General features: G+C 51.0%; 47 protein-coding genes and 3 tRNA genes (1 of these 50 running past the window's edge). 26 read left to right on the forward strand and 24 right to left on the reverse strand.

Annotated features, from left to right (window positions below; all coding sequences use genetic code 11):
• Positions 1 to 928, forward strand: partial view of an apolipoprotein N-acyltransferase gene (gene lnt / locus AAY72_RS03460; protein WP_057785596.1) — the 3' portion only. 569 nt of this gene lie to the left of the window's left edge; the window shows 928 of its 1,497 coding nt (coding positions 570–1,497); the start codon falls outside the window, past its left edge; the stop codon is at positions 926 to 928.
• 184 nt (positions 929 to 1,112) lie between these two features.
• Complete coding sequence (locus AAY72_RS03465; RefSeq protein WP_057785597.1) at positions 1,113 to 2,759, forward strand: S8 family serine peptidase; 1,647 nt, start codon at positions 1,113 to 1,115, stop codon at positions 2,757 to 2,759.
• A gap of 59 nt (positions 2,760 to 2,818) precedes the next feature.
• On the opposite strand, the gene AAY72_RS03470 is transcribed toward AAY72_RS03465, so the two are convergent.
• On the reverse strand, positions 2,819 to 5,218 hold the full coding sequence (locus AAY72_RS03470; protein WP_057785598.1) for a Lon protease family protein: 2,400 nt from the start codon (positions 5,216 to 5,218) through the stop codon (positions 2,819 to 2,821).
• A gap of 134 nt (positions 5,219 to 5,352) precedes the next feature.
• Here AAY72_RS03470 and AAY72_RS03475 point away from each other — a divergent pair, with 134 nt between their 5' ends.
• The 5 genes from AAY72_RS03475 to AAY72_RS03495 all read left to right on the forward strand — a co-directional run bounded on the left by AAY72_RS03475 (position 5,353) and on the right by AAY72_RS03495 (position 8,998).
• The gene (locus tag AAY72_RS03475) at positions 5,353 to 5,628 is read left to right on the forward strand and encodes a hypothetical protein (protein WP_008985811.1); all 276 of its coding nucleotides are present in this window, start codon (positions 5,353 to 5,355) and stop codon (positions 5,626 to 5,628) included.
• A 181-nt stretch (positions 5,629 to 5,809) separates the two neighbouring features.
• The gene (locus AAY72_RS03480) at positions 5,810 to 6,271 is read left to right on the forward strand and encodes a hypothetical protein (RefSeq protein WP_057785599.1); all 462 of its coding nucleotides are present in this window, start codon (positions 5,810 to 5,812) and stop codon (positions 6,269 to 6,271) included.
• A 6-nt stretch (positions 6,272 to 6,277) separates the two neighbouring features.
• The gene (locus tag AAY72_RS03485) at positions 6,278 to 7,126 is read left to right on the forward strand and encodes a DUF692 domain-containing protein (protein WP_057785600.1); all 849 of its coding nucleotides are present in this window, start codon (positions 6,278 to 6,280) and stop codon (positions 7,124 to 7,126) included.
• On the forward strand, positions 7,123 to 7,878 hold the full coding sequence (locus AAY72_RS03490) for a DUF2063 domain-containing protein (RefSeq protein WP_057785601.1): 756 nt from the start codon (positions 7,123 to 7,125) through the stop codon (positions 7,876 to 7,878). Before AAY72_RS03485 ends, AAY72_RS03490 begins: the two co-directional genes overlap by 4 nt.
• Before the next feature lie 163 nt (positions 7,879 to 8,041).
• Entirely contained in the window at positions 8,042 to 8,998 is a 957-nt protein-coding gene (locus AAY72_RS03495; protein ID WP_057785602.1) for a hypothetical protein, read from the forward strand.
• Positions 8,999 to 9,034: 36 nt separating this feature from the next.
• On the opposite strand, the gene AAY72_RS03500 is transcribed toward AAY72_RS03495, so the two are convergent.
• From AAY72_RS03500 to AAY72_RS03515, 4 genes are all read right to left on the reverse strand, one after another.
• Positions 9,035 to 9,385, reverse strand: a complete 351-nt coding sequence (locus AAY72_RS03500; RefSeq protein ID WP_057785603.1) for a putative quinol monooxygenase — start codon at positions 9,383 to 9,385, stop codon at positions 9,035 to 9,037.
• 36 nt (positions 9,386 to 9,421) lie between these two features.
• On the reverse strand, positions 9,422 to 10,276 hold the full coding sequence (locus AAY72_RS03505) for a universal stress protein (protein WP_057785604.1): 855 nt from the start codon (positions 10,274 to 10,276) through the stop codon (positions 9,422 to 9,424).
• A gap of 9 nt (positions 10,277 to 10,285) precedes the next feature.
• The gene (locus AAY72_RS03510; RefSeq protein WP_057785605.1) at positions 10,286 to 11,770 is read right to left on the reverse strand and encodes a SulP family inorganic anion transporter; all 1,485 of its coding nucleotides are present in this window, start codon (positions 11,768 to 11,770) and stop codon (positions 10,286 to 10,288) included.
• A 393-nt stretch (positions 11,771 to 12,163) separates the two neighbouring features.
• Positions 12,164 to 12,628 carry a hypothetical protein gene (locus AAY72_RS03515; protein ID WP_008985799.1) on the reverse strand — a complete coding sequence of 155 codons (465 nt, stop codon included), beginning with the start codon at positions 12,626 to 12,628 and terminating at the stop codon, positions 12,164 to 12,166.
• A gap of 159 nt (positions 12,629 to 12,787) precedes the next feature.
• Between AAY72_RS03515 and leuS the strand changes: the two genes are divergently transcribed.
• The 14 genes from leuS to AAY72_RS03585 all read left to right on the forward strand — a co-directional run bounded on the left by leuS (position 12,788) and on the right by AAY72_RS03585 (position 25,888).
• Positions 12,788 to 15,373, forward strand: coding sequence for a leucine--tRNA ligase (gene leuS / locus AAY72_RS03520; protein WP_057785606.1), 2,586 nt, complete (start codon positions 12,788 to 12,790; stop codon positions 15,371 to 15,373).
• A 1-nt stretch (position 15,374) separates the two neighbouring features.
• Complete coding sequence (gene lptE, locus AAY72_RS03525; protein WP_008949873.1) at positions 15,375 to 15,851, forward strand: LPS assembly lipoprotein LptE; 477 nt, start codon at positions 15,375 to 15,377, stop codon at positions 15,849 to 15,851.
• Positions 15,851 to 16,894 (forward strand): DNA polymerase III subunit delta, encoded by a 1,044-nt coding sequence (holA, locus tag AAY72_RS03530; RefSeq protein ID WP_057785607.1) that lies wholly within the window; start codon positions 15,851 to 15,853, stop codon positions 16,892 to 16,894. Before lptE ends, holA begins: the two co-directional genes overlap by 1 nt.
• A complete protein-coding gene (gene nadD / locus AAY72_RS03535; protein WP_057785608.1) occupies positions 16,881 to 17,540 on the forward strand; it encodes a nicotinate-nucleotide adenylyltransferase in 660 nt (219 codons plus the stop codon). Before holA ends, nadD begins: the two co-directional genes overlap by 14 nt.
• Before the next feature lie 37 nt (positions 17,541 to 17,577).
• A complete protein-coding gene (rsfS, locus tag AAY72_RS03540) occupies positions 17,578 to 17,898 on the forward strand; it encodes a ribosome silencing factor (RefSeq protein ID WP_008608715.1) in 321 nt (106 codons plus the stop codon).
• Positions 17,899 to 17,904: 6 nt separating this feature from the next.
• Entirely contained in the window at positions 17,905 to 18,375 is a 471-nt protein-coding gene (gene rlmH, locus AAY72_RS03545) for a 23S rRNA (pseudouridine(1915)-N(3))-methyltransferase RlmH (protein WP_057785609.1), read from the forward strand.
• 2 nt (positions 18,376 to 18,377) lie between these two features.
• Positions 18,378 to 20,246: a penicillin-binding protein 2 gene (mrdA, locus tag AAY72_RS03550; RefSeq protein WP_197408367.1), complete on the forward strand. Its 1,869-nt coding sequence runs from the start codon at positions 18,378 to 18,380 to the stop codon at positions 20,244 to 20,246.
• Positions 20,239 to 21,360: a rod shape-determining protein RodA gene (gene rodA, locus AAY72_RS03555; RefSeq protein ID WP_057785611.1), complete on the forward strand. Its 1,122-nt coding sequence runs from the start codon at positions 20,239 to 20,241 to the stop codon at positions 21,358 to 21,360. Before mrdA ends, rodA begins: the two co-directional genes overlap by 8 nt.
• Before the next feature lies 1 nt (position 21,361).
• Positions 21,362 to 22,249, forward strand: a complete 888-nt coding sequence (locus tag AAY72_RS03560; RefSeq protein WP_057785612.1) for a septal ring lytic transglycosylase RlpA family protein — start codon at positions 21,362 to 21,364, stop codon at positions 22,247 to 22,249.
• A gap of 35 nt (positions 22,250 to 22,284) precedes the next feature.
• The gene (locus AAY72_RS03565; protein ID WP_008985791.1) at positions 22,285 to 23,448 is read left to right on the forward strand and encodes a D-alanyl-D-alanine carboxypeptidase family protein; all 1,164 of its coding nucleotides are present in this window, start codon (positions 22,285 to 22,287) and stop codon (positions 23,446 to 23,448) included.
• A 74-nt stretch (positions 23,449 to 23,522) separates the two neighbouring features.
• Complete coding sequence (gene ybeD / locus AAY72_RS03570) at positions 23,523 to 23,804, forward strand: DUF493 family protein YbeD (RefSeq protein ID WP_008985790.1); 282 nt, start codon at positions 23,523 to 23,525, stop codon at positions 23,802 to 23,804.
• A gap of 65 nt (positions 23,805 to 23,869) precedes the next feature.
• Positions 23,870 to 24,535, forward strand: a complete 666-nt coding sequence (gene lipB, locus AAY72_RS03575; protein WP_057785613.1) for a lipoyl(octanoyl) transferase LipB — start codon at positions 23,870 to 23,872, stop codon at positions 24,533 to 24,535.
• Between the two features lies 1 nt (position 24,536).
• Positions 24,537 to 25,502, forward strand: a complete 966-nt coding sequence (gene lipA / locus AAY72_RS03580) for a lipoyl synthase (RefSeq protein ID WP_057785614.1) — start codon at positions 24,537 to 24,539, stop codon at positions 25,500 to 25,502.
• Between the two features lie 26 nt (positions 25,503 to 25,528).
• Positions 25,529 to 25,888 (forward strand): PilZ domain-containing protein, encoded by a 360-nt coding sequence (locus AAY72_RS03585; RefSeq protein WP_082628930.1) that lies wholly within the window; start codon positions 25,529 to 25,531, stop codon positions 25,886 to 25,888.
• Between the two features lie 13 nt (positions 25,889 to 25,901).
• Here the strand turns inward: AAY72_RS03585 and AAY72_RS03590 are convergent, their stop codons facing one another.
• From AAY72_RS03590 to rlmE, 17 genes are all read right to left on the reverse strand, one after another.
• Positions 25,902 to 27,119, reverse strand: a complete 1,218-nt coding sequence (locus AAY72_RS03590; protein ID WP_057785615.1) for a hypothetical protein — start codon at positions 27,117 to 27,119, stop codon at positions 25,902 to 25,904.
• Positions 27,097 to 27,948 (reverse strand): lipoprotein NlpI, encoded by an 852-nt coding sequence (nlpI, locus tag AAY72_RS03595; RefSeq protein ID WP_231728886.1) that lies wholly within the window; start codon positions 27,946 to 27,948, stop codon positions 27,097 to 27,099. Before nlpI ends, AAY72_RS03590 begins: the two co-directional genes overlap by 23 nt.
• Positions 27,949 to 27,991: 43 nt before the next feature.
• The gene (pnp, locus tag AAY72_RS03600) at positions 27,992 to 30,112 is read right to left on the reverse strand and encodes a polyribonucleotide nucleotidyltransferase (RefSeq protein ID WP_057785616.1); all 2,121 of its coding nucleotides are present in this window, start codon (positions 30,110 to 30,112) and stop codon (positions 27,992 to 27,994) included.
• Between the two features lie 169 nt (positions 30,113 to 30,281).
• Positions 30,282 to 30,551 carry a 30S ribosomal protein S15 gene (gene rpsO, locus AAY72_RS03605; protein ID WP_057785617.1) on the reverse strand — a complete coding sequence of 90 codons (270 nt, stop codon included), beginning with the start codon at positions 30,549 to 30,551 and terminating at the stop codon, positions 30,282 to 30,284.
• A 99-nt stretch (positions 30,552 to 30,650) separates the two neighbouring features.
• Positions 30,651 to 31,601, reverse strand: coding sequence for a tRNA pseudouridine(55) synthase TruB (truB, locus tag AAY72_RS03610; protein WP_057785618.1), 951 nt, complete (start codon positions 31,599 to 31,601; stop codon positions 30,651 to 30,653).
• Positions 31,601 to 32,011, reverse strand: a complete 411-nt coding sequence (rbfA, locus tag AAY72_RS03615; protein WP_197408368.1) for a 30S ribosome-binding factor RbfA — start codon at positions 32,009 to 32,011, stop codon at positions 31,601 to 31,603. The genes truB and rbfA overlap by 1 nt, the downstream gene beginning before the upstream one ends.
• Positions 32,012 to 32,104: 93 nt before the next feature.
• The gene (gene infB, locus AAY72_RS03620) at positions 32,105 to 34,792 is read right to left on the reverse strand and encodes a translation initiation factor IF-2 (protein WP_057785619.1); all 2,688 of its coding nucleotides are present in this window, start codon (positions 34,790 to 34,792) and stop codon (positions 32,105 to 32,107) included.
• A 25-nt stretch (positions 34,793 to 34,817) separates the two neighbouring features.
• Complete coding sequence (nusA, locus tag AAY72_RS03625) at positions 34,818 to 36,314, reverse strand: transcription termination factor NusA (RefSeq protein ID WP_057785620.1); 1,497 nt, start codon at positions 36,312 to 36,314, stop codon at positions 34,818 to 34,820.
• Between the two features lie 34 nt (positions 36,315 to 36,348).
• Positions 36,349 to 36,804 carry a ribosome maturation factor RimP gene (gene rimP / locus AAY72_RS03630; RefSeq protein WP_057785621.1) on the reverse strand — a complete coding sequence of 152 codons (456 nt, stop codon included), beginning with the start codon at positions 36,802 to 36,804 and terminating at the stop codon, positions 36,349 to 36,351.
• A gap of 146 nt (positions 36,805 to 36,950) precedes the next feature.
• Positions 36,951 to 37,027: transfer RNA gene (locus AAY72_RS03635), tRNA-Met, on the reverse strand.
• A 63-nt stretch (positions 37,028 to 37,090) separates the two neighbouring features.
• Positions 37,091 to 37,175, reverse strand: a tRNA-Leu gene (locus AAY72_RS03640).
• 7 nt (positions 37,176 to 37,182) lie between these two features.
• Positions 37,183 to 37,518, reverse strand: coding sequence for a preprotein translocase subunit SecG (secG, locus tag AAY72_RS03645; RefSeq protein ID WP_008608759.1), 336 nt, complete (start codon positions 37,516 to 37,518; stop codon positions 37,183 to 37,185).
• 2 nt (positions 37,519 to 37,520) lie between these two features.
• A complete protein-coding gene (gene tpiA, locus AAY72_RS03650) occupies positions 37,521 to 38,258 on the reverse strand; it encodes a triose-phosphate isomerase (protein ID WP_057785622.1) in 738 nt (245 codons plus the stop codon).
• A 102-nt stretch (positions 38,259 to 38,360) separates the two neighbouring features.
• On the reverse strand, positions 38,361 to 39,695 hold the full coding sequence (gene glmM / locus AAY72_RS03655) for a phosphoglucosamine mutase (protein ID WP_057785623.1): 1,335 nt from the start codon (positions 39,693 to 39,695) through the stop codon (positions 38,361 to 38,363).
• Between the two features lie 3 nt (positions 39,696 to 39,698).
• Positions 39,699 to 40,532 carry a dihydropteroate synthase gene (folP, locus tag AAY72_RS03660; RefSeq protein ID WP_057785624.1) on the reverse strand — a complete coding sequence of 278 codons (834 nt, stop codon included), beginning with the start codon at positions 40,530 to 40,532 and terminating at the stop codon, positions 39,699 to 39,701.
• An 82-nt stretch (positions 40,533 to 40,614) separates the two neighbouring features.
• Entirely contained in the window at positions 40,615 to 42,537 is a 1,923-nt protein-coding gene (gene ftsH / locus AAY72_RS03665; protein WP_057785625.1) for an ATP-dependent zinc metalloprotease FtsH, read from the reverse strand.
• A gap of 57 nt (positions 42,538 to 42,594) precedes the next feature.
• On the reverse strand, positions 42,595 to 43,224 hold the full coding sequence (gene rlmE, locus AAY72_RS03670; protein ID WP_057785626.1) for a 23S rRNA (uridine(2552)-2'-O)-methyltransferase RlmE: 630 nt from the start codon (positions 43,222 to 43,224) through the stop codon (positions 42,595 to 42,597).
• Between the two features lie 81 nt (positions 43,225 to 43,305).
• Here rlmE and yhbY point away from each other — a divergent pair, with 81 nt between their 5' ends.
• Positions 43,306 to 43,602, forward strand: a complete 297-nt coding sequence (yhbY, locus tag AAY72_RS03675; RefSeq protein ID WP_008985774.1) for a ribosome assembly RNA-binding protein YhbY — start codon at positions 43,306 to 43,308, stop codon at positions 43,600 to 43,602.
• A gap of 5 nt (positions 43,603 to 43,607) precedes the next feature.
• On the opposite strand, the gene AAY72_RS03680 is transcribed toward yhbY, so the two are convergent.
• Positions 43,608 to 44,003 carry a hypothetical protein gene (locus tag AAY72_RS03680; protein ID WP_057785627.1) on the reverse strand — a complete coding sequence of 132 codons (396 nt, stop codon included), beginning with the start codon at positions 44,001 to 44,003 and terminating at the stop codon, positions 43,608 to 43,610.
• An 88-nt stretch (positions 44,004 to 44,091) separates the two neighbouring features.
• Between AAY72_RS03680 and AAY72_RS03685 the strand changes: the two genes are divergently transcribed.
• From AAY72_RS03685 to AAY72_RS03700, 4 genes are all read left to right on the forward strand, one after another.
• A complete protein-coding gene (locus AAY72_RS03685) occupies positions 44,092 to 45,825 on the forward strand; it encodes a DEAD/DEAH box helicase (protein WP_057785628.1) in 1,734 nt (577 codons plus the stop codon).
• 66 nt (positions 45,826 to 45,891) lie between these two features.
• On the forward strand, positions 45,892 to 47,103 hold the full coding sequence (locus AAY72_RS03690; RefSeq protein ID WP_057785629.1) for an FIST signal transduction protein: 1,212 nt from the start codon (positions 45,892 to 45,894) through the stop codon (positions 47,101 to 47,103).
• Between the two features lie 52 nt (positions 47,104 to 47,155).
• Positions 47,156 to 47,229: transfer RNA gene (locus AAY72_RS03695), tRNA-Gly, on the forward strand.
• A 96-nt stretch (positions 47,230 to 47,325) separates the two neighbouring features.
• On the forward strand, positions 47,326 to 48,477 hold the full coding sequence (locus AAY72_RS03700) for a site-2 protease family protein (RefSeq protein ID WP_057785632.1): 1,152 nt from the start codon (positions 47,326 to 47,328) through the stop codon (positions 48,475 to 48,477).
• A gap of 97 nt (positions 48,478 to 48,574) precedes the next feature.
• Here AAY72_RS03700 and AAY72_RS16650 read toward each other — a convergent pair whose 3' ends face one another.
• Positions 48,575 to 48,799 (reverse strand): addiction module protein, encoded by a 225-nt coding sequence (locus AAY72_RS16650; RefSeq protein ID WP_169313975.1) that lies wholly within the window; start codon positions 48,797 to 48,799, stop codon positions 48,575 to 48,577.
• Between the last annotated feature and the right edge of the window lie 120 nt (positions 48,800 to 48,919).

Here is a 48,919-nt window from a genome sequence, read left to right on the forward strand (position 1 = left end):
CCCCTGGCTCAGTGCCGTCAAAGGCTGGCAGTACAGTAACCAGCAGCTGAGTGTATTACTGGTACAAGGTAATGTGCAGCAGGAACTTCGCTGGGTACCGGAACAAGAATGGCCGACCATGTTGAAATATTTGGATCTGACCCGGCCACACCTGAGTGCTCATCAGTTGGTGATTTGGCCGGAGGCCGCGGTGCCCCGCATTGAGCCGCTGGCCGATGATTTTCTGGAAAATCTTGATAAGTCTGCATTTTATAGTGATACCGCCATCATTACCGGCATAATCGACTACAACCTGCGTACCCAGGAAGCCTGGAACAATTTAATCGTGCTGGGTAAACAAACGCCGGATGCCGATAGTGGCCATTACTTTCATGGTCATGCAAACCGCTTTAGTAAACATCATTTGCTACCCATTGGCGAGTTTGTACCCTTTGAAAGCTTTTTACGGCAATTAGCGCCGATCTTTGATTTGCCGATGAGTTCTTTTAACCGCGGCAGTTATGTGCAGCCAAACCTGCAAGCCAATGGCATTCAGTTATTGCCAGCGATTTGTTTTGAGATCGCCTTCCCATCACAAATCCGTGCCAATCTGACCGGCGAAACCCAGCTATTGCTAACGGTGAGTAATGATGCCTGGTTCGGCGATAGTATCGGTCCACACCAGCACTTACAAATCGCCCGGATGCGGGCGCTGGAGTTCGGTTTGCCACTGTTGCGCGCTACTAATAACGGCATTACCGCCACCATTGATGCCGATGGCCGCATCAGAGAGCGCGCACCACAGTTTACTGAAGCGGTGCTAAGCGACACCCTGCAATTGACGCAGGCTAAGACGCTCTATAGTCAGTTAGGTAATATGCCGTTATTTAGCTTTAGTACTTTGCTACTCGTTTTCGCCCTGTTCCGCCACTGGCGCATTAACCGTTAAACTAGGCTCAGCCTCACTATACTGCTACTCCAGCTATTTTTATCTTGTACCTGCTTTGCTAATTGCTTTTTCTAGCTGTTCGTGTCAAAACTAGTCCTGCAAGCTATTTTGCGATAAAGCGCACAATAAGCGCGATTAAAATTATAAGGTCTTTGACCAATACCACAGCAGTGAAGGAACTCTCATGAAAAAAAACCACCTTACTCCCCTGGCGTTGGCAACGCTGGTTGCGCTGGGCTTAACCGGTCAGGCGGTCGCTTCAGATCGTTATGTTATTCAGGTTGATAATGATAAGAAAGGCATAGTGAAGGCACTGGCGGTGCAACTGGGCGGCGAAATTAACGTCGACTCTGATGGCTTTATTGCTGCTACCTTCAGCGGTAAAGATCTGGCAGAGGTTAAGGGCCTGCTGCGTAATCCGCATATCAAACTGATTGAAGAAGATGCCAAACGCTACCCGTTGGCCTTATATAATGATACCGCCGGCGATCCGACGACACAGCAGTTAACGCCTTACGCTTATTTTCAATCACAAGCGCACCAAACGCCGTTTAACCTGAGCACGTCGCCAAAAGTGTGCGTAATTGACTCAGGTATCGCCCGCGATAGCGGTGAGACCGGTGGTTACAATGCTGATTTTGATTGGGGTAGCATCAGTGGTACCAGTAACTCAGGTACCGGTGACTGGTTCCGCGATGGCGGCCCGCATGGCACCCACGTGGCCGGTACTATCGGTGCGGCAGATAATGGTTTTGGCGTGATCGGTATGGCACCAGGCACACCGATGCACATTATTAAAGTCTTTAATGATAGTGGCTGGGGCTACTCGTCTGACTTAGCCCATGCCGCAAATCTGTGTGCACAAAATGGTGCCAAGGTAATTAATATGAGTCTGGGTGGCGGTCGCGCCAACAGCACCGAAGAAAACGCCTTCATTAATTTTACCAATAATGGTGGTTTGGTGCTGGCGGCAGCAGGTAACAGCGGCAACACGACCCGCTCCTACCCGGCCGGTTATACCTCTGTGATGATGATTGGCGCTAATGATGCCAACGATCAAATTGCCACCTTCTCACAATACCCATCCTGTACCTCTGGTACCGGCAGAAAACAGACGATTAACGAAGGTCTGTGTGTTGAAGTTACCGCCGGTGGTGTCGATACATTGTCGACTTATCCGGCAGGTGGTGCCGCTTTTGCAGCCTTAACCGCAAACAACACCGGCTATGCTGCTTCGGCTATGGAAAATACCGGCGATGCCGCAGGCAATACCTACTTTATGGGGCTGGCAACCAGCACGAACAGCGCGGCTGCCGGTAAAATCTGTGTGATCGACCGCGGTACCATTTCCTTCTACGATAAAGTACGTAACTGCGAATTGTCCGGCGGTATTGGCGCGATTTTGATCAACAATGAACCGGGTATGTTGTACGGTACTCTGGGTACCAGCAACCAAACCAGCATTCCGGCTGTGGGTGCTGCGTTAGAAGATCGTAGTGCTCTGTTAGCGGCAACCTCGGCGAGTATCAGTATTGGCGCGTCAGACTACGGTTATATGAGTGGGACTTCAATGGCAACGCCGGCAGTAGCAGGTCTGGCCGCGCGCTTATGGTCGAGTTTCCCACAATGTACCGGCACCCAAATCCGTAACGCCTTAAAAGCGACCGCGGTTCGCCCGGCAAATGGCGATGTGGTGAAGTTCGGTAAAGGTATTGTTAAGGTGAAAGCTGCGCATGATTACCTGACTACCTACGGTTGTGCCGGCGCAGGTTCTGGCGGCGGTGATACTGGCGGTGGTGGTAGTACCTGTAAAGGTAAAAAGTGTAGCTGATCTTTGAACTAATGATGAGCTAAGAAAGCCGCGATATCGCGGCTTTCTGTTTTTAACTATTATTCTTCGCTACTACCATTCACCAGCTCGGCAATCTCCGCCAAACGCAACAACGCCCGGCCATTAACTGACTTTTTCGGATACTGACCACGGCTATTCCGCTCACCGGCGACTTCACCGGTTAACAGCTCCAACGCCTGATCCACGGTTTTGACGGTGTAAATATGGAACTGCCCGGCGGCAACCGCAGTCACCACATCCTGATCCAACACCAGATTCAACTGATTGCTAGCCGGAATAATCACCCCTTGCTCACCAGTCAGACCACGCGACTGACAAAGCCGGAAGTAGCCTTCAATTTTTTCATTCACGCCGCCTATTGCCTGTACCTGACCATATTGGTTAATCGAGCCGGTTACCGCCAGGCTTTGCTTAATGGGAATTTCGGTAATCGCCGAGATCAGGGCGCACACTTCGGCCAATGAGGCGCTGTCGCCATCAATATGGCCATAAGATTGTTCCATCGCGATATTCGCGCTTAACGTCAGCGGGAAATCACGGGCATATTTCGCCCCTAAATAACCGGTTAATAACAGCACCCCTTTCGAGTGGATCGCTTTACCCAGCTCCACTTCACGTTCAATATCGACGACCCCGCTGGAGCCGGCGAATACTGTAGCGCTGATCCGTGCCGGCGTACCAAAAGCCGTATCGCCAATTTCCAACACTGTCAGACCGTTAATTTTCCCCACTGCCAATCCATCGGTATCAATAAGAATATGACCTTCCTGAATATCCTCTAAAAAGGCTTCACTGATCCGGCCGGTACGATATTTTTTGCCTGCCAAGGCTTGACGGACATGCGCACTGGTCAGTTCATCGGCTTGCTGCTGTCTGGCATAAAAACAGGCCTCACGCACCAACTCCAACACATCAGCAAAGCGCGCTGATAATTTGCGTTGATGCTCTGCCTGACGAAAGCTGAATAGCAGTAGCTGTTGCAAACCACAGCTGCTCAACTTTTGTAAGCCCATTTCCTGCAATTGCAGCTGAATTTGCGCCGTCATATCGGTCAGGGTTTGCGGTAAAAAGGGTAAATAGTGTTCAAAATCCGCCAATACCCGAAACAGCTCGTTGAACTCGTCATCAAAATCCTGCACCAGATAGTAAAGATCGCGCGATCCCAGCAGTACTACTTTTACATTTAACGGAATAGCCCGAGGTGTGATAATAGTAGAGTTAGTGACGGCATGGTCACTGAGCGTATCAATCACTACTTCACCCGCCTTTAACGCCAGTTTCAGCGCATCCCAAACTGCCGGCTGGCTCAATAACCGATCCGCATCCAGGATCAGATAACCGCCATTGGCTTTATGCAAAGCGCCGGGACGGATCATCCGATAGTTGGTATAGAGTGAACCGCCGGCTGAACTGTATTCAACCCGGCCAAACAAATTGCCATAACTGGGGTTAGGTTCAAAAATGATCGGCGCACCCGACATCGTTTCATGGTGTACCAGCACATTAGGCACAAACTCTTCAATAAAGATTTCACGGCTAACCGGCTCTTCACCTTTATCGTTTTTATCCGCCTCAGATTCGTCCGGTAACAACTCCATCACGGCCTTAACCAGTTCCGGACGCATTTCGCGCAGATACTTTAACACCCCTAATTCCGCATTATAGTGGTGCTCTAATTTTTTCAGCATCGGCTTAATCGCCTGCTCGATGGTATCTTTTCGCAAGGCCCGCAGATTTTCGGATAATTCACGTTTCCACTGCGGTAATTCCAGCAGCTGCTCATTGAGAATGGTTTCTAGCTCTGATACCAAGTCATAGAAATACTGACGCTGCTCTTCGGTTAACTTTGAAAACTCCTGATCATCCAAGGGTTTGCCGTCAATGATCGGTGAAAAGCTTACCGCACCGTTTTCTTCGTAAAGCACCACCTGCTTTTCCAGCGCTTTCTTCTCTACCTGCTCGATCGCCTGCTCATAGCGCTCATCAAAGGCGCGGTGAATCGCTTTCTTCTTACGTTGATAGCCCGGGTTATCAAAGGCTGCCGGAAAGGTATCCAGCAAGTCATCAATCAGGGCCTCCAACTTCTTAACCAGCACACGCCCTTCACCCGGCAATAAGCGTAGCGTGTTCGGCACCCGCTCATCGTCAAAATTATTCAGGTAGCACCATTCTTCCGGGGTCGCTTTTTCACTGGCGGCCAGCTGCAAAATTTCCTGCACCAACGTAAAGCGTCCCAATGCCGGCTCCCCCATTACATAGAGGTTGTAGCCCGGCATATCCATACCAATCGCAAATTCCAGGGCGGTACGGGCGCGGTCCTGACCAATAAAAGCAGCAGGCAAAATCGGCTGCGCTAAAATGCCGGTTACTAATGCAGTATCGAGTTGTGGGCCAAGTTGTGCCGGCACCAGTGCCAGCTGTTGCTCAAGTTGCGTCATCTATTGCCTTAAGGGTCAAATCAATCTGCCGGTATAGTAACAAAAAGCATCAACCTGTGCTGCTGCCGGTTAAAGTTTTCCGTGCTTGCGCCGATAAGATTAAAAGCGAAACAATTTTAAGATCGGAGTAACAGATGAACGAGCGTGATTGCCTGCAAAAAATCCGTAACCTGGGGGTACGCCTGCAGGAGCTGGAGCTGGCCAGACCGCAGCCGGGCAAATCCTATACTTCGGTAGCACTGGATTTCTTATTTAAAGAACATCAGTTGGAACGACCAGCAGGTGCACCACTGGATCATACGCTGCGCACTCTTGGTAAAGCGCTGATGGAGCGGCATCAGCTGAAATTTCAGCGCCTGGATGCCTCGGCCATTGTGGATTACTTCTGTCGTTATTACCGGGTGCATTAACAACCACCTAAATCGGGCGTCAAGCCAGACTGACGTCCGTCCTGTCATGTCATGTCGCCAACGGTTTAGACCACATCGACTTCCCTGAAACGCGTTTCTGTATTAGTATTAATCCATACCTAGTCCGCTTTGTTGTCAGCGCGGGCCTTTTGCAATACACCGTTATGCTGGAGATAATACAATGAACAAACTTAATAAAGCCCAATTGACTCTCGCTTTGGGTGCCATAACCTTGGCATCTGGCAGTGCCCTGGCGGATAGCAACCCGTTTCAGGCGCAGCAACTGAGTATGGCCTATCAAGTGACCACCCAGGACAATACCGGGGTTAAAGTTAAGGTAAAAGAGCAAGCCACCGATAAAGCCAAAGAGATGAAATGCGGTGAAGGCAAATGCGGTGCCGAAATGCAGCAAAAAATGGCGGATGCCAAAAAGCAGGCTGCCGACAAAGCCAAAGAAATGAAATGTGGCGAAGGTAAATGCGGTGAAGGCAAGTGCGGTGCCGAAATGCATAACGCCGATGCCAAAGCTAAGGCCGCTGAAGCTAAAGCTGCCGGTCAGGAAAAAGCCGCTGACGCCAAGAAAAAAGCCAGTGATAAAGCCAAAGAAATGAAGTGTGGCGAAGGTAAATGCGGCTCTCTCTAACGCCAAATGAAACCACTCGCTCACTTTAGTAGCAGCAGCGCAGGCCTTGGCCTGCGCCGCGAATTGCTGCCAGAACTGTTAGCAGATAAGCCGGCTATCATCGATTTCTTTGAGGTTGCACCGGAGAACTGGTTACCTTATGGCGGTAAACTGGCGAAAGACTTTCGGCAACTGACCGAACGCTATGCGTTTTTTTGTCATGGCCTGTCGTTAAATATTGGTGGGCCGGATCCGCTGGATCTGGATTTTTTGCAGCAGTTAAAACACTTTCTCGACCAGCATCAGATCCTGTGCTATAGCGAACATCTGAGCTATTGTGCTGCCGACGGTCATCTGTATGACCTGATGCCGATCCCCTTTACTGAGGAAGCGGTACATTATGTGGCGGCACGGATTAAACAGGTGCAGCAGATCCTGGAGCGGCCGTTGATTATCGAGAATGTCTCCTACTATGCTGCGCCAGCACAGCAATTAACTGAGCTGGAATTTCTGTTGGCGGTGCTTACGGAAGCAGACTGCCCGCTGCTACTGGACGTCAATAATATCTATGTCAATTCCATCAACCATGGCTACGATGCCGGTGCCTTTTTAGCAGCCATGCCAAGCGAGCGCATTGCCTACTACCATATTGCCGGACACTACCAGCAAGCGGCCGACTTACTGATTGATACCCATGGCGCTGCCATTCCTGATCCGGTTTGGCAATTGTTGCGTCTTAGCTATCAGCAGCATGGTGTAAAACCTACCTTGTACGAGCGGGACTTTAATATCCCGCCGCTGGCCGACCTTTGCCAGGAACTGTCGCAGATTAAGCAGTTGCAGCAACTTGCCAGCCCGAGACCAGCCGCAGTATGACTGAGCCTACAACCCCTAACTTACAGCAAACCCAACTGGCGTTTGCCCGGGCCATTCGCCACCCCCAAGAGCCCTATGCGGAGCAGACGGTGCCGACAGCACGGCTACAGATCTATCAGCAGCTGTTTTTTAATAACGTCAGCGGCTTTATCGATAATGCCTTCCCGGTACTCAGCACCCTGTATCACCCCGATGCCTGGCTAAGCCTGAAACAACGCTTTTTTGCCGATCATCGCTGTCACTCGCCCTATTTCTTGCATATTGCCCAGCAATTTGTCGATTTCCTGCAGCAATATCAGCCCGCTGCCGCTGATCCGCCCTTTCTGGCCGAGCTGGCACATTATGAGTGGGCGGAACTTTATGTTGGCACTCTTCCTGCCGAACCGGCGCCAGCAATCAATGCCGGTCAGTTACAACGTGTGGCGCTGAAACTTACCGCAGCCAGCCTGCTGACGGTATATCAGTATCCGGTACAGCAGATAAGCCCGGCATTTCAGCCGACTGAGCCCAGCAATGCGCAGGCATTTTTTATCTATCGCGATTACCAGGATGAAGTGATTTTTCTGCAACTTAATCAGGCCAGTCTGCTGCTACTGCATCAACTGGCAGAGCAACCCGGCCAGACTTTAACGCAACTTTGCCAGCAACTGACGACGCATCTACCGACCTACACTGCCACGCAGCTGGCTGACTTTGCCTTGCCGCTGTTCAGTGAACTGGCAAGCGCCGGTGCGCTGCAAGCCGCGAGCTAACATCCTGCTAAACCATTAACTGAAATCTAAGCAGCAAACATCAACACGCCCTCATGTAATCGGCATTATTTTGTCGTAATCGGCAAATATTTCACCCAATTTAGATAGCCAGACGTCTAAATAGCTGTATACTTAGCGCATCATGTTTTGGAGTCACCCGATTATGGCCTTATCATTAGCAGACAAAATCAGTATCCCCAGTCAGGGCGTCTATCTGATTGGTACCACACCACCGAAAGCCGGTACTGATAGCGATAAAACACGGCGTATTGCCCGTAAGCTGCTGGCACGGCTACAGGAAGTCGAATATGACGGCCTGATTATTTACGATATTCAGGATGAAAGCAGCCGGGTACAGGCCGAGCGCCCTTTTCCGTTTCACAGTACCCTGGATCCTCGTCAATATAGCCAGTTACTCCATGAACTCTCTTCGCTGGATGTCATTACTTATAAAAGCGTGGCGCAGCGGGACGCCAGCGAGCTACAGCACTGGTTAACCGAAACCGCTGATAGTTATCAGCTAAAGAATCTGGTGCTGGTAGGAAGCCCCTCTTCGCATGGCAAGATCAAACTAAGTTTACCGCAAGCCTACCAGCAGCTGGCCGCGCATCCAGTATCTTACTTCCTCGGCGGTGTGGCTATTGCTGAACGTCACGCCAAAAAAGGCGATGAGCATCTGCGCTTGATTGATAAAGCCAAGCAGGGTTGTGAGTTTTTTATCTCACAAGCCGTATACAACGCCCAGGCGACCATTGATTTGATTACCAGCTATGCCCGCAGCTGCAAGCAGCAGGGCTTAACGCCAAAACGGCTGATCCTGACTTTTACCCCGTGCGGCAGTGAACAAACATTAGATTTTATGCAGTGGCTGGGCATCTCAGTGCCGCAGGCTTCACGCTACCGGATTTTGGATGCGGAAAACCCGCTAAATGAATCGATCAAGATATGTCGCGACAATCTGACGCAAATCTTAACCCACTGTGCGGATCTAGAGGTGCCACTGGGCTTAAACGTGGAAAGTCTGACTAACCGTAAGGAAGAAATCGATGCCTCGATCCGTTTGTTCCGGTTGTTAAAGGCGCTGATGGAATTACATCTGGCGGAAAAGCAGGTCGCTTAAGCGACCTGTCGTGTCCGAAAAAACTAAGCTTAACGCTTAACTCAGTTTAGGTGCATCGTAGTTGGCTGGCTCGTCCGTATAAATACAGACATTCCACCGTGCCGCCAGCCCATTTTCCGCCAGACAATATTGTTCAAAAAAGGCTTTAATTTCGGCGCGTTGGCAATGCGCTTCAAAGCTGGCTAAATCGGCCCAGATTTCATTAAAAGCAATCGGGAAACTCTCACCATCAGCAAAAGGACTCTGGATCTGCCGGGTCACCACATACTGCAAACAGCCGTCTTCCCGCAACGTATTAGGTTCTAAGCTTTGCAACACCTTAAATAACTCAGCTTCTTTACCGGCTTTTGGCAGAAACTGTGCCACACAATAGACTTTCTTTGACATCACGCTACTCTTTATCTTTATGGCAATAGCCAGTAATTACCGTAACACTAACATTGAGCAGCGGGCTTTACTCAGCATCGCCGTGGTGGTGCTACCCAGAATAAACTGCCGGATCCGCGAATGGCCGTAGGCGCCCATCACCAGCAGATCAATGACCTGTTCCTGCTGATACTGATGCAAAGCCTCGTCCGGCTCACCGACCACTAACGCGGTACGGGTATCAAAACCGGCCAGCGTTAGCACACTGGCGGCTTCGGCCAGCTGTTTTTCGGCTTGTTCGCTGGGTACTGCGGCCATCACCAGATGCACCGGTAGGCCACGACACAGCGGACTGGCGGCCAACATTTCCAGACTCTTTTGCGCAATAGCACTGCCATCATAGGCCAGCATCACCCGCTTTGGCGCGTGAAAACGCTGCTGCGTCAGTAAAATAGGCTTTTGCATACTGCGGATAATCATCTCAATATGCATCCCCAGTTGCCCATGCGCATCGGTACTGCTTAAGCCACGCTTACCCAATACCAATAACCGGGTTTCCTCCTGCAGTGCCTTTAATGATTCCAGTAACGGACCGTGCCGCATCACTTCGCTGATCTCAGCGACTGCGGCGGCCGCCGCCCGGGCATGTGCCGCATCCAGAATATGATGGCCACGCTGCAATGCCAGCTTGCTGTGTTGTTCATCCAACTCTGCCAGTTGTTGCAGTAACACTTCCTGCGATCCCAAGCCAATACTGCCACTTAAATCCGGCGTCTGGGTATGTATTGCACGATCAATCACATGCACCAGGCTAAGCGGTGCTGTCAGAGCTTTTGCCGCCCAGATTGCGCCATCACAGACCGCCTCGGCATAAGGCGAGGCATCAATACAGGCAAATACGTTTTTGGTCATGACAGCTCCTTAATGTCCCATCAGCTTACCGACTGCATCGGGTTGTTGATGCACTGCAAATTTATCAACTAAAGTGGCACTGGCTTCATTCAGCCCCAGTAGCTCCACCATGGTACCTTCACGGCGAAACTTTAGTACCACCTTATCTAGTGAGCTTACCGCAGTAATATCCCAAAAATGTGCCCGGCTCAGATCGATCTGCACCTTATCCAGTGCCTCTTTAAAGTCAAAGGCAGTAACAAATTGCTCAGCCGAGGTAAAAAATACCTGCCCTACCACCTGATAATGCCGCTCGCGGCCACCGGCTTGCAAATTGGAACCGATATACAGGATCTGCCCCACTTTATTGGCGAAAAACAAGGCACTGAGTAACACTCCCAGCAGTACACCATAGGCCAGATTGTGTGTAAAGACCACGACAACGACTGTCGCGACCATCACGATACTGGAGCTCAGTGGATTCTTGCGTAAATCACGCACCGAACTCCAGCTAAAGGTACCAATTGACACCATCACCATCACTGCCACCAGCGCCGCCATCGGGATCATGCCGACATAGTCACTTAAAAACACAATAAACAGCAGCAAGAAAATACCGGCCAGTAGGGTCGAGAGGCGGGTGCGGCCACCGGATTTCACATTAATCACCGACTGCCCGATCATGGCACAACCTGCCATACCGCCGAGTAGACCAGAGCCAATATTGGCAATCCCCTGCCCAACACATTCCCGATTCTTATCGCTGCTGGTATCGGTCAAATCATCAACAATGGTGGCGGTCATCAGTGACTCGAGTAAGCCCACCACGGCTAGCGCCAACGCATAAGGGAAGATAATTTTTAGCGTGTCCAGATTTAACGGCACGTCCGGCCATAAAAAGACTGGTAAGCTATCAGGCAGCTCACCCATATCGGCGACAGTACGCAGATCGAGCTGGAAATAAACGGCGATAGCGGTTAACACCACTATACACACCAGAGGGGATGGAATGGTTTTGGTGACATAAGGAAACAAATAGATAATGGCCAGGCCCGCCGCGGTCATGCCATACACCAGCAAGGTACCGTGTTGCCCAGTTAATTCAGGTAACTGCGCCATAAAAATCAGGATCGCCAGCGCATTCACAAAGCCGGTAACCACAGAGCGTGACACAAAACGCATCAGCTCGCCCAGCTTTAATACACCAAACAGGATTTGTAGTAACCCGGTTAATAAAGTTGCGGCTAATAAATATTCCAGGCCATGTTCCCGCACCAGCGTAATCATCAGCAGCGCCATGGCGCCAGTCGCCGCCGAAATCATCGCCGGCCGCCCACCGGCAAAGGCGGTAATCACCGCGATACAAAAAGAGGCATACAGGCCGACCTTAGGATCAACGCCAGCAATAATCGAAAAGGCGATCGCTTCAGGAATTAAGGCCAGCGCGACCACCAGTGCGGATAGCACATCGCCGCGTACATTAGAGAACCAGGTTTGGCGTAAGGAATTTAACATAGAGCATCCAACAAGAGTCTGACAGTATCGATAACAACAAAATGGCAGTTGCCTGTCGGCAGTGACTTTACTGTTACCACAGAAATGGCTGCCGGTAGCGACCAGCGAACAACAGCTTTTTCGCTTTAGTGCGTAACAGACATAAAAAATAACTGCACCAGGCAAATTATCCAGATATTGCGTTATTTACACCGGCCAACCCTCGTTGTATTTCAATTAATTAGAACGGATTTTTCTGATGCAGCTCTGATCGGATAGCAAGAAAGTGCAGCAGATTTTAGCAGTTTTAACGACTAAAAACGAATAAAACATGCCGTTAGCTAATTAAAGCGTGGCAAATCTAGGCCGCAGCCAATTATCTTCTTTGTAGCGATTAAGCGTGCTACCAGTCTGCTATACCGGCAAGCCATCGCGGAAAAATTGTACGCCACCACAATGGCTGCAGCATAACAGTTCTGCCGGATGGGTATAATCGATACTTTGCTGACATTGACTGCAGCGATAGCGGCCCATGCCGACATATTCACCCTGATAATAGACACCCTGATGCCGGAAATCCTCTAATAGTTCGGCCCACTCGACCTGGGTTTTATCAGTGATTTGACTGAGTTGCTCCCACAGCTCCTCAGTCCACATTGAAGGTTGCTGTTCCTCGGCAGCCCCTTGCTGCCACTGACTTTTCAGCGTTTCCAGAAACAGTTGCGTCTCATAGGCACTGAGTTCCTTGCCAGCTTTCAGATAAGCTTTCAGGGTGTCGGCAACATCCAGCATACTTTGCAGCTGTTCTTGCCCTGCCTGTTGCAGTGTCTGACTCAGGTCTTTAAGCCAGTTGCGGTATTTCGCGTTAAAGTCTGCCATCTTGTACTCCACTGGTAATTTAGCAACGCTATTCTGAGTATAGACAAAGGGTAGCTTATTGTTGTCAAACCGCGGCTAAGGTATGCTATAGCCACTTTTTTTACCCATTTCAGCCTGAGGCTGAGGCCGGGTCGTCCCCGACTTTTCTGGAAGAGCTCAATGCAACAGCAATATAACCCGCAGCAGATTGAAACCGCCCTGCAGCAGCAGTGGCAGGATCAGAATGTTTTTAAAGTAACTGAAGATCCAAACAAAGAGAAATTTTACTGTTTATCGATGTTCCCGTATCCAAGTGGCCGCCTGCATATGGGCCATGTGCGCAATTACACCATCGGTGATGTGATCAGCCGCTTTCAGCGGATGCAGGGTAAAAATGTGCTGCAGCCTATGGGTTGGGATGCCTTTGGTTTACCGGCTGAAAATGCTGCGATTAATAACAAGACCGCGCCGGCTAAGTGGACCTACGCCAATATCGATTATATGAAAACACAGCTGAAACGGCTGGGTTTTGGTTACGACTGGGATCGGGAAATTGCCACCTGCAAACCGGATTATTATCGCTGGGAACAATGGTTCTTCACCAAGCTGTATGAAAAAGGCCTGGTTTATAAAAAGATGGCAACGGTAAACTGGGACCCGGTGGATCAGTGCGTACTGGCGAACGAACAAGTTATTGATGGCCGTGGCTGGCGCTCCGGCGCCTTAGTTGAGCAGCGCGAGCTGGCACAGTGGTTTATTCGTATTACCCAGTATGCCGAAGAGTTATTAGCGGATCTGGAGCAGCTAACCGAGTGGCCGGAACAAGTCCGCACCATGCAGAAAAACTGGATTGGCCGCTCAGAGGGCGTCAATATCCGGTTTGGTGTGGCTGGCAGCGACAGTGAACTGGAAGTCTATACTACCCGCCCAGATACGCTGTATGGCGTAACCTATGTCGCGGTAGCCGCTCAACACCCGCTAGCACAGCAAGCAGCACTGAGCAACGATGCCCTGGCCGCCTTTATCGAAGATAGTAAAGGCAGTAAGGTCAGCGAAGCCGAAATGGCAACCATGGAGAAAAAAGGCTGTGCTACCGGCTTGTACGCTATTCATCCACTGACTGGCGAGCAGGTCCCGATTTGGGTCGCCAACTTTGTCCTGATGGACTACGGTTCAGGTGCTGTGATGGCGGTGCCGGGGCACGACCAACGTGATTACGAGTTTGCTACCAAGTATCAGTTGCCGATTAAGCAAGTGGTTACCGCAGCGGATGGCAGCAGCGTCACACTGGAGCACGCGGCTTATACCGAAAAAGGTTTGCTGATTAACTCAGCCGAATTTAACGGCCTGGACTTTGCCGCCGCCTTTAGCGCCATTGCAGCCAAGCTGCAACAGCTGGGCAAGGGCGAAGTTAAAGTGAACTACCGCTTACGCGATTGGGGGGTATCACGCCAACGCTACTGGGGTACACCGATCCCAATGTTAAATCTGGCAGATGGCAGCGTGGTGCCGGTTCCGGCCGAGCAGCTGCCGGTGCGTTTACCAGAAGATGTGGTGATGAACGGCGTGACTTCGCCGATTAAAGCCGATCCGGAATGGGCGAAAACCCAATATCAGGGCGCAGCCGCTTTCCATGAAACCGATACCTTCGACACCTTTATGGAATCGAGCTGGTACTATGCCCGCTACTGCAGCCCGGATTATGATCAGGCGATGCTGGATCCGGAGAAAGCCAACTACTGGTTACCGGTTGATCAGTATATCGGTGGCATTGAACACGCCATCCTGCACCTGCTGTATGCCCGCTTTTTCCATAAACTGTTACGCGATGTCGGTCTGGTGCAAAGCGACGAACCGTTTAAACGCTTGTTATGTCAGGGCATGGTATTGGCCGAAACTTTCTACCGCGAAACCGACAATGGCGGCAAAGAATGGTTCTCGCCGCAGGACGTACAGGTTGAGCGCGATGAGAAGGGCCGCATTACCCAGGCCATCCTGAAAACCGACGGCCAGCCGGTGTTATCTGCCGGCATGAGCAAGATGTCGAAATCGAAAAACAACGGTATCGACCCGCAAAAAGTTATCGATCTGTACGGTGCCGATACCGTGCGCTTGTTTATGATGTTTACTGCGCCGCCAGAGCAAACGCTGGAATGGTCGGATTCCGCCGTTGAAGGGGCGCACCGCTTTATCAAGCGGATCTATACGCTGATCCATGATGTGCTGGCAGCGGGTGCGCCAGGCGAACTGCAGCTAGACGCGCTAAATGACGAGCAGAAAACCCTGCGCCGCGAGCTGCATAAAACCATTGCTAAGGTTACCGACGATATCGGTCGGCGCTATACCTTTAATACTGCTATCGCGGCGGTAATGGAGCTGAGTAACAAGCTGCAAAAAGCCAGTCTGGCCACGCCGCTGGACCGTGCGGTGATGCACGAGGCCTGTAATGCGCTGCTGCAGTTATTAAACCCGATCGTGCCCCATGTAGCGCAGTATCTGTGGGCCGAGCTGGGTAACAGCAGCCTGATTGAACAGGTCGCCTGGCCTGGCGTCGACGAGAGCGCACTGGTCGAAGACGAGAAACTGGTGGTGGTGCAAATCAACGGTAAGGTGCGCGCTAAAATTACCGTACCGGCGACTGCAGAGCAGGATGCGGTACTGGCCATTGCCAAACTGGATGAGAATGTGCAGCGTTATCTGGACGGCGTCGCCATGAAAAAGGTGATTTACGTACCGGGTAAACTGCTGAATCTGGTGGTGGGCTAAGATGGCGTGGCGCCTGACACTGCTGGCGCTGCTGCTCAGCCTGCTGAGCAGCTGCGGCTTTCACCTGCGCGGCAATCTGCCGCTCAGTCAGTTTCCGGCCATCTATGTGCAAAGCGAAGCGCACTCTGAGTTGGCCGCGCTGTTAAAACAGCGCTTTAGTCAAAATCAGGTCGAGTTACTGGGCAGTTACCAGCAAGACAGACCGGCGCTGCAACTGGTGCGCGATACGCTGGAGCGGCGTACCCTGTCGCTGTTTGCCAATGGCCAGGTCGCCGAATATGAGCTGATTTACAAAGTCGAGTATCGGATCCAATTACCCGGCGAGCAGGAACAGTTTTATCAGTTCGAGTTGTACCGCGATTATCAGGATGATCCGAATCAGGCCCTGGCGAAAGCCCAGGAACTGGAGCTGCTGTTAAGCGAATTACGTCAGCAGGCTGCCAACCGGATTATCCGCCAACTGGCACGCCTGGGCTAATGCAGAAGCTGTACGCCAATCAATTGCCAGCCCAGCTGCAACAGGGGCTGGCGCCCTGTTATCTGATTTTTGGCGAAGAGCCACTGCAAAAACTGGAAGCCATCGAAGCGATCCGGCACGCGGCCAAACCACAAGGCTTTTTGGAGCGGCTAAGTTTTAGCGCTGATGCCCAGTTCGACTGGCAACAGCTGGATAACGAACTCAGTGCCATGTCGTTGTTTGCCGAGCGGCGGCTAATTGAACTGGAACTGGCGCAAGCCAAACCACCGGCTGCCGTTAACGAACAATTGAAGCAACTGGCTGCCAAACTGCATCCCGATATCGTGCTGGTGCTGCATGGCAGTCGCAGCTTTAGTGAAGTCAGCAAACTGGCCTGGTTTAAACAACTGTCAGAGCAGGCTGTGCAAGTGGCAATTTACCCACTGGATGAACGGCAACAACTGCAATGGCTGCAGCAACGCGCCCGCCAGTTGCAGTTGCAGCTAAGCTCTGATGCGCTGAATTTGCTGCAGCAACACTGTGCCGGTAATCTGCTGGCCGCCCGGCAGGAGCTGGAAAAGCTGGCCCTGACCCATCCGGATAGCCGCGTTGACGCCGATACCTTTAGCCGCTTTTTAGCCGATCATTCCAGCTACAACGTGTTTCAACTGACCGATTCGGTATTAGCCGGACATAGTGCCGAAGCCGCACACCGGTTGCAGCGCTTACTGGAACAGGACACTGAGCCAGTGATTATCGCCTGGCAGTTACATAAAGAGCTGAGCATCCTGCAACAGCTGGCCCAGGCGGAGCAGCAAGGCCAACTGAGCGCACAGTTTAAGCAATTGGCGATCTGGCCGAAACGCCAGCCGTTATATCAACAAGCCTTGCAGCGACTTAGCCGGGGTTGGCAAAACTATCTGTTACAGGAGCTGGCGGCCTTTGATCGCTTATTTAAAGCCGGCCAGCTGACTAACACCACGCTGGCGTTATTGCATCTGGTGACCTTATTCTGTCATCCGGTCGCCAAAACCTTTGCTTTGCAACAGTATGACGCAGACTAAACTAGTAGGAATTTTCGGCGGCACCTTCGATCCGATCCATCTTGGTCATCTGGCGGTAGCGCGTTATGTACTAACGCACTGCGCTTTGGATAGCATTAAGCTGATGCCCTGCCATCTGCCGCCGCACCGTGCCAGCCCTGGCGTCAGCAGTGCCGAGCGGGCCCGGATGGTCGAGCTGGCCATCAGCGCAGAGCCAAAGCTGCAGCTCGAAGCGCTGGAACTGAGCCTGCAACAACCGTCTTACACGGTAAATAGTCTGACGCTGCTAAAGCAGCAAGATCCTGCTGCGCACTTGTGTTTTATTATTGGCATGGACTCACTGCAGTATTTTCGCAGCTGGCATCAGTGGCAGCAGATCCTTGCATTATCCCATCTGATCGTACTTAAGCGCCCCGGCTATAGCGCACAGGATGGCGACGCCCCAGCGCTACTCGCCCAATTCGGCATCAGCCTGCCCGAGCTCAGCACACGGCCAGCCGGTGGCATCCTGCTGTTGGATAATCCGGATTTTCCACAAAGCGCAACCTTTGTCCGTGAGCAGTTAGCTGTGGACCCGGCCGTGCAAGCCATGCTACCGCCAGCGGTGCTTAGTTATATTCAGCAACACGGGCTCTATGGTTGCGCTGTTTCCGCTGCCAAAGTGTGATAAAATAGCGCCCTTTTAGCTTGCATGAGGAATAAGGGTGCAAACAAACGAACTGGTCGCCTTTGTCGTAGACAAAGTTGATGACATGAAAGCCCGCGATATCGTGACCTTAGATGTCCGGGGTAAATCCAGCGTCACCGAATTTATGGTGATCTGCTCCGGAACTTCCAGCCGCCACGCGAAGTCTATTGCCGGGTACCTGGCACAAGAAGTGAAGAAACAAGGCGTCCAACCACTGGGCATCGAAGGTGAAGCCTCGGGTGAATGGGTATTACTGGATCTGGACAGTGTGGTCGTGCATGTGATGCAGGACGAAAGCCGGCATTTTTATCAGTTGGAAAAGCTCTGGGGCGGTTAAGTAGTTATGAAGTTGATCCTGATTGCCGTAGGTACCAAGATGCCTGCCTGGGTACAAACCGGCTTTGAGGAATATGCCCGTCGCTTTCCCCGCGATCTGCCGTTTGAACTGATTGAAATTGCCGCCGGTAAGCGCGGTAAAAATGCGGATATCAAACGCATCTTAGAGCAAGAAGGCGAAAAAATGCTGGCGGCGGTGCCCAAAGGCAGCCGTGTTGTGACATTAGAAGTACTGGGGCAAAACTGGACCAGCCCGCAGCTGGCCGGCAAGTTACAGGAATGGCAGCAGGATGGTCGTGATGTCTGCTTACTGGTAGGTGGCCCGGAAGGCTTAGCGCCAGCCTGTATTGCCGCCAGCGAAGCCAAATGGTCACTTTCAGCACTAACGCTGCCCCATCCTATGGTACGGGTGGTGATGGCAGAAGCCCTGTACCGTGCCTGGAGTATTAGTACCAACCATCCCTACCATCGCGAGTAAGCATGCTAAGAAAACGTGTTGCCATGCAAGATGTCGAGGCAGAGTCCCGCTTATTTAGCCAGCGGGCGCTGGTGGCTATGCTATTGGTGATGCTGGCTTTTGGCGTGATCATTATCAATATGTATCACCTGCAGGTAAAATCCTATCAGGTATACCAAACCCGCTCCGAAGGTAACCGCATTAAAGTTGTACCTTTGGCACCAAATCGCGGCTTAATTACTGATCGTAATGGTATTTTGCTGGCGGAAAACCGACCGGTGTTTTCGCTGGAGCTGGTGCCTGAACAAGTCGAAGATATGACGGCGACACTGGCGGAACTGGCGTCTTTAATTTCGATTAGCGAAGAACAGCAGCAAAGTTTTTTAAAAGAAGTGCGTCAACAACGGCGCTTTAATAGTATCGCGCTAAAAGAGCAGTTGAATGACGAAGAGGTGGCGATTATCGCCGTTAATCAACATCGTTTTCCCGGCGTCACCGTCGAAGCCCGTCTTAGCCGCCACTACCCCTTCGGTAATTTATTTACCCATGCTCTGGGTTATATCGGCCGCATCAACACTAATGATTTAAAGCGCTTGGAAGACAGTGACCAACTGGCCAACTACGCCGCCACCCGGGATATCGGTAAGATTGGTTTAGAGCGTTATTACGAAACTGAGCTCCATGGCACCATGGGCTACCAGGAAGTCGAGGTCAATAACCGCGGCCGACTGATCCGCGTGCTACGTTCGGTTCCGGCACAATCAGGCAAAAATATTCAGCTTAATCTGGATGTTGGTTTACAGCTCACAGCGCAGCAAATCTTACTGGATAAACGTGGTGCGATCGTTGCCATGGATCCGCGGGACGGCGCCGTACTGGCGTTTTACAGTAACCCCAGCTACGACCCTAATCTGTTTGTCCATGGCATTAGTAGCAGCAATTATAACGAATTACTGAATTCACCGGATCGCCCTCTGATCAACCGGGTAACCCAGGGCATTTATCCGCCAGCGTCGACTATTAAACCGCATTTAGCTTTATTGGGGTTGGAAACCAATACCATCACCCCGAGTACCCGGATCTGGGATCCTGGCTTTTTTCAGTTGCCAGGGGTAGAGCATCGTTACCGCGACTGGAAGCGCTGGGGCCATGGCTGGGTCGATGTGTACAGCGCTATTGTCGAGAGTTGTGATACCTTTTTCTATGATATGGGCGTCAAACTGGGTATTGACCGGATTTCCGACTATATGCAAAAACTGGGCTTTGGCGAGAAATCCGGCATTGATATTCTGGAGGAATCCAATACCAATATGCCATCGCGCGGCTGGAAGCGCGCACGGCATAACCAGCCCTGGTATCATGGCGATACCGTCGCGGTCAGTATCGGCCAGGGCTACTGGACATCCTCGCCAATGCAGCTCTTAACCACCACCGCGGTATTACTCAACGATGGCTTAAGACCTACGCCCCATATGGCAAAAACCCTGACCAATGATGCCGGCAGCGAGCAAGTCAGCACCGCGCTACAACCCACGGTTAATGTGGTAAATACCCGTAACTGGCAAGTAATCCGCGATGCGATGCTGCAAACCGTAAACACGCCAAAAGGTACTGCTTTTAATGCCTTTCGCAACGCCAGCTACACCTCCGGCGGTAAAACCGGTACTGCACAACTGGTTAGCATCGCGCAGGATGCCAAGTATGATGCCAATGCCCTGGATGAACGTCTGCGTGATAATGCGATGTATGTTGGCTATGCCCCGGCAGAAAACCCGAGCATAATCATAGCAGTAACGGTTGAAAATATTGGCGGCGGCGGCAGTACAGCCGCACCGATTGCCCGCCAAATGCTGGACTATTACTTTAGCGCCGGAGTCAATAACGATGAATGATAGTCTGGTTAATTCGCGCCATAGTAACAGCCGGTTAGCGTTTTTTCATATCGATACGCCGTTGTTACTGGGCCTGTTAGCGCTGGTCGGTTATGGCTTGCTGGTACTGTATAGCGCGTCAGGCCAAAACGAACGCATGGTCGAAGCACAAATTATCCGCTTAGGTGTCGCCTTTGCGGTAATGATTGGTATGGCACAAATCAGCCCATTAACGATTCGCCGTTGGTCATTACCGCTGTTTATTGTCGGCACCTTATTACTGGTAGCGGTACTGATGTTCGGCCATATCGGTAAGGGCGCACAGCGTTGGCTGGACCTTGGTTTTATGAAATTCCAGCCTTCGGAAATAATGAAACTGGCGGTGCCGATGGCCATAGCCTGGTTTATCTCCTCCCATAATCTACCGCCTAAGTTCCGTCATCTGTTGATTGGTTTTTTGATGTGTGCGGTCCCAACCTTGTTAATAGCTCAACAACCCGACTTGGGTACCTCTATCCTGATCGCAGGCGCCGGCATTTTTGTGCTGTTTCTGGCCGGCATGAGTTGGAAGCTTATCGGGCTGATTGTTGCCTTGATTTCCGCCTTTGCCCCCGTGCTTTGGCTGTTTGGCATGCATGATTATCAGCGGCGCCGGGTACTGACGTTTATTAATCCAGAGAGTGACCCACTCGGATCCGGTTACCACATTATCCAGTCGAAAATTGCTATTGGCTCCGGCGGAGTGGATGGCAAAGGCTGGATGCAGGGTACCCAATCGCAGCTGGAGTTTTTACCCGAGCGCCATACCGACTTTATCTTTTCGGTGTTAAGTGAAGAATTTGGTTTAATTGGTGTATTGATTTTACTGGCGATTTACCTGTTTATTATTGGCCGGGGCTTGCTTATCGCCAGCCGCGCACAGGATAATTATGCCAAATTGGTGGCGGGTAGCTTTACCCTGACCTTTTTTGTCTATGTTTTTGTTAATATTGGTATGGTATCCGGATTACTACCCGTAGTTGGGGTTCCGCTTCCTTTAGTCAGTTACGGCGGAACTTCAATGGTGACGATGATGGCCGCCTTTGGCATTATTATGTCGGTAAGCACTCATAAACGCAGTATGGCCAAAACCTGATATGAAAAAACCTTTAATCAGTCTGTTCGCATTCGCAGTAGTACTGTTATTCAGTGCTTGTAGCAGCAAACCCACCTCTGATGCACCAGGCACAGCCGAGCCAGCCAGACGGGTGTCACCCAATGATGGTCGGTATCAGCAAGAGCACGATAGCAAGCCCAGCCGCTTACCCACCCTGTTGGAAATGACGGATCCCACGCCTAAGGCTGAGGCGCTGAGTCGGGGTGGTAACAATCCTTACAATATTTTCGGCCAGGATTACCTGCCGCTGTCGCATCTGACTGAACACGAGGAGATCGGTATCGCCTCCTGGTATGGTAACAAGTTCCATGGCCACCTGACCTCAAACGGTGAAACCTACAATATGTTTGGCATGTCCGCAGCACACAAAACCCTGCCCCTGCCGTCTTATGTGCGGGTAACCAATCTGGATACCAACCAGAGTGCCATAGTCCGGGTTAACGACCGCGGTCCGTTCCATCAGGATCGGGTGATTGATTTATCTTATTCTGCCGCCTATAAAATCGGCATGTTGCAACGCGGTACAGCCAGGGTTAAGGTTGAGCTGCTAAAATCGCCGGCGATGCTGGCGCAGCAGCAACAAGTGATCCCAATGCAGCGGGCGCCAGAGCTCAGTACCAGTTCACGACTGGCCAGACAATGTTATATTCAATTATTTGCGATCAGCGATAACAACCGGGCCCGGCAACTGCAACAACAAATCGCCAGTCAGTGGTCGGTGCCAACCGAAATTCGCTCCGGCAATGGCTTGCATCGCCTATTGATCGGCCCAACTGCGGACACGCAACTGGCGCAACAATGGCTGAATCAGTTCCGCACCGGTAGTTATCCGCAAGCGTTTTTTGTCGACGGCAATCAGTGTGGCTGAGCTGCCAGAATTTTAATTTAACGAAGTAAGGTGCTATGAACAGTTATTATCACGTACTTGGGGCCGCGACCCTTGCCGTAAGCAGCGCATTTCTGATTAGCACAGCCAGTGCCCAAAGCGTTATGCCGCAGCCACCGCAAGTTGCCGCCAAAGGCCATATCCTGGTGGACTATGATACCGGCGCCGTCTTGTCGGAAGAAAATGCCGATATGTCGCTGGCACCGGCCAGTTTAACCAAGATGATGACCATCTACGTGATTGGTATGGAGCTAAAACAAGGCAACATTACCATGGACGACATGGTCACTGTCAGCGAGCGCGCTTGGTCGAAAAATTTCCCTGGTTCATCGCTGATGTTTATTGAAGTCGGCACTCAGGTCAAGGTTGCTGATTTGGCGCGCGGCATCATGATTCAATCGGGTAATGACGCCTGTGTCGCCATGGCTGAGCACATCGCTGGCACCGAGAGCGCCTTTGTCGATTTGATGAACGCCCATGCTGAACGACTGGGTATGCTGAATACCCGTTTCGCTAACAGCCATGGTTTACACTTGGAAGATCAATACACCACGCCACGTGATATGTCAGTGCTGTCACGCGCCCTGATCCGCGATGTGCCTGACTTATACGCACTCTATTCTGAGCGTCAGTACACCTATAACAATATCACTCAACATAACCGTAACTCGTTACTCTGGGACCGCAGTCTGGAAGTCGATGGTATTAAAACCGGCTATACCAAAGAAGCCGGTTACAGCTTAATTACCTCGGCCAGCCGGGAGGGTATGCGTTTGGTATCGGTAGTCATGGGTACTGCCAATGAGCGCGCGCGGGCAGCTGAAAACAAAAAGCTGCTGACCTATGGCTTCCGTTTTTTTGAAACCCTGACCACGCATAAGGCCGGCGCTAAATTGGCAGAGCAACGTTTATGGAAAGGCGCCAAGGAGACCATTAACCTGGGCCTGGCTAACGACGCGACTCTGACACTGCAGCGTGGCCAGAGCAAAAATATACAGGCTGATGTCAGCTTGGATCAACAGCTAATCGCCCCCATTAATAAGGGCGATGTAGTGGGTAAGGTCGTGCTAAAGTTAAACAATGAGCAGCTGGCCGAATATCCGCTGGTTGCGTTAGAGAGCATCGAGCAGGCAGGCTTTTTCAGCCGCTTAATTGATGCAATTAAGATGAAGTTTGAATAATTCCCGGCTTGTGCTGACGAAGTCCCGGCCCGTCCGGGACTTTTTGTTAGTTACCAGCTAAAGCGAGACAACAGATGGTTACTGAAGTAAAAAACACCCGTTTTGATGAATTCCTGGAATTCCCGTGCCAGTTTAATTTTAAAGTACTGGGTTTAGCCCAGGAGCAGCTGGTAGATGACATTATGGCGGTGATCCGCCAGCATGCTGAAGCGGCTGATTACAGCCCGACAGTCAAGCCGAGCGGTAAAGGCACCTATCACTCGGTCACGGTCCAGGTGACGGTGACCAGTAAAGATCATATCGAATTACTGTACACTGAGCTTGGCAAAATCGAGCTGGTCCGTTACGTGTTATAACAGACTGCTCCGCAAGGGGTACTCGAAATCTGCTGTGCATCCAGTATAATGCCGGCAGTTTCAGGATGGAGTTTATCTTGGCAATAACAGAACAACTGGTGATCCGCTACCTGGGTTTACAAGACTACACCCGGATCTGGCAGGCGATGCAGCAATTCACCGACCAACGTAACAGTGATAGCGTCGATGAAATCTGGTTGCTGGAGCACTCACCGGTATTTACCCAGGGCCAGGCGGGTAAAGCTGAGCATTTGCTATTCCCGGGCGAGATCCCGGTAGTTCAGGTTGACCGCGGCGGTCAGGTAACCTACCACGGTCCGGGTCAGCTGGTGGCGTATGTGCTGCTGGATATCAAAAGACGCAATCTGGGTGTACGGCAACTGGTGACCATGTTGGAACAAATCCTGATTCAACTATTGGCTAGTCACGGCATTGCAGCCAATGCGCGCCCGGACGCACCGGGTGTTTATGTTAATGGCGCTAAGATTGCCTCGCTCGGGCTCAGAGTTCGTAAAGGCTGTACCTTCCATGGTCTGGCGTTAAACGTCAATATGAATATGGAGCCATTTAGCCGTATTAATCCGTGCGGTTATGCCGGCATGCAAATGGTACAAAGCAGCGAGCTGGGCGGGCCACAACAGGTCTCAGTGGCAGCGGCGGAGCTGGCTGAACTTTTCCAACAACATCTGGCGATTAGCCGCCCGGTGTTTAAAACAGGGTTAGAAAACTAAGATGACCAAAACAGCACGTATGGAGCCTGGCGTTAAGCTGCGCGATGCCGAAAAGATGGCGCTCATTCCGGTTAAGGTATTACCTACCGAGCGCGAAGAAATGCTGCGCAAACCGGAATGGCTGAAGATCAAACTGCCGAAAAGTACCGAGCGGATTGATGAAATCAAAGGCGCTTTACGCAAGCACGGCCTGCATTCGGTCTGTGAAGAAGCGTCCTGCCCTAACCTGTCAGAATGTTTTACCCACGGTACGGCGACCTTTATGATTTTGGGTGCAATTTGTACCCGTCGTTGCCCGTTTTGTGATGTCGCCCATGGTCGTCCGCTGCCACCCAGCGCCGAAGAGCCGGAAAAGCTGGCACTGACTATCCGCGACATGAAACTGAAATATGTGGTCATTACCTCGGTTGACCGTGACGATCTACGTGATGGTGGCGCTCAGCATTTTGCCGATTGTATTGCCGCTATCCGTAAATATAGTCCGGAGATTAAAATTGAAGTGCTGGTGCCGGACTTCCGCGGCCGGATGGATGTGGCATTAGAGATCCTGAGTAAGAACCCGCCCGATGTATTTAACCATAACCTGGAAACCGCACCACGCTTATACAAATTGGCACGTCCGGGAGCGGATTATAAGTGGTCATTGACACTGCTCAAGCGCTTTAAAGAACTGCATCCGCAGGTTGCCACCAAATCCGGCCTGATGGTGGGTTTGGGTGAAACCACAGAAGAGTTATTAGAAGTGCTGCGTGATTTACGCGAGCATCAGGTCGATATGCTAACCGTGGGCCAGTACCTGCAACCGAGCAAACACCACCTGCCGGTAAAGCGTTATATGCCACCAGCTGAGTTTGCGGAAATCAAAACCTACGCCGATGAGATTGGCTTTAAACATGCTGCCTGCGGACCCTTTGTCCGTTCCAGCTATCATGCAGACCGTCAGGCAGCAGGTGAAGATATCTGCTAAGCTAATCCAAAACAAAGGGGGATGCGATGGAGCAACGACAGTATCAAAGAGTGCGGTTTTTTAGCAAAGCGCATCTGGATGTTGCAGGCCATAGCTATCCCACCGAAGTGCTGGACTTATCATTAAAAGGGGCATTGGTACGTAAACCGGCTATGCCTCTGCCCGCTACTGACTTACCGTTGCGCTTACGGCTGCAGTTAGACGATGCCGGCGATGAGCTGAATATGCTGGTCGAAATCGCCCATCAACACCAGAACTACCTCGGCTTACATTGCCTGAAAATTGATATCGACAGTATTAGCCACTTACGCCGCTTGCTAGAATTGAATTTAGGCGATGCCGCTTTATTAGAGCGCGAACTGGCTGAATTGTCGGGAGCGGATTAACCAGCAAACGCAACTAATCGCCGCTTGTAGTAGGCCGCTCTGGCGCTAAGCTAGCCAGAGCCTGAATTGCTGGCGGATAACCAAAGTCAGCGGCAAGCTGCATATAGCTGTACCACTGCTGCCACGCCTCGTTTTGCCGGGCCAGATAAGCAAAATAGTATTGCACCGGCATCAGGCGCTCACTTTGCGTTAACTCCTGCTGTAATAATGTTAAATACAGCGGCGGTAAGTCCGCCTCGTAGTGGCGCATACTGTTTAGTGTCGCTATTGGCCGGTAGGCCTGAATACCGACTGCCTGACAGGTATCGACCGGCGTCAGCTCTAAAGTCGCGGCAGCAGTTGGATAACGCTGCAGATAGCGCTGCAGCGTGCTGTTGTCATCACCTACTAACAAATTGGGAGCGATTCGCCCGGCTTTACACACCATCCGCGCCGCCACCGGCGCTAACGCATATTCATCCAGAAAACCGGCAATATGTAAGAACTCGTGCCGTAGCAAAGCTAAATCGGCCTGTTCTGGTAATTGCATAATACCGTTATTAAAGCTGGCAACGCCGCGGCCACCGATAATCAGCAACTGCTGAAATTGCCCTTGCTGTACCCTATGACCTAAACGACGGTAGTCACATTGAATACGCTGCCCCGGCTGTTCACTGCAATTTAGCACCGCGGCGTGGATCCGCAACACAGGTAAAAAACAGACGGGTAACGACGCTAATTGCGGATCCTGTTGCCAGTGTTGGTGCAGTTGCCGGTAGCTGCGTTCAGCAGCGGCTGTGGCAACCACTGGCTGAATCTTGAGTTGGCATTGCTGCGGCTCTGGCTGAACAGCTAAGACACTGTGCTGCCAAAAACCCAACTCCGCTAATAAAACCGCCGACAGCGGCTGTAGCATACTGGCATCCACCTGCACCTGAGCGGCAAGCCATTGCGCAGTTGAGCGTTTACCCTCAAGGCGTTGTTGCAGCATCAGGGCATGCTGTAATGCGCCTTCAGCGTTAAGTACTGCAGCAGTGCGCCACCAGTCTAATGCACTTGGTAGATCGTCAGCCGCCAAACGCCGTCTTGCCAGCTCGCTGGCCGCATTGCCGTCGGTGGCCGCTCGCTGTAACAGCCGCTGCTCTTCGGTTGGCGGCTCCTGGCAGGACAGCAAACATAAAAAAAGAAAAAAGCCAGCAAGCCGGCTTTTTAAACTAAAACGGCACAGCTTACTCAAAGTCGTGCTGTTCATTGCTCAGCTCATCACCGCGCAATTTGGCCATTTCCATCCGCGCATAACGGTGTTCGACAAACTCGTAAACATTGGTCGCCAGGGTTTTGTGATAATAAATCAGCGCCTGGTTAGCATCGCCCCGCGCCTGATGCCACTTCGCCAGATAAAAATAGGCTTCACACAAGCGCTCGGCCAACTGCCGCGGATTATTCAGCCCCACCAGAATCGACTCTAACAGTGCTTTTTCGCTAAGCTCACCGGCATAAAACCGCACCAGATTAGTTGCCCAATCGTCAGCATCCAGGGCGAGCAAATGTTGTTGCAGAACGGCTTGCGCCTGCTTGGCATCGCGCTCAGCAAAACCGATATAGCGCCACAGCACCCGATACGGATCGCTGGGTTTTACCTGATAGAAGGTATCAAAATCGGCTTCGGCCAAGTCAAAACGACCGGCATAATAAAACGCAATGGCACGATTCAAATAGGCAAAGTCATAATCGGGTGCCAATTCCAGCGTGGAATCAAAAGCCTCGTAGGCTTCGCTGAAGTTGCCACTTAAGGTGTAATGGATACCTAAAAGATTATAGACTTCCGGCATATCCGGCTTTAGGCGCAGGGCGCGCATAAAATCGAGCCGGGCCAGCGAGCGTAAGCCAACACTGTCGTACATCACGCCACGGTCGTAAAACAACTGGGCACTTTGCGCTTCGGTCAGCTCAGCGCGTTGCAGAATCTCCGATAAGCGGGCAATCGCCAGCTCGTTGCGGTAAGGCACTTGCAGCGGCTCCGGAGTTAACCAGGCCTCTGCTTTGGTTGCAGGCTGTTGCGCACAGCCTGCCAGTATCATAAGCCCTGCAAGCAGGGCTAGCTTGTACCGCGTTTTGCTCACATTAAGCTTCTGTAGCCGCTTCTGCAGCTGGTTTAGCCGTCGCTTCTTTGATACTCAGACGCACACGGCCTTGCTTATCCACTTCCAGTACTTTCACTGCCACTTTCTGGCCAACCTGCAGGTGATCGGCAACATTCGCTACGCGCTCATCTGAGATTTGTGAGATATGCACCAGACCATCTTTACCTGGCAGTACATTAACGAAAGCACCGAAATCAACGATCCGTACTACTTCACCCTGATAGATAGTACCGACTTCGATCTCTGCCGTAATAGCGTTGATCTTATCGATAGCGATCTGGGCTGCCTTCGCAGTCGTGGCAGCGATCTTGATGCTACCATCATCTTCCAGCTCGATAGTGGTACCAGATTCTTCAGTGATTTGACGGATTACGGCGCCGCCTTTACCGATAACTTCACGGATTTTCTCCGGGTTAATCTTCATCGTGTAGATACGCGGAGCGTATTCTGACATTTCTGAACGGTGTGAGCTAATTGCCTGATCCATCACATTCAGAATATGCAGACGGGCCGCTTTTGCTTGCTTCAGCGCGATTTGCATAATTTCCTGAGTGATACCGTCGATTTTGATATCCATCTGCAGCGCGGTGATACCTTCAGCAGTACCGGCTACTTTAAAGTCCATATCGCCCAGGTGATCTTCATCGCCCAGAATGTCAGACAGCACGACGAAGTCTTCACCTTCTTTAACCAGACCCATGGCAATACCGGCTACTGAAGCTTTGATTGGTACACCGGCATCCATCAGCGCCAGTGACGAACCACAGACTGAGGCCATTGAGCTTGAACCGTTCGATTCAGTGATTTCTGAAACCACACGTACCGTGTACGGGAACTCGTCAAACGATGGCATTACTGCCTGCACACCACGCTTAGCGAGACGACCGTGGCCGATTTCACGGCGCTTCGGAGAGCCCATCATGCCGGTTTCACCCACTGAGTACGGAGGGAAGTTGTAGTGCAGCATAAAGGTATCGTTTTTCGCACTCAGCAAATCGTCAACGCTTTGCGCATCACGGGCCGTACCTAAGGTCGCCGTCACCAGCGCCTGAGTTTCACCACGGGTGAAGAGGGCTGAACCGTGAGTACGTGGCAGAACACCGGTCATCACGCTTAAACCACGGATCATTTCCGGATCACGGCCATCGATACGCGGCTCACCTTTGGTAATACGGCCGCGTACCACTTTTGATTCCAGATTATGGAAAATTTCGCCGACTTCAGTCAGGTTCAGCGCTTCGCCCTCTGCCAGCTCAGCGGATAATTTTTCAATCAGTGCGGCTTTTATTTCACCAATCCGCTCATAGCGTTTGGCTTTTTCGGTAATGCGGTAAGCATCGCCCAAATCGGCAGTCGCCAGCTCGGCGATTTTTGCGATCAGCGCGTCGTTCTTCGCTGGAGCAACCCAGTTCCAGGCTGGCTTAGCAGCTTCGCCGGCAAATTCAACGATGGCATTGATTGCAGTTTGCATTTGCTGGTGACCGTACATAACGGCGCCTAACATCACGTCTTCTGACAGGATACCGGCTTCTGATTCCACCATTAATACCGCGTTCTGCGTACCGGCAACCACTAAGTCCAGCTTAGAGGTTTTCAGTTCTTCTTCTGATGGGTTTAACACGTACTGGTTATTGATATAACCGACACGGGCCGCACCGATAGGGCCACTGAACGGGATCCCAGAGATGGCTAAGGCGGCAGAAGTACCAATCAACGCCACGATATCCGGCTGAATTTCCGGCTGTACTGACACCACAGTGGCAACAACCTGTACTTCGTTAGTGAAGCCTTCCGGGAACAGTGGGCGAATTGGCCGGTCGATTAGACGTGAGGTTAACGTCTCGCCTTCGCTTGGTCGGCCTTCACGTTTGAAAAAGCCACCCGGGATCCGGCCAGCTGCATACATTTTTTCCTGGTAGTTTACGGTTAACGGAAAGAAGTCCTGACCAGGCTTAGCTTCTTTTTTGCCCACTACTGTTACTAAAACAGCAGTATCTCCCAGGCTGGCCAGCACTGCGGCATCTGCCTGACGGGCGATAACGCCGGTTTCTAAAGTAAAGGTGTGTTGGCCGAACTGGAATGATTTTACGATGGGAGTCACGTGGTGTTTTCCTTTGTCTTAATCGCCGAATTGCGATGTGTTGCTCTGTTTTATTTGCTTGCTTAGTATACTCTGTAAGCTGTAACAAAAGATAGTTCCGTTCTTTTGCCAGAAAAAATTTTGGCCATAAAAAAAGAGGCCCGAAAGCCCCTTCTTTTACTGACGTCGATTAACGACGTAAGCCTAAACGCTCGATCAGGCTGCTGTAACGCGCCAGATCTTTGCCTTTCAGGTAGTCTAACAGTTTACGGCGCTGGCTAACCATGCGCAGCAGACCACGACGTGAGTGGAAGTCATGCTTGTGCTGGGCAAAGTGGCCTTGCAGGTGGTTGATAGAAGCAGTTAACAGGGCAACCTGTACTTCTGGTGAACCGGTGTCGCCCGCTTTAACAGCGTATTCAGCAACGATTTGTGCTTTTTGAGCAGCGCTTAATGACATGGTATGTCTCCAAATGTGAGTGAACTAAAATACGCTAACCGCCGATCACTCATCCAGCGGCAGCAAAACTGCCGGCGCATTGTACAGGGCCAGCCTGTTTTAAGCAAGTAAGCTGCTGTCGTCGGCAACTGTCGGTGCTAACGCCGCCAGATTAATCAGCCGCCGGCTACTCAGTTCACCAGACACAATTTCACCAATACCCAATAACTGGCCTGATTCGGCATAGAGTTTCACTACTTCGGCATCCGCCGCGGCCACCTGACAACTTTGGCCATGCATAATGGCTTTTTGCTGCACAGCATCCAGAACCTGGCTGGGTAAGCCCTGTAACCCGGCATCCATCGGTAACAGTAATGCATCCAACGCCGCCCAGTCCTGCTGTTCATTCAGCGCTTCCAGCTGTTGCGGTGTGACCATTTGCGCCGCCTGAAAAGGCCCTACCTGCACCCGGTGTAAACGGCTGACATGAGCCCCACAGCCCAGTAGTTCGCCCAGATCGTCAATCAGGGTACGGATATAGGTGCCTTTGGAGCAATGTACAATAAAATCTGCGGTCTGTGCCGTGCGCGACAGCAGCTCAAAGAGATAGATACTGATCGGCCGCGCTTCGCGTGGCACCTCAATGCCCTGGCGGGCATATTTGTACAGGGGCTGGCCCTGATACTTCAACGCCGAGAACATCGTCGGCACCTGTAAAATATCACCGCTCAGTTGCTGCATCGCTGCGGTCAGCTCAGGCTCGCTAAAACTGACTGCTTTTTCACTAACGACCTCGCCCTCGGCATCACTGGTAGTGGTACGAATACCAAAGGTAGCGGTCACCTGATAGGTTTTATCAGTATCCAGCAAAAATTGGCTAAATTTGGTGGCCTCACCAAAACAAATCGGGAGCAAGCCGGACGCCATCGGATCCAGCGCGCCGGTATGACCGGCTTTTTGCGCCTGATAGAGCCAACGCACCCGTTGCAAAATACCGTTACTACTGACCTCTAACGGCTTGTCCAGCAGCAGGATACCATGTACCGGCCGGGCATTTTTACGGGCACGCATTATTCCAGTTCTTCCGCTTCCGGATTAGGGCCTGCTTGCTGACGCTTACGCTCATCGTCTTTGCGCACTGTATCTACCAGATTGGCCATCCGGATACCCTCATTCAGCGACTGATCAAAGGCAAAGCGGATATGTGGCACAATGCGGGTTTGGATCCTTTTACCGATTAAACTGCGAATAAAACCAGAAGCTTCGTTCAGGATCTTCAGGTTATCTTCCACCTTACTATCATCCATACCGAGGAAGGTGACAAACACCTTGGCATGCGATAAGTCGCGCGATACTTCAACATCGGACACGGTGATCATGGTGTGCAGCCGGGGATCTTTAATTTCGCGCTGCAGGATCACTGCCATTTCTTTTTTCATCTGTTGTGACAGACGATCAACACGGGAAAACTCTTTCATTATCTTATCCTTAGTCTCATGCTGCAGCGTAGCGCTGCCGAGACTTAAACACAACAGGGGCAACCTGTGCCCCTGTTTATCGGTAAGCCGTTGCTATTATAGCGTACGTTCTACCTGGATCGTTTCAAACACTTCGATCTGGTCGCCTTCGCGCACATCGTTGTAGTTCTTCACACCGATACCACATTCAAAGCCCTGACGTACTTCGCTAACGTCATCTTTAAAGCGACGCAGTGACTCCAGTTCACCTTCGTAAATCACCACGTTATCACGCAGTACGCGGATTGGCGCATTGCGCTTGATGATACCTTCGGTAACCATACAGCCGGCGATAGCGCCAAACTTCGGTGAGCGGAACACATCGCGTACCTGAGCCAGACCGATGATCTGTTGCTTAAACTCTGGCGCCAACATACCGGTCATTGCCTGTTTCACTTCGTCTAACAGCTCATAAATGATGCTGTAGTAACGCAGATCCAGACCTTCGTCCTCGACCAGTTTACGAGCCGAACCATCTGCACGGACGTTAAAGCCGATAATAATGGCAGAAGAAGCCGCCGCCAGCGAGACGTCAGTTTCAGTAATACCACCTACGCCTGAGCCGACAATCTTCACTTTTACTTCGTCCGTCGACAGCTTCATCAGAGATTCAATGATCGCTTCCACCGAACCTTGTACGTCTGCTTTCAGCACGATATTCAGCTCAGACACATCGCCTTCAGCCATGTTGGCGAACATATTCTCCAGCTTAGCTTTCTGTTGCCGTGCCAGTTTCACATCGCGGAACTTGCCCTGACGATACAGTGCAACTTCACGGGCTTTGCGCTCGTCTTTCACCACTGTCACTTCGTCACCGGCTTGTGGTACACCCGACAGACCTAAAATCTCGACCGGAATAGATGGGCCGGCAGTTTTCACTTCTTTACCGTTTTCATCACGCATGGCCCGCACACGGCCGTACTCAAAGCCACACAGCACCACATCGCCCTGAGTCAGGGTGCCTTCCTGTACCAGGATAGAGGCGACCGGACCACGGCCTTTGTCCAAGCGGGATTCGATGACCACGCCCTTCGCCAGGCCTTTGTGGACCGCTTGTAATTCCAGCAGTTCTGCCTGGTTCAGAATGGCTTCCAGCAGGTCATCAATACCCTGACCGGTTTTAGCCGACACCGGTACAAACTGCGTATCGCCGCCCCATTCTTCCGAAATGACGCCATACTGCGACAACTCATTCCGCACCCGGTCGATATCAGCAGTCGGTTTATCGACTTTCGTTACCGCAACCACTAACGGCGCATTACCGGCCTTGGCGTGCTGAATCGCTTCTTTGGTTTGTGGCATTACACCGTCGTCAGCAGCAACAACCAGAATTACGATATCCGTGGCTTTAGCACCACGCGCCCGCATTGAAGTAAAGGCCGCGTGACCCGGTGTATCCAGGAAGGTCACCATACCGCGTGGCGTTTCTACATGGTAAGCACCGATATGCTGGGTAATACCACCGGCTTCGCCGGCGGCAACCTTGGCTTTACGGATATAGTCCAGTAATGAAGTCTTACCATGGTCAACGTGACCCATAACGGTCACCACAGGTGCGCGTGGCTCCAGCTCGCCCTGACCTTCACGGTCTGACATCACCGCTTCTTCCAGCTCGTTTTCTTTGGTCAGAATAAACTTGTGGCCCATTTCTTCACAGACAATGGCCGCTGTTTCCTGATCAATCACCTGGTTAATGGTCGCCATCGCGCCCATTTTCATCATCGCCTTGATCACTTCAGAGGCTTTAACTGCCATTTTCGCTGCCAATTCGGCAACAGTAATGGTTTCACCAATTTTGACTTCCCGCTCTACCGGCTGGGCAGGCTTGTTAAAACCATGCTGCATACTGGTTGGGGTTTTCTTTTTCTTGGCATGACGGTTAGCACGATTAAAGGCTTCTTTATCGTTAACATCGTCTTTGGTCTTTTTCCCTTTGGCCACCGGCGCTTTTTTACCTACGCCGCGACGACCTGCACGCTCTTCTTTAGCGTCAACTTCGTCTTCAGCCTGCTTTGCAAACTGGTTGCTAGTCAGGTGATAATCATCATTATCGGTAGGTTTGGTTTTTTCTTCCTGCGCCCAACGCTCACTGTTTTCTTCCGCTAAACGACGGGCTTCTTCTGCCTGACGCCGGGCTTCTTCTTCCAGTTTGCGCAGCGCTTCTGCTTCCTGTTGCTGGCGAATGCGCTCGGCTTCTTTACGGGCTTCTTCTTTCGCTGCGCGACGTGCCGCTTCTTCCGGATCGTCTTTGGCTAGCTGGGCGTTTTTCGCTTCTTCGCGCTTACGGGCTTCAGCTGCTTTACGTTCAGCTTCCTCTTTCGCACGCTGTTGCGCCTGTTCACGGGCAACACGCTCAGCCTCTAACCGGGCAGCCTCAGCCTCAGCACGGGCTTTTTCTTCAGCCTGGCGGGCTTCTTCCTGCGCTTTTAGCGTAGCTTCATCCAGCATTGGCTTTTTGATATAGGTTTTTTGCTTACGCACTTCTACCTGAATTTCACGATTGCGACCTGCGCCACCGGCGACACTCAGGGTGGTTTTCTCTTTGCGCTTTAAGGTCAGCTTTGCCGGCTCTGCCGGTTTACCGCCATGCTGCTTGCTCAAATGCTCAAGCAGTGCTTTTTTCTCGTCTTCGCTTACCGTTTGGCCCTGGGCCTTGGTAATGCCTGCATCAGCAAATTGTTGCACTAACCGATCAACAGTAGTACCGACATCACTGGCCAGTTTTTCTATGGTGACTTCTGCCATTTGTGTTGTTACCTCCGTTGACTACTTAGTTACTTTCATTAAACCAGACGATATTACGGGCAGCCATAATCAGGGCTGCGGCTTTCTCTTCAGGCATTTCTACAATTTCTAACAAATCGTCGGTTCCTAGTTCTGCCAGGTCATCCAGCGTGATCACACCTTTGCTGGCGATGACATAAGCAGTATGGGTATCTAATCCTTCCAGTGCCAACAATGCTTCTGACGGCTTGGCCCCTTCCAGAGATTCTTCATTAGCCAGTGCTCGGGTGGTTAACACGTCTTTGGCACGGCTACGTAACACTTCTACCGTATCTTCGTCTAAGCCATCAATTGACAGCAATTCGCTAATCGGTACATACGCAATTTCTTCCAGGGTGGCGAAACCCTCGTCAACCAGCACGTCAGCAAAGTCTTCATCAATTTCCAGCGCGTCCATAAAGATTTGCCGTACTTTTTCGGTTTCTTCCTGGTGCTTTTTCTTCATATCTGAAACTGACATCACGTTCAGTTCCCAACCGGTTAACTGACTGGCAAGACGCACGTTCTGACCGTTACGGCCAATTGCCATCGCCAGGTTAGAATCCTCAACCGCAATATCCATTGAATGGGCATCTTCATCCACGATGATTGACGCCACTTCGGCCGGTGCCATGGCGTTGATTACAAACTGGGCATCGTTGTCGTCATACAACACGATATCAACCCGCTCGCCACCCAGTTCATTAGAGACAGCCTGCACCCGTGAACCACGCATACCAACACAAGCACCGACAGGGTCGATGCGGCGGTCATTGCTCTTCACGGCAATCTTCGCCCGTGAACCCGGGTCGCGGGCCGCACCACGCAGTTCAATCATTTCTTCGCCAATTTCCGGCACTTCAATGCGGAACAGTTCCATCAGCATTTCTGGCTTGGCACGGCTTAAAAATAACTGTGCGCCCCGGGCTTCTGGTTTTACATCAAACAGTAAGGCACGTAAGCGATCGCCCGGACGGTAAGTTTCGCGTGGTAACATCTCTTCGCGCGGTAACATCGCCTCGGCATTGTTGCCCAGATCAACAATAATGCTGTCGCGGTTAACTTTTTTCACCACGCCAGTGACTAACTCACCCACTTGATCCAGATAGGCTTCAACCACTTGTGACCGCTCAGCTTCGCGTACTTTTTGCACGATAACCTGCTTCGCCATTTGCGTGGTAATGCGGTCAAATTCAATAGATGGAATTTGCTCTTCAACAAAATCGCCAATTTTCAGATTGGGTTCGTCATATTGTGCGGCAGATAGCGTGATTTCACGGTACGGATGCTCCATCACCGCATCATCGGCAACGACTTCCCAGCGACGAAAGGTCTCATAAGAGCCCGTCTTACGATCAATGCTAACGCGAACTTCGATATCGCCTTCGTTCTTCTTTTTAGTGGCAGCGGCTAATGCGAATTCCAGCGCCTGGAAAATCTTTTCCCGCGGCACGGACTTTTCGTTCGACACCGCATCAACAACTAATAATATTTCTTTTGCCATGGTCTATGCCTCGTTCTGATGCTACCCGGGCCGGTTAAAATACCGGCACCACGTTTGCTTTATCAATGTTATCGACAAGCAAACTAAAGGGTTTGCCATCTACTTCCATTACCAACATATCGCCATCAAGCGCCGTTAGTATGCCTTTAAATTTGCGCCGGCCGTCCTGAGGTACAGTCAATTTAACCTCGATTTTCTGGCCAACGTAGCGTGCGAATTGTGCTTCGGTAAATAATGGGCGATCCAGGCCGGGAGACGAGACTTCCAGCGTATATTCCGTTGGGATAGGATCTTCAACATCTAGCAGAGCACTAACTTCACGACTGACAACGGCACAATCATCAACAGTGATGCCATCGCCTTTATCGATAAAGATCCGCAGGGTGGTATGACGGCCAGCACGCAGCAGCTCGATACCCCATAGTTGATAACCGGCTGCTTCCACAGTCGGCGTCAGCAGCTCAGTTAGTTGCTGTTCTTGTTTAGCCAAAAAAGACCTCCGAAACACAAATAAAAAATGGGCGAAGCGCCCATTACTACTTAAAACTTGGACTCCAGATGCGAAAACGCCCCGAACTAGCGGGGCGAATCAGAATCCAGACACTAATCATATCGCCAATGATTAGTGGTTTTGATTGGTTGCGGGAGCCGGATTTGAACCGACGACCTTCGGGTTATGAGCCCGACGAGCTACCAGGCTGCTCCATCCCGCGTCCGTAACTGGCGCACATTATAACGTGCCTGAACTGTGTCCGCAAGGCATGCTTGCGTTAATTTGGTGCCGAGAGCGGGACTTGAACCCGCACGTCCGAAGACACTACCCCCTCAAGATAGCGTGTCTACCAATTTCACCATCTCGGCGTAAAACTTAATTGCCTACCGGAATGTCGTTGACGTCATCTTTTTTGGCAGGGGCCTGCTCGGTCGTTACCGGGACAGACTGAAAGAAATCGCTGCCATCATCTGGCTTGCTTTGCTTAGCAGTAAAGTTACCCAGCACAATACTCAGCACAAAAAACAAGGTCGCCAGTACTGTAGTAGTCTTGGTCAGGAAATTACCGGTACCTGAAGAACCAAATACTGTTGCCGAAGCGCCTGCACCGAACGCTGCGCCCATGCTGGCGCCTTTACCGTGCTGAATCAGTACCAGGCCAATCAGAGCCAGTGAAATTAACAAATATAAAGCAATAAAAATCTCGTACATACTTAGTCCTTTGCGCTCAGGCAAATTTGTACAAACTCATCAGGCTTTAAGCTGGCTCCGCCAACCAAAGCACCATTTATGTCTGGCTGTGCAAAAAGTGCTGCGCTGTTCGCTGCATTGACACTGCCGCCATATAAAATTCGTAACTGCGTTGCAGCTTCGGCATCATAACGGCTTAATTCCGCCCGGATAAACGCATGTGTTTGCTGCGCCTGCTCCGGTGTTGCCGACTCGCCGGTACCAATGGCCCAAATTGGCTCATAGGCAATTACCGATTTGCTCAGTAATTCGGGCTGCGAAGCATACACTGCAGCTAGTTGTTTCGCAAGAACCTGCTCAGTTTTTTCTTGCTGCCGCTCGGCCAGCGTTTCACCGATACAGAGCACCGGTGTAATGCCACCGGCAATAGCCGCAGCCACTTTCTGGGCAATCAAGCTATCGCTTTCAAACTGATATTGCCGCCGCTCTGAGTGACCAACCAGGCAATAGCTGGCTGATGCCTCTTTTAACAACGCAACGCTTAACTGGCCGGTATAAGCACCTGCTTGCGCTGCGCTGACATCCTGCCCACCTAACGCAAAGTTTCGTTGCACCTTAAACGCCGGCAGCAAGGTAGCTGGCGGACATACCAACACATCTACCGCAGACGAAAGCGAGGCGACAGCCTCTGTTACCGTGCTAACCAGCTCACGGTTGCCATTCATCTTCCAGTTGGCTGCAATCAGAGGTTTAAGCGCCATTGATGATTATCCATTACTAAAACGGGCTGATAGTAACCAAGCTTGTCTGTTAGAACAAGCTTTTCGGTCATAATGGCGCTTGGTTGCACATTTTTTAACTGGTTAGCTGGCGATTTTAACCGCGGCAGCAATTTGCTCAGCGTATTGCCGCACCAGCGTTTCATCTTCACCCTCAACCATCACCCGGATCAGGGGCTCGGTACCGGACTTACGAATTAACACCCGGCCAGTACCCGTCAGCGCTTGTTCAACTTCGCGAATACTTTGTTGCACATTCAACTTATCTAGCGGTGCCGAACCTTTAGCAAACTTCACATTGACCAGAACCTGCGGGAGTTTGCGCATATCAGCACAAAGTGCCGCCAGCGACTTACCACTACCCAACATCGCATTCAGCACCTGTAGTGACGCGATAATGCCATCACCCGTGCAGGTGTGATCCAGATTCAGCACATGGCCAGAGTTTTCACCGCCAATACGCCAGTTCTTCTCCCGCAACAATTCCATCACGTAACGATCGCCAACATTGCTGCGTACAAAAGGTATGTCGAGACGGGCCAGTGCTAACTCTAACCCCATATTGCTCATCAGAGTGCCGACTACGCCACCTTGTAAGGTGCCGGCTTCTTTCGCTGCGCGGGCAATAATGTATACAATTTCATCGCCATCCAGCACCCGCCCAGAATTATCGACCATCATTACCCGGTCACCGTCACCATCGTAAGCAATCCCCAGGTCTGCGCCCTGTGCTAACACAGTTTCACGCAGTAAGTCGGTATGGGTTGCACCACATTGATCGTTAATATTCAGACCATCTGGTTTACACCCAATAGCAATAACCTCTGCCCCTAACTCTTTAAACACCGCCGGCGCAATATGGTAGGTAGCACCATGGGCACAATCAACTACCAGTTTTAATCCGTTTAAAGATAAATGGTTACTCAAATGGCTTTTGCAAAATTCAATATAACGGCCGGCCGCGTCATTAATCCGGGTTGCCTTACCCAGCTTTTCAGATGGCTCACACAGCATCGGTTGTTCCAGCTCATGCTCAATGGCCAGCTCAACCTCATCGGGTAGTTTGGTGCCGTCGGCTGAGAAAAACTTAATGCCGTTATCGTAATAAGGGTTATGTGATGCACTGATCACAATGCCCGCTTCAGCACGAAAAGTACGGGTTAAATAGGCCACTGCCGGTGTTGGCATCGGGCCTAACAGTCGTACATCGATTCCCGCGGCAATCAGACCAGCCTCTAAAGCGGTCTCCAGTAAATAACCTGAAATGCGGGTATCTTTACCAATCAATACTTTACGGGTACCTCGCTCAGATAACACCCGCCCGGCTGCCCAGCCCAGTTTCATCGCAAACTCCGGGGTAATCGGAAAATCCCCAACTCGTCCGCGCACACCATCAGTACCAAAATATTTTCTGCTCATTCCTTAAACTCCGTATCGTGCGGCTGCGGCCACCCGCACAGCCTGCACAGTTTCTTTAACATCATGCACCCGGATAATTTGCGCCCCGGCATAAGCTGCCAACGTAGCACAGGCCAAACTGCCCGCCAGGCGCTCGCTCACTGGTATATCTAATAGTTGGCCAATCATCGACTTACGTGACATGCCGGCCAGCACCGGATAACCGCTTTGCACAAACTTATCTAATGCGGCTAATAGCTGATAATTGTGAGACAGATTCTTACCGAAGCCAAAGCCCGGATCCAGTATTATTTGTGCCGCTGTGATACCCGCTTGCTGACATTCGGCAGCGCGCTGTAGCAGGTAATCGTAAACCTGTTGCACTACATCCTGATAATCGGGTGCTTGTTGCATAGTACCCGGTACGCCCTGCATATGCATAATACAAACCGGTACTTGCAAAGCAGCCGCCGTTTCCAGCGCCGCTGGCTCCTGTAGCGCCCGCACATCATTAATGATATCAGCACCGGCCTGAACCGCCGCTGACATCACCGCCGCTTTACTGGTATCGACCGAGATCACGCAATCAAACCGACTGCGGATCGCACTAACCAGTGGCACTACCCGGTTGAGTTCTTCCTCTACACTGACATCGGCGGCACCCGGGCGGGTGGATTCACCGCCGATGTCTAAAATGGTGGCACCGTCTGCCAACATCTGTTCGGCACTGCGTAAAGCCTGAGATAACTGTTGATGCTTGCCACCATCAGAAAAGGAGTCCGGGGTAACATTTAAAATGCCCATTACCTGCGGGCGGCTGAGATCCAGCTCTCGCTGGCGGGGTAATGCTAAACGCATTGCAGCTTCCTAAATATGAATTGTTATTTGAAAAGACAAACCCCGGTTTACACCGGGGCCTGAGATACAATAACTGCAGTGCTTAGTGCACGTTGCCTTCAGAGGGTTTGTCGGCAACTGAAGGTGCAGGTTTTTCTGCTTTCGCTTCAGCATCACCATCGCCTTTGGAGCCTTTGTCACGCGGTTCCCAGTTTTCTGGCTGGCTTACCGGACGACGCTCCATCAACTCTTTAATTTGCCGTGAATCAATGGTTTCATAAAGCATCAACGCATCTTTCATCGAGTGCAGAATATCCATGTTCTGCTCCAACAACTCTTTGGCGCGATTATAGTTGCGATCGATAATGGCTTTAATCTCAGAGTCGATAATGGAAGCTGTCTCGTCTGACATATGCTTGGCCTTAGCCATACTGCGGCCCAGGAATACTTCGCCCTCCTCGTCTGCATACAACAGCGGGCCAAGTTTCTCTGAGAAACCCCACTGCGTTACCATATTGCGGGCAATAGAAGTCGCATATTTAATATCCTGCGAGGCGCCGGTAGATACGGAATCTGCACCGTAAATCATTTCCTCGGCCAGGCGACCACCATAAGCCACAGAAATTTTACTCTCCAGCTTGCGACGACTAACACTGATCGCGTCCTGCTCTGGCAGGAAGAAGGTGACACCCAATGCCCGGCCCCGCGGAATAATGGTAACTTTATGCACGGGGTCATGCTCTGGTACCAGACAACCGATGATGGCATGACCAGCTTCATGGTAGGCCGTCATCTCTTTCTCGGCATCCGTCATTACCATAGAGCGGCGTTCCGCCCCCATCATAATCTTGTCTTTAGCTCGCTCAAACTCTTCCATACTCACCACGCGGCGGTTACCACGGGCAGCAAAGAGCGCGGCTTCGTTAACCAGGTTGGCTAAATCTGCACCGGAAAAGCCTGGTGTACCGCGAGCAATGACACTGGCTTTCACATCATCGGCAATCGGCACTTTACGCATGTGGACTTTCAGAATTTGCTCACGGCCACGCACATCTGGCAAGCCCACAACGACCTGTCGGTCGAAGCGGCCTGGGCGTAATAAGGCAGCATCCAATACATCCGGACGGTTGGTGGCGGCGATAATAATAATACCTTCATTACCATCGAAGCCGTCCATCTCAACCAGCATCTGGTTTAAAGTTTGCTCCCGCTCATCATGGCCACCACCTAAACCGGCGCCACGCTGCCGGCCTACGGCGTCAATCTCATCGATAAAGATAATGCAAGGTGCCGCTTTTTTGGCTTGCTCGAACATGTCGCGCACCCGCGAGGCACCGACACCGACAAACATTTCAACAAAATCTGAACCGGAGATAGTAAAAAACGGTACTTTGGCTTCACCGGCAATCGCCTTGGCTAACAAAGTTTTACCGGTACCTGGTGGGCCAACCATCAGAATACCTTTCGGAATCTTGCCGCCCAGCTTTTGGAAACGGGAAGGGTCACGCAGGTAATCCACCAACTCCGACACTTCTTCCTTCGCTTCGTCACAGCCGGCGACGTCAGCAAAAGTCGTTTTGATTTGGTCTTCGCTCATCAGGCGGGCTTTGCTTTTCCCAAAGGACATCGCACCTTTGCCACCGCCGCCCTGCATCTGGCGCATAAAGAAAATCCAGACGCCGATCAATAACAGCATCGGAAACCAGGAGATAAAGATCGTGGCCAGCCAGCTGGTTTCCTCAGGTTTAGAACCTAAAGTGCGCACGTCATTCTGAATCAGGTCATCCAGCAGCTTTTCATCATAGCCACCCGGGATCACGGTTTCAAAACGTTCTCCACTGCGTTTAACACCGGAAATGACCCCAGTGCGTTCGATCTTCACTTCGCGGATCAAACCCTGGTTTACTTCCTTTACGAATTGGGTGTAGCTGGTCTGGCGGTCCGCATTTTCATTTGGACTAAAGCTGTTAAATACTGACATCAGCACCACAGCGATAATTAACCAGACAATCAGATTTTTTGCCATGTCGCTCAAGGTTATAACCTCATCATTTACTAGAAATCAAAATACCGGCCCACTTTACTAAATTTTGAAGCCGGTCGCCACGATATATGTCTCACGCGAACGGGCACGTGACGACTCGGGCTTACGTATTTTTACCGTATTAAACACTGCTCTTACGTCTTTCAGGTACTGCTCAAAGCCGTCACCCTGAAACACTTTGACCACAAAACTGCCATTTTGCTTCAACACTTTGTGACACATATCTAGCGCCAGCTCGACCAGATAAATCGAACGCGCCTGGTCAGTGGTATCATTACCACTCATATTCGGCGCCATGTCTGATAGTACCACATCTACGTTTTTACCGCCGATCCGGCTCAGTAGCGCATTTAAAACCGCTTCCTCCCGAAAATCGCCCTGTAAAAACGCGACACCTGCTAACGGGTCCATTGGCAAAATATCACACGCAATAACAGTACCTTGTTGCCCGACGATGCCTGCGACATACTGCGACCAACTACCTGGTGCTGAACCCAGATCCACCACGTTCATACCGGGGCGAATTAACTTATCCTGCTGTTGGATCTCCTCCAACTTAAAGGAGGCCCGCGATCTTAGACCAAGCTTTTGCGCTTTTTGCACAAAATGGTCATCAAAATGCTCTTTCAACCAGCGGGTTGAACTGGCGGAGCGTTTTTTCTTGGTCATGTTACCACTCTTAAATAGTCTTATGCCCTAGATGGCGCTACAATAGGCATAATTCAAGCTTTTACCGGATATTCTAACCTTATGAGTTTAACCAATAAACAAAAACAGTTCTTAAAAAGCAAAGCCCATGATTTAAAGCCGGTTATTTTGCTCGGTGCTAACGGGCTTACGGAAGGCGTAATGGCGGAAATCGACAGCGCGCTAAACTTTCATGAACTGATTAAAATCAAAGTTCCAGGTGAAGATCGCGAGCAAAAAGTCCTGATAATGGATGCGATTATCCGCGAGAGCAAAGCCGAAAAAGTACAAGTCATTGGTAAAATTCTGGTGCTTTACCGGCAGTCAGAAGATAAGAAAATTCAGCTGCCTCGCGGCTAGGCGGCTTACTGAAGAAAGCCAGCACGCTGCAGTGCCTGACGCGCGCTTTGTTCATCTGCAGCAGCCTGGCTAACCAACTGTTCTGGTTTACTGGCTGCGGTTGCCTTGGCAAACTGCCATAGCACCATAGTGTTGTCAGCATAAATCGTTTCAACATGTGCCAATCGGTGCCGGTAACACCACTCGGTATTTTCCACACAAAGCTTGAGTACATCTGCCGGGCAAATCTGCCACTGGCGAAAATCGAGCACCAATGCCCATGGCGCTGCGACTATGGGTTTGACCAGTTTCCGAAACTCCTGCACATACTGTTCGGCATTGGCAGTGGTCCAAAGACCTTGCGCAGAAACCCATAAAACTCGCTGCTCCAGTTTAAGCGCAAAAGGTTTTTTAGATAACATGTACACCTCCGGTGGAACGTCTTGTTACTATAACCGGAATGATCAAGAAATATAGTGTTACCTGGTCCGAGCAGAACATCACAACCCCATGATTAAACTTCGAGACTATCAACAACAAGCGGTACAGGCAGCCATCTCACACTTTAAACAACGTGATGAGTCCGCAGTTATTGTATTGCCAACGGGTGCCGGCAAAAGCTTAGTGATTGCCGAGTTAGCCCGCCAGGCGCGTGGCAGGGTATTGGTGCTAACCCATGTTAAAGAACTGGTGGCACAAAATGCAGACAAGGTTGCTCAGCTGGGTCAGAGCGCCAGTATTTTTTCTGCGGGCTTACAACAGCGAGATCCCACCGGAAAAACCGTGGTTGCGAGTGTCCAGTCTGCTACGCCAAACAAAACACTGTTCAACCAGCCTTTTTCACTGGTGATTATCGACGAATGTCATCGGGTTAGCCTTAGCGAAAACAGCCAGTATCAACAATTACTTAGCCATCTGAAAAACATTAATCCACAGCTGAAACTGCTGGGACTCACTGCCACCCCCTACCGGCTGGGTAGTGGCTGGATCTATCGTAGCCACTATTTTGGAAAAATCGGTAATACCGACAATCCGGCATTTGAACACTGTGTTTTTGATTACCCGTTACGACCACTGATCAAACAAGGGTACTTAACACCACCGCGTTTATTAGATGGGCTAAGCGCGCAGTACGATTTCAGTGCCTTATCACCGGCACCGGATGGCGATTACTCAGCAACTGCTGTCGATTCTCTGCTCGGGAAAATGGGCCGTGCCACCACCTTAATTGTAAAACAAATCCGCGACTTAGGCGCTAACCGCCGCGGAGTAATTATTTTCGCGGCTACCGTTAAGCACGCCAAAGAAATAATGACACTGTTAGCTGATGAATCTGCCGCCATCCTTACCGCCGATACTCCGGATCCAGAACGGGATGCGTTGATACAGGCGTTTAAACAACAACAACTGAAGTTTTTGGTAAACGTTGCTGTACTAACCACTGGCTTTGACGCACCGCATGTCGATTTTATTGCGATATTAAGACCAACCGCTTCAGTCAGTTTATTTCAGCAGATGGTAGGACGTGGCTTACGGCTCTCCCCCAGTAAAGACGAATGTTTGATCATTGACTATGCCGCTAATGGCTATGATATTTTTTTTCCGGAAGTCGGGGCGCCGAAGCCGCATAGTAAAGCAAAACCGGTACAGGTACCCTGCCCCAGTTGTGGATTTGCTAACTTATTCTGGGGTCTGACTGACCAGGATGGCGATATTATCGAACACTACGGCCGCCGTTGTCAGGGTTTAATCGCCGACAGCCAACAACAGTGCGACTTTCGCTTTCGCAGCCGCCAATGCCCGGATTGTGGTGCCGAGAACGACATCGCGGCCCGCAGTTGTGGACAATGCCAATCGGTTCTGGTTGATCCCGACAAACGACTGCGTGAGGTGTTAAGTCAGCAACATCATCATCTATTTCGCTGTGACGCTATGAAACTTAGTGCCGAAGAAGGTCAGCTAAAGGTTACCTATTATGATGTGGATGGCACGCCGTTTTATCGCTGGTTTAAACTGGACACTGCGGCTCAGCGCCGGGCGCTTTACGCTGTTTTTATCAAACCACACAGTAAAGCACCTGGCTTACCGCTGCCCGCATTCACCAACGCGACAGAGCTGGCTGCACTGGCGGCCTGTTTTCGGCCACCCCAGCTTTTATTGTTGCAGAAGCAGCAAAAGCACTGGCAGCTGGTCGAGGCATTTTTTGATTATCAGGGGCGTTTTCTGCATCGGGATAAAATATAAAAATAAAGTTACAAAAGGTACTATACAAGATTAAAATAGCAGCACTTTGCTAAAAAGGATTTTACTATGCAAGCTGGAGTGGCTTACTGTGACGCCAAAGTGCCCTTTGCAGCCGGTTTTAAACTAGCCCAAGACGCCGCAACGCAGGGCAACATTACCGAAGTTGCCGTATTACTGCTATTTTGCAATGCAGCGACCGACTATCAGCGCCTGCTGGATGGTGCGCGGCAATATTGTGGCGGCAACACCATTATTATCGGCGGCTCCGCCGTAGGCGCTATTACCAATCAACATATCGTTAGTACCGGGCAGCCGGCTGTGGCTATGGCTATTTCTGCTACCGATGTTCAGTTTCAAGCTGCTGTGGCAGAACAGCTAAGCCGCGACCCTTATGTTGCAGGTAAAGCGTTGGCCCAGGCTTTACCCTCATCAATATCTGCAAAATTACTATTATTGTTTTACGACTCGGTGCGCTATGCCGGGAATGGGCTGCAGCCGGCAGTACTTAATCCGTCGCCGCCGTTGCTATTGGGGCTTCGCAAACATCTGGCGCCTTTACCTGCTACTATTGCCGGCGCCGGGCTTTTGGCCGATCAGGTGTTTGGTAGCACTCAACAATTTTATCAACAACAAGCCATAACTGACTCGGCCGTCGCACTGCAATTAAGCGGCAACCTCAAACCTTATATTGTAGCGATGCATGGTTGTGAGCCTTTTACTGCGCGGCACTTCACTATTAGCCGCAGTTTCGGCCAATTTATCTACGAATTGGATCAACAACCGGTATGCAGACTGCTGGACGAGATCATTGGTAACCGGCAATGGCGCAATCAGAAACCGGTTAGCGATTTCGCACTGGGTGTACGCTACCCGCAACAGAGCAATAGTCGCTATAGCACGCCTTATGTTACACGGCTAATAAACGGCATACTGCCGAATGATGAAGGCATTATCCTGTTTGAGCCTGATTTGGTGGAAGGCAGTAAAGTGCAACTGATGCAGCGCAGCAGTGCCAGTATTGTCACAGCAACCCAGCGACAATTGGACGCAGTGCTAACTCAAATGCAAATCGAGCAAAGCACCGCAGTCGCTGCCTTGTATTTTGATTGTGCAGGACGACTTCACAGTGGCACCCCAGAAGCAAAGCTCGTGCAGCAACGCTTAACCGCAGCGAATATCCCACTGCTGGGGATTTACTGCGGCGTTGAAATTGCGCCCATAGGCCTGCATAGTCGCAGTCTGGATTGGAGCGCAGTGCTAATTCTGCTTTGCCGTTAGTGCATGATGCTTGACGACTTGCAGCGTAATCCGTATCTTAGCGCTCTGCGTTGCGGGTGTAGTTCAGTGGTAGAATGCCAGCTTCCCAAGCTCGAGATACGGGTTCGATTCCCGTCACCCGCTCCATCTTGTCATTTCTTTATCTTTTTCCCTTTGCGCCTTAACTTAATTGTTAATTTTGTTAAACTGCATTATTCATTTTTTCAGTTCCAGTTCGTTCGTATGCAAACGCTATTTGAGTTTTATCACGACCAGGTTTTATATCAGGTAAAAGCGAATAACTTCGGTAAAGAGCAAGTATTCCGCAATGGTCAGTTGGTCTCTGAGGGACGGGCTTTTTTTAGTACCAGCAATGATCACCGTTTTTTATGCCCGACCCATGGGCCAATGCGGTTGTACTTTAAAGTGTCGTTAAAAACTGCTGAAGTTAACTACCGCTTAGAGACTAGTGCAGCCTTACTCTGCGAGGGTAAAACCAAGGCCATACCACCAAAATGGCTGGGTAAATTAGAACAGAAACTTTCACCCGAGCCAGAGCAGCCGGCTGTTGACGCCACTGAACCACTAGCCACCGCTCAACCTGTCGCAACGACCAGTAATAAAAGCGATCGTAACTGGTTTAGACCCTTACTGGTGCTTGGCATATTGCTGTTAAAGTTGTCAAAAAGTGCGGGCGCTATTAAAGCCGCACTCGCCGGCACTGCCCTGGCCGGCTGGGCCTGGTTATTTAATCTTGAATTTGCGATCAGTTTGATTCTGGCCTTATTGATCCATGAATATGGCCATGTTTATGCGATGAAGCGCTCGGGTTTAAAAGTAAAGGGCATCTACCTGTTACCCTTTATCGGTGGTGTTGCTGTCAGTGAACGCGCGGTAAGCCGTTGGCAGGATTTTAAAATTGCCATAGCCGGGCCAGCTTTTGGTACTGCAGGGGCACTGGTTGCCTACTGGCTGTGGCTGGAAACCGGGCAGCCAGCGCTAGCACTATTTGCTGCGATCAGTTTATTGCTTAACCTGTTTAATTTATTACCCATGGTGCCGCTGGATGGTGGCCGGATCGTGCAAGCTGCCGCCTATAGCAGAAAAGGTAAAGCCGCGAAAATAGGGTTACTGCTGATAACCGGCGGCCTGTCCTGCGCCGCCTGGTATTTTGGTTTTTACCTGTTAATGCTGTTTGGCATCCTAGGCACCTTCGACTTACTAAGTGATACCGACGAGCGCGATAAAGCCCTGCAGCCTATGACCGACACCGGTATTTTAGTCACTATCCTGGCCTACTGCGGCTTGTTGGCCGTTTTGCTCTGGCTATCGGTATTAATGGCAGACAGCGGTATTCCGGGTACTAACTTGCCACTGATTTTTATCTCCAGCTGATTTTTTCAATTTAAGTAAGCCTTTAAAGACCTCGAATTCGATGACTTTGCTTTTTGTTACTACACCGCTAATCCCATCGAATTCGATGGGATTAAGCTTATGTTGCGTAGCAGCGAAGTTCAGTGATAACAGAATCCCAGTTTTCACCTTGTTCTGGATCTTTTTTGTAATCGTCTAAACGAGAGGTAAGAACTGCGCACTGCCAGGCTGTCAACCCCGAATCTGTAGCAAGGATCTCTGAGTTTATGGAAACAAACTCAGCTTTTATCAAGCTGGGATTGCTTGGCAGCTGCTTTTGGCAATACTTCGTTACTCTTTTCATTCTCATCGTGTTTCCACTGAAATATAGCGCTCCGAATTCCCTCGATATCAACTAACCCGGCTGAGGTATCCCCAGAAATTCATTAGCTAAAATAAAAAGTTAGGCGATTAGGGAACATTC

The organism is Alishewanella sp. WH16-1, assembly GCF_001441695.1.
In the GTDB taxonomy this organism is placed as follows: domain Bacteria; phylum Pseudomonadota; class Gammaproteobacteria; order Enterobacterales; family Alteromonadaceae; genus Alishewanella; species Alishewanella agri.

Coding starts and splice junctions, on each gene's coding strand:
- rpsO (WP_057785617.1), bottom strand. CDS start 30,551: ATGTCATTAAGCGCTGCTCAAAAAGCACAAATCGTTGCTGAATACGCT.
- AAY72_RS03490 (WP_057785601.1), top strand. CDS start 7,123: ATGACTGAGCCTACAACCCCTAACTTACAGCAAACCCAACTGGCGTTT.
- AAY72_RS03700 (WP_057785632.1), top strand. CDS start 47,326: ATGCAAACGCTATTTGAGTTTTATCACGACCAGGTTTTATATCAGGTA.
- AAY72_RS03465 (WP_057785597.1), top strand. CDS start 1,113: ATGAAAAAAAACCACCTTACTCCCCTGGCGTTGGCAACGCTGGTTGCG.
- infB (WP_057785619.1), bottom strand. CDS start 34,792: ATGGCAGAAGTCACCATAGAAAAACTGGCCAGTGATGTCGGTACTACT.
- ybeD (WP_008985790.1), top strand. CDS start 23,523: ATGGTTACTGAAGTAAAAAACACCCGTTTTGATGAATTCCTGGAATTC.
- lipB (WP_057785613.1), top strand. CDS start 23,870: ATGGAGTTTATCTTGGCAATAACAGAACAACTGGTGATCCGCTACCTG.
- holA (WP_057785607.1), top strand. CDS start 15,851: ATGCAGAAGCTGTACGCCAATCAATTGCCAGCCCAGCTGCAACAGGGG.
- AAY72_RS03480 (WP_057785599.1), top strand. CDS start 5,810: ATGAACAAACTTAATAAAGCCCAATTGACTCTCGCTTTGGGTGCCATA.
- tpiA (WP_057785622.1), bottom strand. CDS start 38,258: ATGGCGCTTAAACCTCTGATTGCAGCCAACTGGAAGATGAATGGCAAC.
- AAY72_RS16650 (WP_169313975.1), bottom strand. CDS start 48,799: ATGAAAAGAGTAACGAAGTATTGCCAAAAGCAGCTGCCAAGCAATCCC.
- AAY72_RS03510 (WP_057785605.1), bottom strand. CDS start 11,770: ATGTTAAATTCCTTACGCCAAACCTGGTTCTCTAATGTACGCGGCGAT.
- AAY72_RS03590 (WP_057785615.1), bottom strand. CDS start 27,119: ATGAACAGCACGACTTTGAGTAAGCTGTGCCGTTTTAGTTTAAAAAGC.
- AAY72_RS03690 (WP_057785629.1), top strand. CDS start 45,892: ATGCAAGCTGGAGTGGCTTACTGTGACGCCAAAGTGCCCTTTGCAGCC.
- AAY72_RS03680 (WP_057785627.1), bottom strand. CDS start 44,003: ATGTTATCTAAAAAACCTTTTGCGCTTAAACTGGAGCAGCGAGTTTTA.
- glmM (WP_057785623.1), bottom strand. CDS start 39,695: ATGAGCAGAAAATATTTTGGTACTGATGGTGTGCGCGGACGAGTTGGG.
- lptE (WP_008949873.1), top strand. CDS start 15,375: ATGGCGTGGCGCCTGACACTGCTGGCGCTGCTGCTCAGCCTGCTGAGC.
- truB (WP_057785618.1), bottom strand. CDS start 31,601: ATGCGTGCCCGTAAAAATGCCCGGCCGGTACATGGTATCCTGCTGCTG.
- ftsH (WP_057785625.1), bottom strand. CDS start 42,537: ATGGCAAAAAATCTGATTGTCTGGTTAATTATCGCTGTGGTGCTGATG.
- nlpI (WP_231728886.1), bottom strand. CDS start 27,948: ATGATACTGGCAGGCTGTGCGCAACAGCCTGCAACCAAAGCAGAGGCC.
- nusA (WP_057785620.1), bottom strand. CDS start 36,314: ATGGCAAAAGAAATATTATTAGTTGTTGATGCGGTGTCGAACGAAAAG.
- rodA (WP_057785611.1), top strand. CDS start 20,239: ATGAATGATAGTCTGGTTAATTCGCGCCATAGTAACAGCCGGTTAGCG.
- AAY72_RS03495 (WP_057785602.1), top strand. CDS start 8,042: ATGGCCTTATCATTAGCAGACAAAATCAGTATCCCCAGTCAGGGCGTC.
- AAY72_RS03505 (WP_057785604.1), bottom strand. CDS start 10,276: ATGACCAAAAACGTATTTGCCTGTATTGATGCCTCGCCTTATGCCGAG.
- AAY72_RS03485 (WP_057785600.1), top strand. CDS start 6,278: ATGAAACCACTCGCTCACTTTAGTAGCAGCAGCGCAGGCCTTGGCCTG.
- AAY72_RS03565 (WP_008985791.1), top strand. CDS start 22,285: ATGAACAGTTATTATCACGTACTTGGGGCCGCGACCCTTGCCGTAAGC.
- leuS (WP_057785606.1), top strand. CDS start 12,788: ATGCAACAGCAATATAACCCGCAGCAGATTGAAACCGCCCTGCAGCAG.
- secG (WP_008608759.1), bottom strand. CDS start 37,518: ATGTACGAGATTTTTATTGCTTTATATTTGTTAATTTCACTGGCTCTG.
- AAY72_RS03685 (WP_057785628.1), top strand. CDS start 44,092: ATGATTAAACTTCGAGACTATCAACAACAAGCGGTACAGGCAGCCATC.
- rlmE (WP_057785626.1), bottom strand. CDS start 43,224: ATGACCAAGAAAAAACGCTCCGCCAGTTCAACCCGCTGGTTGAAAGAG.
- rlmH (WP_057785609.1), top strand. CDS start 17,905: ATGAAGTTGATCCTGATTGCCGTAGGTACCAAGATGCCTGCCTGGGTA.
- mrdA (WP_197408367.1), top strand. CDS start 18,378: ATGCTAAGAAAACGTGTTGCCATGCAAGATGTCGAGGCAGAGTCCCGC.
- AAY72_RS03500 (WP_057785603.1), bottom strand. CDS start 9,385: ATGTCAAAGAAAGTCTATTGTGTGGCACAGTTTCTGCCAAAAGCCGGT.
- AAY72_RS03585 (WP_082628930.1), top strand. CDS start 25,529: ATGGAGCAACGACAGTATCAAAGAGTGCGGTTTTTTAGCAAAGCGCAT.
- AAY72_RS03515 (WP_008985799.1), bottom strand. CDS start 12,628: ATGGCAGACTTTAACGCGAAATACCGCAACTGGCTTAAAGACCTGAGT.
- AAY72_RS03475 (WP_008985811.1), top strand. CDS start 5,353: ATGAACGAGCGTGATTGCCTGCAAAAAATCCGTAACCTGGGGGTACGC.
- AAY72_RS03470 (WP_057785598.1), bottom strand. CDS start 5,218: ATGACGCAACTTGAGCAACAGCTGGCACTGGTGCCGGCACAACTTGGC.
- yhbY (WP_008985774.1), top strand. CDS start 43,306: ATGAGTTTAACCAATAAACAAAAACAGTTCTTAAAAAGCAAAGCCCAT.
- AAY72_RS03560 (WP_057785612.1), top strand. CDS start 21,362: ATGAAAAAACCTTTAATCAGTCTGTTCGCATTCGCAGTAGTACTGTTA.
- folP (WP_057785624.1), bottom strand. CDS start 40,532: ATGCGTTTAGCATTACCCCGCCAGCGAGAGCTGGATCTCAGCCGCCCG.
- nadD (WP_057785608.1), top strand. CDS start 16,881: ATGACGCAGACTAAACTAGTAGGAATTTTCGGCGGCACCTTCGATCCG.
- lipA (WP_057785614.1), top strand. CDS start 24,537: ATGACCAAAACAGCACGTATGGAGCCTGGCGTTAAGCTGCGCGATGCC.